Raw genomic sequence first — 57,671 nt, 5'->3', positions numbered from 1 at the left:
TCGAAAAAACCATTCAAATTATTTCAAAAGAAACCCTAAAAGACCACTTTGAAAGCAGCTATGGAATCTACGCAGGCAAAGCAGATAAACAAGCCATTCTAAAATTCTCACCCTACATCGCAAGATGGGTAAAAGATGAAATGTGGCATCCACAACAGATTAGCCAATATCATAAAGACGGCAGCTACCAACTACAAATACCCTACAACAAAGACGAAGAACTCATACAAGATATCCTGCAATACGGGGCAGAAATTGAAGTGCTAGCACCAAAAGAATTAAGAGAAAAACTAAAAGAAAAGTTACAAAAAACACTAGAAAAATATACAAATGATTAGCGGGACACGTTTTGTCCCAACCATTTGATAAGGTGTAATAAACAGAAAACTAATTGGAGTTTAAATTGGAACAATTAACGGATTTAAAAGCCATTTTACATTCAAAAAGAGCCAATATTTACTACTTAGAAAAATGCCGAGTCATGCAAAAAGACGGGCGCGTGCTTTACCTAACAGAAGACAAAGTTGAAAAGCAATATTGGAATATTCCGATTGCGAACACCACGGTTATTTTGTTGGGAACTGGCACTTCAATTACTCAAGCTGCAGTACGAATGCTTGCATCTGCGGGCGTGTTAATTGGTTTCTCAGGTAGTGGCGGAACGCCATTAATTGCAGCCACCGAGGTGGAATGGCTTTCGCCTCAAAGTGAATATCGGCCTACCGAATATTTACAAGGTTGGATGCAGTTTTGGTTTGATGATAGTAAACGTTTAGCGGTTGCTAAACAATTTCAACATGCACGTTTGAGTTTTTTGCAACGTGTTTGGGGTAACAATCGAGATTTACAAAATGCAGGATTCTATTTAGATGATATTGACATTCAAAAAGCCATTGAGCAATTTTCGAGTCAAATTGATTCCCGCGAAACAGTTCAAGACTTATTGTCATTAGAGGCGAGGTTTACGAAGCAGCTTTATAAAATCGCAGCTAATAGAACGCAACTTAAAAGTTTTACCCGAGAACATGATGGCATAGATACCGCGAATGCGTTTTTAAACCATGGTAATTACTTAGCGTATGGTTTAGCGGCAACCACTTTATGGGTAATTGGGATTCCGCACGGTTTTGCGGTGATGCATGGTAAAACACGTCGCGGAGCATTGGTATTTGATGTGGCTGACCTCGTTAAAGATTCATTAATACTGCCTTTAGCGTTTATCAGTGCCAATCAACAGTTAACCGAACAAGAATTTCGCCAGGCCTGCTTAAACGCTTTTACCGAGCAGCACGCACTAGACTTTATGTTTAATACGGTTAAAAAAATGAGTCTAGAAGGGCAAGCCTTATGATGGTCACATTTGTTTCTCAATGTGAGAAAAATGCACTTAAGAAAACGCGCAGGGTATTGGATGCGTTTGCTAACCGAATAGGAGATAACACATGGCAAACCCTTATTACTCAAGAAGGATTGAATACCGTCAAAAAACTGCTACGTCAAACCGCCTCAAAAAATACGGCTGTCGCTTGTCATTGGACACGAAATCGCCATCAAAGTGAATTAGTTTGGATTGTTGGTAAACGTAATAAATTTAATTTTTTAGGGCAGGTTCCCGTTAATAGCACGCAGAAAAACTTAATAAACACCCAATGGGAAAATGATTGGCGTTATTTGCCTTTAATTAAATCTCTTACCGCTATTTCTGCGTTGTTTCACGATTGGGGAAAGGCTTCTGATTTTTTTCAAGCCAAGCTAAAAGCCGGTAAACCTATTGCTGATCCATTACGCCACGAATGGATTTCTGTATTATTTATTGTGGCCATTTCAAAAGATAAAACGGATGAAGAATGGCTTAAAAAGCTAACTGAAAACAAAATTAATCAAGATGAATGGATTGCTTTACTCAGTAAAGAAAGCAACCCGCTGAAGTCATTACCGTCAGCAGCAAAATTGGTTGTTTGGTTGATATTAAGTCACCACAGATTACCGCAATTTAAAGAAAAAGAAGATATCGATAATTGGGCTGAAGACACACCAGCTAAGTCATTTGATGACTTGCTTAGCTATTTAAGTGCTGACTGGAGTTACCTAAATCCTAAAAACAGCAGCGAAGCTGAACAGTGTTTTCAGTTTTCAAAAGGGCTGCCATTGCAATCTCAAGCTTGGCAAAAGCAAGCAAAAAAATGGACCTCAAAATTTTTAGACTGTTCGAGTTTAATTGAAGAATCAATGCTAAACGGTGCTTGGCGTTTAATTCTGCAGCTCTCGCGCACCGCATTAATGTTGGGCGATCATCAATATTCATCAGCAGATACCGATCCAAAAATTGGGGATAAGCGTTTTCCGCTCTATGCCAATACCGACCGGAAAACCAAAGCCTTTAAACAGCGTCTAGATGAACACTTAATTGGTGTTATGCAGCAAGGTTTAAAAGCAGCACATCTATTACCAAGTTTTAATGGGTCAGAGGTCTTACCCGTTGCTCAGGATGTTCGAGTGCTTAAACAGAAAAGTCCTAAAGCGTTTCAGTGGCAAGATAAAGCCGTGCAGAAAATACAACAATGGAGACAGTCGCAGCCTGAAAGTAACTCACAAATACATTATGGTTTCTTTGCAGTCAATATGGCGAGTACAGGTAAGGGTAAAACCTTTGCAAATGCCAAAATTATGCGTGCTTTATCTGAAAACGGCGACAGCTTACGCTATATTTTGGCTTTAGGACTTCGTACATTAACGTTGCAAACGGGTGATGAATATCGCCATCGAATGGGTTTGGATGATACTGAATTGGCGGTCTTAATTGGTTCTCAAGCGGTTTTAGAGTTACACAATCAAAGCAAAGAAGTTAAAGAAAAAACGGAAGGGATGTTTACAGGCTCATCATCATCGAACAGTCTTTTTGACGAAGAAATTGATTTTTCGGTTGAGTTGAATGACACCATTTTAAGCACTCTCCTTACCGATAGTAAAAGCCAAAAATTTCTCTACGCTCCTGTATTAAGTTGCACCATTGATTATTTAATGAAAGCCACCGAAACCATCAAAGGGGGGCGTTATTTATTGCCTGTTTTACGCTTGTTATCTTCAGATTTAGTCATTGATGAAATCGATGATTTTGATGGAAAAGACCTAGTTGCCATAGCACGTTTAATTCATCTGGCGGGCATGTTAGGTCGAAAAGTGATGATTTCTTCAGCAACCATTCCGCCCGATTTAGCGTTAGGTTTATTCAATGCGTATCAAACAGGGTGGCATATTTTTAGCCAAACCCGAGACGTCTCACAGAATATCGGTTGTGCTTGGGTCGATGAGTTTGGTAGCGTAATTGAAAATATCCGCTCAACCGCCAAGTCCGAAGTCACTGCTTATCAAGATGCTCACAAAAACTTTATAAACCAGCGAATTCAATCTTTGCAGAAGCAATCGGTTAAACGTAAAGCGTGTTTAGTGACTTGTCAGCCAAAACCGGCGGATAGTTTTGCTTTACCGGGTGAAGAATCGATGACTGAATCGGAGTATTTTGAAGTGATTCAATCCGAAATTATCCAAAAACACCATCAGCATGCGGTGACGGATAAGGCTTCACAAAAGCACGTGTCATTTGGGGTTGTTCGCATGGCGAATATTGCGCCTGTAATTGCCTTAACAGAGTTTCTGGCCGAAGCCGATTGGCCTGATGACATTGAAATTCGAATCATGCCTTATCACAGTCAACAAATTTTGTTGATGCGTCATTCACAAGAACAATATCTTGATAGCATTTTAAAACGCACCAATGAACAAGCGATTTTTGAAAATGAAGTGATTCGTTCGCACCTTAATCAAATTCAGCACAACCAAGTGATTTTTATTTTAGTCGCTACACCTGTTGAAGAAGTTGGGCGAGATCACGATTTTGATTGGGCAGTTGTTGAACCTTCCTCTTACCGCTCCATTATTCAATTAGCAGGGCGAGTATTACGTCACAGAGAAAAAGTCCCTCAAGAAGCAAATATTGCACTGCTGCAATTTAACTTAAAAGGCTTTAAAAGTGCTAAGAATGACACAAACAATCCAGTTTTTACCAGGCCTGGTTATGAAACCCGGCAGTTTCCATTAAAAACGCATGACTTAAAAGAGTTGATGGATTGGAATTTATTGCAAGAGCGTTTGGATGCTACACCTAGAATTCAAAAACCTGAAACCTTACAACCACAACAAAAACTGGCCGATTTAGAACATTATGCCATTCAAGAATCCCTTGCCAATTTCAATCAACAAGGTGCAAAAACCCATTCTGGCTGGTTAACTGAAGTTTGGTGGCTAACGGGGTTACCACAGCAAGCCAATCGTTTTCGTGAAGGCAGTCAAGGTGAAAAGGTCTATGCGGTTTATGAAGATGAACAGCTAAAATATAAAACCAAGTTTTTTACCCCCAAACTCGAAACGTTTGAAACATTGCATACCATTAATAACAAAAGGGTTAGTCAGCGTCTAAAAGAAAGGCTTTGGCTAGAAAGAGATTACCAACAACAGCTTTTTGAATTGGCCAAACAAAAAGGGGATTCTGTGAAAAACACAGCTTTGAAATATGGAGAACTGAACTTGCCTATTTATCAAACAGACCAAATAGAAACATTTGAATACAGCCACGAATTAGGATTAAAAAGGGGAGGAAATTAAATGCTCGATCCAGCGATTATAGAATTTCTTGAGTTACGCAAAAGCGAGCGGCTCAAGAAAAAAATAACGGCCAGTATGACCGATGAAGAACAAGCGATTGAAACACAACTTATTCAAGAAGCTTATCAACCCGCAGTTTGGATTGCAGATGCAGCCAAACGAGCTGGGCAACTTTCATTAGTCAGTCATCCGCCTAAATTTAGCCATCCCAATGCCAAAATCAATCATATTTTGGCACAGGCAGATTTTAATGCGGATGGTTATTTGCGTTCAGGCAATCTTCAATCAAAAGAGGATGTGATTGGGAATGCTGCAGCCTTAGATGTCTTTAAGTTTTTAACTTTGGCATTACAAGATGAAAAAACGCTGCTGCAACATCTTGATGAAAATACCGAAGAAGTAAAGCAACAGTTCTCATTCCCTAATCAGAACTATGAGGAATTAAGAGCCGGCTTTTTGAGTATTAAAACCGATAAAGACCCTAGCTTACGAACACATGGTTCAATTAAACAGGTTTATTTCCCTATCGCTGAAAATGACTATCATCTACTTTCAATGCTTACCCCTTCGGGTGCCATGTTTGAACTTAAAAATCGTATTCGAGAAATTCGTTTTTCAGAACAAACAAAAGAGGCTAAAGAAGCGAAAAAGAAAAACATTGAACACGAAACAGGTTTTTCAGACATCTATGGCTTAACGACTATTGGATTTGGTGGCACTAAGCCACAGAATATTAGCGTGTTAAATTCACAAAATGGGGGGACCAGCTATTTATTACCTTGTTTACCGCCAACCTTGGCAGCAAACCACCAGCGTTTACCCAAAACAGACTTTTTTATTAACTGTATTAATCCTTGGCATTTAAAAGAAAGTTTTGAGACTTTTGACCGCTTAATTCAAGCCGACATTAATAATATTGACATCCGTCAAGGACGAGACAATGTGATGGGCTTTATTTTTGAACGTGTTATTGAAAAGGCATGGCAAATTCGTCAAATCGAAGCGGGTTGGAGTCAAAAAGAAGGTTTTCAGAACTTGCCCTTAGAACAAAAAATTTGGCTTGATAATTTTTATCAAGCTGAACGAGAAACGGATGATGAATGGTTACCAAAAATTAAAGAAAAGATCTCTCGATGGTTTTTATCGGTTTATTTAAACAAAAAAATTATTCAACGATCTAAGGCACTTGGAGCAGAACAAATAAAACCCGTAAAAGATATTCTTGACCAACAAGTGGAAGACCTGATGGGAGGCCTGCTATGAAATTGATTACTCTTCCGCACATTAAAGTTCACAATGCCAATGCCATGTCCAGCCCTTACACGATTGGTTTTCCGGCAATGACCGCTTGGTTGGGTGCTGTTCATGCTTTACAAAGAAAATTACAAACTCAAGGCTTTGAGCAGATTCGTTTTGATGCTGTTGGCGTAGTTTGCCATCATTTAGATTTACAAACTCATAAAGACGTTAATGCCTATGAATCCGTAATTATTGGCACAGCTAATCCTTTGGATAAGTCGGGTAAACGTCCTTCTTTTATAGAAGAAGCTCGCTGTCATTTAGAGGTGTCTTTGGTGCTTGAATACCAAGGCATTTATCAAAATGAAATGGCAGATTTTTTAAGCAAATTAAGCGAGATTTTATCGACATTAAAAATGGCTTCTGGTGATGTTTTGTCATTTAAAACGCCAGTTGCAAATGTGGTGAATGACGAAACCCAACATAGAAAATTAATGGCACAACTGATGCCTGGTTATGCACTCATCGAGCGAAAAGAATTAATGCAAGAGGCGATGGAGGCAGGGCAAGACGCTTTAGATGCTTTGTTAGATGGATTAAAGGTAACCCATTCTAGTCAACTTGATGAAGAAGGTCATGTTACTTGGTCGTCTAGCCGAGCACAATCGGGTTGGATTGTACCGATTGCAACCGGCTTTCATGGCATTAGTGAGCTTGGCAAAGCTCAGAACCAACGCGACAGTGAAACGCCACATCGTTTTGCCGAAAGCTTAGTCACACTGGGCGAATTTAAAATGTCTTATCGCATCACCGATTTAAACCAGCTGCTTTGGCGCTACCAAACCGATTTAACCAATAACCTTTATTTCTGTACCCAAACACAACACAATATTTCACAATAGGAGAAATCTCATGGCAAAAACAAACATTGCTTCTGTTTTAGCATTCGAAAAAAAATTAGTCCCTTCTGATGGCTTTATGTACGGCACGTCTTGGGATAATCGTAAATCTTCAGCAACACCTCTTGCATTAAAAGAAAAATCGGTGAGAGGTACCATCTCTAATCGCTTAAAAGCGGCGGTTCAAAAAGACCCATTAAAGTTAAATGCAGAAGTGGAAAAAGCGAATCTACAAAAGGTGGATAGCTGTGGTTTAGCACCTGAGCAGGACACCTTAAAATTGGCTTTTTCTCTTAAAGTGCTAAGTGGCGTTGAAAATCCGTCCGCCTGCAATAATCAAGCATTTAATACAACCTATACTCAGGCCGCCAAAGGGTATATTGAATCAGAAGGCTTTACAGAATTAGCCAAACGTTATGCCATCAATATCGCCAATGGTCGTTTTTTATGGCGTAATCGAGTGGGAGCTGAGCGTATTGAAGTCAATGTAAAAGTGATTAATGAAGGGTTGCAAACAGAATGGTCATTCGACGCATTGAGTTTTAGCACCAAAAATTTTGACCAAACCTCTCCAGAACTAGAGGCATTAAGTAACATGATTGCGGATGCTTTATCGGGCAAAACAGCATTTTTGCAACTTGAGATTCAAGCTTTCGCACAAATGGGTTCTGCCCAGGATGTTTACCCAAGTGAAGAACTCGTTCTTGATAAGGGTAATGCCAAAGGCACCAAAAGCAAAGTGTTATATCAAATTAACGGCATTGCCGGCATGCACTCTCAAAAAATTGGAAATGCTCTTAGAAGCATCGACACTTGGTATCCAGATTTTGCCGAAGTTACCACGGGGCCTATCGCTGTTGAACCTTATGGTGCTGTAACCAACTTAGGTATTGCGTACCGCAATCCAAAGCAGAAAGCCGATTTCTTTAGCTTATTTGATCGTTTTGCAACGGGCGAAACACTGGCTGCAAAAGAAGAGGCCCATTATGTAATGGCCGTCTTAGTTCGCGGCGGTGTTTTTGGTGAAAGTGGAAAGGAATAAACTATGAAATATTATCAGCAACTGCAATTGTTGCCTGATGCTGAAATTTCAGTTTATGTGCTCTGGGAAAAAGCCTTTCAGCAAGTGCATTTAGCACTCGCTGAAACTCAACAAGGTGATGTGAATAAAATTGGCATTACCTTTCCAGAATACAGTGCCGAAACATTTCAGCTAGGTGATAAGTTACGACTTTTTGCTTCCACCGAAGAAGAACTCAATCAGCTTAATTTAACGCAATGGTTTAATCGATTAGCCGACTATGTCCATATTAGTAGTGTTAGATTGGTTCCTGACACAATCACAGAATACACACTGTTTAAAGGATATAGACCCAAAAGTAGTAATGTGAGACTGGCAAGACGAAGAGCAAAAAGGCATAACATTACTTTTGAAGAGGCTCTAGAACATTTTAATGAACGAGAAGAAGAGTTTAGTCGATTACCTTTTATAAATTTAAAAAGTTTAAGTAATGGTCATCGGTTTAAGCTTTTTATAGCGTGTGATAAAAAAGTAAATGTAACAAACGACAAAATTTTTACCTCATATGGTTTAGGATTAAACTATGCATTACCTATGTTTTGACCTTTATTTTTAACAGTTAAGATTTTAGTTTAAAAATCAATAAGTTAAAGAAAGCCATTTTTTCATTGGTAAAACAAGGAAAAAATGGCTTTTCTATTTGAGATTAAAAGGATTTTCAGTTTTAATTAACTGTTCACTGCCGCACAGGCAGCTTAGAAACTATAACATCGAGCCTGAAAATATCATAGGGCGTTCACTGCCGCACAGGCAGCTTAGAAACGTAGACTTTTAGCAAAACCATCCAAGTCAAAGTTCACTGCCGCACAGGCAGCTTAGAAAATCCAAATCTAAAAGAGCCTCTAGCTCTGCATGTTCACTGCCGCACAGGCAGCTTAGAAAAGTATTTGATGGATACTGAGTATGGTATCAATGTTCACTGCCGCACAGGCAGCTTAGAAATGGTCAGAAACCGATGAAAGAACGCCTGTGAAGTTCACTGCCGCACAGGCAGCTTAGAAACAGAAAGATTATTTGCAAGTTAATAATCATTTGTTCACTGCCGCACAGGCAGCTTAGAAATTGAACAAACATCGGATTATGAATATCGTTAAGTTCACTGCCGCACAGGCAGCTTAGAAATGGAAACTGAAATGAAAAAGAAATGGCACGGCATTCACTGCCGCACAGGCAGCTTAGAAATGATGCAGACCTTTAACATCGAACCGGAAAACGTTCACTGCCGCACAGGCAGCTTAGAAATTAAAAAAGGTGCAATAGTACCTAAAACCAATGTTCACTGCCGCACAGGCAGCTTAGAAAATGCCAAGCAAAGACAAAGCCCAACACTTACTGTTCACTGCCGCACAGGCAGCTTAGAAACCTAAAAAATGCAGTGCTGCACCCATTGAAGCGTTCACTGCCGCACAGGCAGCTTAGAAATTAGTCGTAAGGATTTACATATCAAGTTCAATGTTCACTGCCGCACAGGCAGCTTAGAAAGTTACACCCTTCAGAACACCAGCTAATTCATTGTTCACTGCCGCACAGGCAGCTTAGAAACTGACCTTCTACGTCCTGCAGATGCCTTTTGAGTTCACTGCCGCACAGGCAGCTTAGAAAGTTACACCCTTCAGAACACCAGCTAATTCATTGTTCACTGCCGCACAGGCAGCTTAGAAACTGACCTTCTACGTCCTGCAGATGCCTTTTGAGTTCACTGCCGCACAGGCAGCTTAGAAAAATAGGCCGTTATCTAAAAGCCACACTCGTTCGTTCACTGCCGCACAGGCAGCTTAGAAAAATTTCTGATACTGCATATGCATCGGTGGTTTGTTCACTGCCGCACAGGCAGCTTAGAAAAGAATGATTACCGTTCTCAAACCATGCAATTCGTTCACTGCCGCACAGGCAGCTTAGAAATATGTTTGTGGGCTATCTTTATTATTAGGTTTGTTCACTGCCGCACAGGCAGCTTAGAAATATGTTTGTGGGCTATCTTTATTATTAGGTTTGTTCACTGCCGCACAGGCAGCTTAGAAAATCAAAAGCTATCGATGCAGCAGCTTATCCAAGTTCACTGCCGCACAGGCAGCTTAGAAATACAAAGCCACTAGCCATCGATTTTAGTGCATGTTCACTGCCGCACAGGCAGCTTAGAAAATTCAGGGCGAACAACTTTTGAATCCTCATAAGTTCACTGCCGCACAGGCAGCTTAGAAATAGTCGCTTTAAAAGAGAATCATGTAAACGTAGTTCACTGCCGCACAGGCAGCTTAGAAAGTCAGCATCTACAGTTAAAGAGCCTGCTTTTTGTTCACTGCCGCACAGGCAGCTTAGAAAAAGTTTTGATGATGTAACTAAAAATGATAAATGTTCACTGCCGCACAGGCAGCTTAGAAAGCATCAAAACCGTTTTTAACTTGCATCAGACCGTTCACTGCCGCACAGGCAGCTTAGAAATCTAAAGAAGATCTGTAATTGTGCAAAACAACGTTCACTGCCGCACAGGCAGCTTAGAAAACGTTAATGAGGCATAAGTGGTTGTGCCATCAGTTCACTGCCGCACAGGCAGCTTAGAAATAGAAAATTAACACCAATTGATATTGGTTGAAGTTCACTGCCGCACAGGCAGCTTAGAAATTACCCGATTCAACACCACCAAAAACGGCAGTGTTCACTGCCGCACAGGCAGCTTAGAAATTTTCTGCAAGCATACGACTGTGGCATAAAGCGTTCACTGCCGCACAGGCAGCTTAGAAAAATAGTCTTTGGAAATATGGCCTTTACAAGCTGTTCACTGCCGCACAGGCAGCTTAGAAACAGGCCGCCGCATAAGCAGTTAAAATATTAGTGTTCACTGCCGCACAGGCAGCTTAGAAAGTACCACGCATCTTCTGGCCAATATTCCCGCCGTTCACTGCCGCACAGGCAGCTTAGAAAGCATTGCATCAACCAGGCGTGCAACGTGTAGAGTTCACTGCCGCACAGGCAGCTTAGAAAATCAAGGGTGACTACCTGACCATCTGGCAGATGTTCACTGCCGCACAGGCAGCTTAGAAAAGTGTCAACTCCTCGGAGTACCCTGGAGACATGTTCACTGCCGCACAGGCAGCTTAGAAAACCCATTGGCCGCTACCTAAAAGCGACCCTAGGTTCACTGCCGCACAGGCAGCTTAGAAAATATCTTGCATCATGATCATAGAGAGTTGTAAGTTCACTGCCGCACAGGCAGCTTAGAAAATAAGTCATCAAAGTTGTTGTCTTTGACTTGCGTTCACTGCCGCACAGGCAGCTTAGAAACAAACATAAATCCTGCAACTGGCCAACCATACGTTCACTGCCGCACAGGCAGCTTAGAAATGAAACGGAGCTCGATTGGAACGATCTATTAAGTTCACTGCCGCACAGGCAGCTTAGAAAAAGAACCACAGTTCTTTAGTGAACGCCTAGAAGGTTCACTGCCGCACAGGCAGCTTAGAAATGTTTCATCGATTGATACGGCTTCCTGTCCCGGTTCACTGCCGCACAGGCAGCTTAGAAAAATTACGCTGTTTATGCCATTCATCTATAATCGTTCACTGCCGCACAGGCAGCTTAGAAAAATATTCAAACCCTAAAGAAACTGCAGCAGCAGTTCACTGCCGCACAGGCAGCTTAGAAAACCGTACCGCCGACAAATTCGCGCAGCTTTTTGTTCACTGCCGCACAGGCAGCTTAGAAAATAACGTAATGTTAAAGCTAGATTGTGAATATGTTCACTGCCGCACAGGCAGCTTAGAAAAACGAACGCGCCACCGTTGTTTGTCTTGATATGTTCACTGCCGCACAGGCAGCTTAGAAATCGTTAAAGCTTACACTTGACATGGTTTACTTGTTCACTGCCGCACAGGCAGCTTAGAAATAATCGGTTTTATCTGATCGGTGGCCTTTCTTGTTCACTGCCGCACAGGCAGCTTAGAAAACTTGCTATTCTTTTACGTGCTTACTTCGGAAGTTCACTGCCGCACAGGCAGCTTAGAAATCAGAGAAATTAGTCGCGCTTGGAACTATGACGTTCACTGCCGCACAGGCAGCTTAGAAATCCTGCGTCTTCTCCAGAACCGAAGCTGAATGGTTCACTGCCGCACAGGCAGCTTAGAAATTAACGAAAGCTGTAGTCGATAATTGAGTAGTGTTCACTGCCGCACAGGCAGCTTAGAAATGTTCATTATTCGAGATTCTAACCTGTTCATTGTTCACTGCCGCACAGGCAGCTTAGAAAACATGAAGAATGGTTATCTCATTCTAGGCATTGTTCACTGCCGCACAGGCAGCTTAGAAAAGTGGCAGGGTCTGAAGAATTAGTTGCTAAACGTTCACTGCCGCACAGGCAGCTTAGAAAACCATCATTAACGTGCAACGTTCGCTTGAGAAGTTCACTGCCGCACAGGCAGCTTAGAAAATGCTGAGAACGCTAATAGGTCAGCATAGGTAGTTCACTGCCGCACAGGCAGCTTAGAAAGTTGGACTAATCTCTAGGTTTGCGCTTAGGGCGTTCACTGCCGCACAGGCAGCTTAGAAATTTCCCACCACTTTTCCCACCAGAATGGGTATGTTCACTGCCGCACAGGCAGCTTAGAAAAGGTGGTTGCCACCAATCGCCACGATAAAATTGTTCACTGCCGCACAGGCAGCTTAGAAATCTAAAATCAAAATTGTATGCACTGTATGGCAGTTCACTGCCGCACAGGCAGCTTAGAAAATGGTAGCCAGCATGCTCTAAACTTATGGCGTCGTTCACTGCCGCACAGGCAGCTTAGAAAATAACCACCAGGCCTGGTGGATTTGTTTAAAAGTTCACTGCCGCACAGGCAGCTTAGAAATAACACACTAATAAACGGACTGTTAAAACCACGTTCACTGCCGCACAGGCAGCTTAGAAAAACATAAAGAGTTTAGCCGGCTCCATTTCAATGTTCACTGCCGCACAGGCAGCTTAGAAAAATGGCACAACTAAACGGAACTTTTGACGCAAGTTCACTGCCGCACAGGCAGCTTAGAAACCTCCCATCCAAGATGGGAAAATAATATATCCGTTCACTGCCGCACAGGCAGCTTAGAAATAAACTCGATGATATGGCTGAGACGAACGCAGGTTCACTGCCGCACAGGCAGCTTAGAAATTTACAGCGCCGTAGAAAAGGCTGTGCTTGAGGTTCACTGCCGCACAGGCAGCTTAGAAATGTTCAAATTTGGTTATATCAAACAAAGTTTTGTTCACTGCCGCACAGGCAGCTTAGAAATTGTATTTTTGGATAAATAAAATCCATAAAAAGTTCACTGCCGCACAGGCAGCTTAGAAAAAACGGAGAGTAAACAACGTCATCTCTATTAGGTTCACTGCCGCACAGGCAGCTTAGAAATATTAAACACTGAGCCATACGGCATAGCCAAGGTTCACTGCCGCACAGGCAGCTTAGAAATAATTTATCGGCGGTGGTTTGTGCTTCGGTTGGTTCACTGCCGCACAGGCAGCTTAGAAAGGCTAAAAATTTAACGACCGTTGCAACTGATGTTCACTGCCGCACAGGCAGCTTAGAAATTTGCCAGTTGACCAATAAGCACGGTCTTTGCGTTCACTGCCGCACAGGCAGCTTAGAAATTTAGAGAATGAAGTGATTAACATTTTTACAGGTTCACTGCCGCACAGGCAGCTTAGAAAAAACCACTGGTGGCAACCAACAAAATACCAAAGTTCACTGCCGCACAGGCAGCTTAGAAAAACACCAGGACCCACACAAGAAGAACTGGCATCGTTCACTGCCGCACAGGCAGCTTAGAAATGTATTAAATCTACATCACTCCAGGTGAGTGCGTTCACTGCCGCACAGGCAGCTTAGAAAAGAGTATCGCTTGCCGTTAAATTTAAAGACTTGTTCACTGCCGCACAGGCAGCTTAGAAAATTGCTCCAATTCGCACCGAGTATCACGGCCGGTTCACTGCCGCACAGGCAGCTTAGAAATTCTTCTCGGATTAATTTAGAGACTTGGGTTCGTTCACTGCCGCACAGGCAGCTTAGAAATTAGACCGTTCGCCCAATTGCACAAACGGGATGTTCACTGCCGCACAGGCAGCTTAGAAACTACAGCCATACCCGTACCCACCAATACATTAGTTCACTGCCGCACAGGCAGCTTAGAAATACTAGGGGTTCTCGAACAACTACAACGACTAGTTCACTGCCGCACAGGCAGCTTAGAAAACCATCAGCATAAAAAACAACAAACCAATCCAGTTCACTGCCGCACAGGCAGCTTAGAAAGATTAAAATTAAAACTGTAAAAACCATCTCACGTTCACTGCCGCACAGGCAGCTTAGAAACGCATTTTTAACCAAAGCTTGTGCTACGGTTAGTTCACTGCCGCACAGGCAGCTTAGAAATAACGCCCCTGGAATAACCATATCTTTAGCATGTTCACTGCCGCACAGGCAGCTTAGAAAAAAAGCACGGGCGATGCTTTAAATTCTGCATTGTTCACTGCCGCACAGGCAGCTTAGAAAAAAGTATCAACTCTTAAACAACATAGAATGTGGTTCACTGCCGCACAGGCAGCTTAGAAACAACCTGCAACGGCTAACGCACCTGCTGCACCGTTCACTGCCGCACAGGCAGCTTAGAAATACTAAGCTTAACAACGGTTGTATAGCTTGATGTTCACTGCCGCACAGGCAGCTTAGAAATGGTGTTTGTGATATTGACGATGGCGAGCTGCGTTCACTGCCGCACAGGCAGCTTAGAAAGCTAAATGTATTCCCCAAAGGAGGTACAGCATGTTCACTGCCGCACAGGCAGCTTAGAAAAATTGCATTTAACACCCCATCAATGCCCAAATGTTCACTGCCGCACAGGCAGCTTAGAAACAACATTTAGTACAACTGGCGTCATTGGTGCAGTTCACTGCCGCACAGGCAGCTTAGAAAATATTGTTGATGTCTTCATCAGAGAATTGGATAAGTTCACTGCCGCACAGGCAGCTTAGAAATTACATAAAAAGGATGTTCGTCTGTCACCTTTAGTTCACTGCCGCACAGGCAGCTTAGAAAATTTAGATTTCGTCCTCTACCCATTCAAGCTTGTTCACTGCCGCACAGGCAGCTTAGAAAATTTGGTCTTGAATTATGCGAGGTAAAACTTTGTTCACTGCCGCACAGGCAGCTTAGAAAGTATGGAATTAATGACTCGCATTGATGGGTTTGTTCACTGCCGCACAGGCAGCTTAGAAATCATGTTGAGTATGACAATATGTTTAATGTTAGTTCACTGCCGCACAGGCAGCTTAGAAAGTATTGATTTTTTACTTGAGTTTGAAATTGTGGTTCACTGCCGCACAGGCAGCTTAGAAAAGGAGAAACAAGAATGGACACTACTAAGCAGTGTTCACTGCCGCACAGGCAGCTTAGAAATGCACCGCCAACCAAGCCAAGCACTGGAATATGTTCACTGCCGCACAGGCAGCTTAGAAGTTTACCCCATGAAGGTTGAAGAGATGCCTCTAGTTCACTGCCGAACAGGCAGCTTAGAAGCAATAAACTATTGCATTTCCAATCATCACACCGTTCACTGCCGAACAGGCAGCTTAGAAATCTTCATCTACCAAAGATGACTTTTCAGATTTGTTCACTGCCGCACAGGCAGCTTAGAAATGATGTGAACCAACCGTGTAATATTAGCTGTAGTTCACTGCCGCACAGGCAGCTTAGAAAATGCGAACCCAGAAAAAATAATGCTTGCCAATGTTCACTGCCGCACAGGCAGTTTTAAAAATAATGACTTATGTGGGATTTATTTAACGATTATAAAGTTGATTAACATCATGATTTAGCGGTTTATTTTTATGTTTTAAATTTCTTCACGTAAACTATTTTTTTGTCTTTTAGGTTGGGTGTAAAATCAAAGGCAATATTAGTTTTATCTTGGAGTTATCTTAATGAATAGCACAGAGATTAAAATACCGATTATTACCTTAACCATCGTATCGAAGATTCACTCTCGGATTTTCAAGTTAACTTAAAAGACGGTTTATCCTCCACAGAAGCCCAGCAGCGTTTAGCTCGCTATGGGGCTAATCAAATCACAGAAAAAGAAGATCCTCTTTGGCACCGTTTTATTAAGCGTTTTTGGGGGCCAATTCCTTGGATGATTGAAACTGCCGCAATACTTTCTGCTTTTTTGCAAAAGTGGGAGGATTTTACGGTCATTATCATTATGTTACTTATCAATGTGTTGCTTGATTTTTTTCAGGAGCATCGTGCTTTAAACGCCCTTAAAGTTTTAAAACAACAAATAACCCAAGAAGTACGAGTATTACGTGATGGTCAGTATCAACGTATTGCTGCAAAACTGTTGGTGCCTGGCGATATTATTCGTTTACGAATTGGTGATGTTGTTCCGGCAGATGTTCAGCTTTTAAGCGGTGATTTTTTGTCGATTGATGAATCTTCTTTAACGGGGGAATCGTTGCCGGTAACCAAACGTGAAGGTGAGGTAGGTTATAGCAATACAGTGATTAAACAGGGTGAGATGATTGCCTTTGTGGTTAATACTGGTAGTAATACACGTTTTAATTCAGTGGTCGCTTTGGTTGCTAAAGCGTCGTTAAAAGAGCGTAGTCATTTTCAAAAAATGGTGATGAAAATTGGTAATTTTTTAATTTTTATTACCTTAATTTTAGTGGTTATGATATTGGTTGTTGGCCTATTGCGTGGCGAAGATATTTTTGAAATAGCCCGCTTTTCATTGGTACTTACGGTGGCGGCAATTCCTGTGGCACTGCCTGCTGTTCTCTCGGTAACAATGGCGGTAGGAGCGTTAAAATTAGCTAGAAAAAAGGCGATTGTTTCTCGATTAACGGCCATTGAAGAATTGGCTGGGGTAGATATATTTTGCTCAGATAAAACAGGTACTTTAACTAAAAATGAGATGCAGGTGGCCGAGCCTATTGTGTTTGAAGGCTATACTGAAGAAGAACTGTTTATTTATGCGGTAATGGCTTCTAAACATGAGAATCAAGACCCAATAGAGATACCGCTGTTTCATTATTTAGATGAAAAGTATCCACAATCTAATTGGACACAATGGCAACAACATAGTTTTAAACCTTTTGACCCTATCAATAAACAAACTTCGGCACAGGTTTCTTATCAAGATAAACAATATGAGGTGTATAAAGGCGCGGCACAGGTTATTGTAGCGTTAGCTAATCTTTCAGAAAATGCATTAATTGCAATTAATCAAAGTGTAAAACTGTTTGCTGATAAAGGGTATAGAACCCTAGCGGTTGGCGTTAAGGAGTTGGATGGCAGTATTAAATTGGTTGGCCTTATTCCATTAATAGATCCAGAAAGAGAAGATTCGACTGAGGTTATTCAGTCAATGCGAGCCAATGGTGTTCAGGTCAAAATGATAACCGGTGATAACGTGGCAATTGCAGTAGAAATAGGCCGTAGACTTGGTTTAAGTCAACGCAGTTTACGAGCCAGCGAGCTAACGGGTAAAGGCAATCATGAGTTGCTTGGTTTTGCTAAGGCGTTGAGTAATGCAATTTATCAAAAGCTTTATCCTGACGTTTCTCAAGTTAAAGCACGAGAATTCTCTGATGAAGTTATGCTGGCTTTGGAACAAAATTTTGATATACAAAACTTGGAACAAGAGTTTGTTCACACTCATGAATCAGTGCTAATTGATACTTTAGAGGCGGTGGATATATTTGCAGAAGTACGACCTGAAGATAAATACACAATTATTGAAAACTTGCAAAAAGCCAATCATATTGTGGGTATGACGGGTGATGGCGTTAATGATGCACCAGCGCTTAAAAAGGCCGACTGTGGTTTTGCCGTATCTAATGCGACTGATGCGGCACGTGCGGCGGCAGATATTGTATTAACGTCACAAGGCCTGTCTGTTATTAACAATGCAATTGATCAAGCACGTGTTACGTTTGAAAGAATGAAAAGTTACGCTACTTTTAGGGTGGCTGAGAGTATTCGTATCATTTTGTTTATGGCATTGAGTATTTTGCTCTTTAACTTTTACCCAATTACGACCTTAATGATTATTTTATTGGCATTGTTAAATGATATCCCTATTTTGGCGATAGCTTATGACAATACCAAAATTAGTAAAGCGCCTGTTAAATGGCATTTAAGTTCATTGCTTACGGTTTCTTCTGTGCTAGGCGTTGCTGGGGTAATTTCTTCTTTTATGCTCTATTTCTTTTTACGAGAACAAGGGTTAAGTGTTGAGTTAATTCAAAGTCTTTTGTTTTTAAAATTGATTATTGCAGGCCACAGTACCATTTATGTTACTCGTACAAATGATTGGTTTTGGAAAAGCCCGTGGCCATCTCCATTACTGTTAATGGCGACTTTTGGAACAGAAATCATTGCCACCATTATGGCGGTGTATGGTGTTTTAATTACGCCAATTGGTTGGGAATACGCTTTATATATTTGGCTGTATGCCGTGGTTTGGTTCTTAGTGAATGATGCGATTAAAATGGCGGTTTATAAAATGCTTAATACAAATCAAGTGGCGGTTTAAATTGGTTATTTATTAACCATGAAAGATTCATGTTAAGGGATTAGATTCAGTTTTAGATAAAATGTAGAAGAGCCAGTGTTTGGGTATTAAGTACCAAACACTGGTTGATTTAATGCGACTATTTCTCTGCTAGGGCTTTTTCTAGTTTATGAGTTGAGGCTAATGGTGAGCCGCTGTTTTTGGCCATGATTGCGTAGGCACTTGGAATAATAAACAGGCTAAGCAAGGTTGAAAACGCCACACCAAAGAACAGCACAATCCCTAAAATATAGCGAGTTTCTGCACCTGCTCCGCTTGAGAATATAAGCGGAAGTGTACCTGCAATGGTGGTGATTGCAGTCATTAAAATGGGGCGTAAACGCAGTTGTGTTGCCGACACTAAAGCGTGGTAGGTGTTGTAGCCTTTGTCACGCAATTGGTTGGTAAATTCTACAATTAAAATACCGTTTTTGGTGGCCAAACCAAGTAGTAATACCAGGGCTATTTGACTGTAAATATTTAATGTCATATTAAAGGCGAGCAGGGCAAATAAACCACCAACTAATGCTAATGGCACGGTGAGCAATATGACCATTGGGTGAATAAAGCTCTCAAATTGCGCAGCTAATACTAAGAATATAACCAAAATACCTAAAATAAAGACCATATAAAAGGCGTTTGAGCTGGTTTTAAAATCTCTTGATTGCCCTTTGTAGTCAATAATGGCTTCTGGCGGTAAGGTTGCACGGGTGATTTTATTAAGAAAATCTAGGGCTTGATCAAGTGAATAACCGTCCTGTAAGTTGGCAGAGAGCGTCATGGATCTTACGCGGTTATATCGATTTAGAGTTGAAGCCACGCCTGATGTTGTATAGCTAATTACGGACGAGAGCGGTACCATTTTATCGGTGGTGGCAGATCGTAGATAAATGCTGTCTAAATCTTTGGGCGAGGTAAACCATTTATGGTCAGCCTTGAGATAGATATCAATTTCTTCACCTTTGTATTGGTAAGTGGTGACTTTTTTACTACCAAGTAGCGTTTGCAAGGTTTCAGTAATATCTTGTTGTGTAATGCCTAAAGCGGCCGATTTGTCATAATCAATATGTAAGCGTATTTCTGGCTTATTTGGTTCATAATCCCAATCTAAACCGACTAGGCCTGGATTGTTTTCTTGGATGGCTAGATTCATCATGCCTTGCCATTTTTGTAGCTCTTCATAACTTGAACCACCAATAACGAATTGCACAGGTTTTTGAATTCGGCCACCTATGGGTGAACGCATAACGGGTATGGCTTTTACGCCTGTTAAATCGGCCAGTTTTTTCTTAATTTCGTTCATAATGACATAGGCAGAACGGCGTTTTGACCAGTCTTCTAACACCACAACAACAAAACCAGTATTAAAAATTTCGGTGCTGCTAAATGATCTTGGCGCACGTATTAATAAACGTTTGGCTTCGCCGTTATCTACCAGTGGCATTAGGCGTTCTTCAATTTCAGTCATGTAGCTTTGCATGTATTCGTAAGTCGCGCCTTCAGGGCCTTTTACCATAACAAAAAAGGCACCACGATCTTCTTTTGGCACATATTCTTTGGGCACATCGCTGGCAAAATAGACGCCTGTTCCAACAAGACCTATAAAGACCAAAACACTGATCCAGGAATGGCGTAAACTTTTAATTAATAGCTTTTTAAAGAAGTGTGGCGGTTTAGAATTATGTTTAGAATCTGGGTTTTTTACCTCTTTAGCAGCGGGTTTTCTAGGCTTTAAAAGCACAGAGGCTAAAGCGGGCGATAAGGTTAAAGCGACCCAGCTCGAAAACAGTACCGCCACGGCGAGTGTAATGGCAAATTCTGAGAAAAGACGGCCTATTTGACCTTCCATAAAGGCAATCGGTAAAAACACGGCTACAAGGGTTAGAGTTGTGGCAACGACCGCAAAACCAACTTGACGTGTGCCTAAGTAAGCGGCGGCAATGGGTGAATGGCCTTTATCTATATGGCGCTGAGTGTTTTCTAATACTACTATGGCATCGTCCACGACTAAACCAATGGCTAAAACTAGAGCCAATAAAGTAAGTAGGTTAATAGAAAAATCTAAAGTCCATAAAATACCAAAGGTGGCAATTAAGGAAACGGGCAGCGTAACCATGGGCACTAGGGCTAAACGCCAGCTTCTTAAAAATACCAGCATAACTAAGGCCACTAAACCTAAAGCAATAAAGAGTGTTTTATATACCTCGTTAACCGATTCTTGAACAAAAATTGATGAGTCATAACTATCGTTTAATTTTAGCCCTTCTGGCAGGTTTTGATTAATTGTCTCTTTACGTTCTCTTGCTAGTTCGGCCACGGTTAAGGTGTTGGCGTTGGACTGTTTAATAATCCCAATGCCTACCATGGGTACGCCGTTACCTCTAAATAAACGACGTCGTTCAATAGCGCCTAATTTAACCTCGGCCACATCCTGTAAGGTGAGCTGACCAATTTGTTTGTTTTGTTTGATAATAAGTTTTTTTAAATTATCAATACTGTTTAAGGGTTTGTCGGCTTGTAGGGTAAACAGGATTTGATCGCCTTGCAAAGAGCCAATAGGTAGCTCTACGTTTGAGGCTTTTAATTTGTTTTCTATATCGGTTGTGGTTACGCCGTAGAGTGCCATTTGTTTTGGATTAAGCCAAATACGGATAGCATAAGATTGGCCACCACCCACTCGCACACGGGCGACACCATCGAGCACTGAAAAACGGTCAACCAAATAGCGTTCAGCGTAGTCGGTTAATTGCGGTACGGTCATTTGGTCGCTGGATAGGTTAAACCACATAATGACGTTTTCATCGCCATCTACTTTTTCAACTTCGGGGGCGGTGGCTTGTTCGGGTAGATCGTCCGATATACGTGCTACACGGTCACGAATGTCGTTAGCGGCATCATCAATATCGCGGTCAATTGAGAACTCAACTTTAATACGTGAGCGACCGTCGCTACTGGTAGATTCGATGTATTGGATTCCTGATACACCAGATATTTGATTTTCAATGAGTTTGGTAATGCGGTTTTCAACGACTTGGGCTGAAGCACCCAAATAACTGGTGTCGATATTCACAATCGGGGCGTCAACATTGGGGTATTCACGCAAGCTCATGCGGTCAAAGGCCATAAGGCCAAAAGCCAATAATAATAAAGAAGCAACCGTGGCTAAGATTGGGCGTTTTACAGAAGTATCAGATAACCACATGTTTTATTGCCCTTGGCTTTGTTTTAAATCAGTTTTACCAGGCCTGGTAGGGGCTAAAAGTTCGGCTTGTGTTTTATCATTTTGCATGGCTTTTATTTTAATTGGCGCTTTGCTGTTTACACGCATAACACCTTGGCTAACCACAATATCGCCCGCCTGCAAACCCGATAGAATTTCCATGTTCGTTGTGCCAATTTCGCCGGTTTCTACTTCGAGTTTTGTGGCTTTGTAAAGCCCGTCTTTACTGGGTGTGAGTTTATATACAAATTCACGATCACCTAGCATTAATACCGCAGTATTAGGCACAATTAAGCTTACTTTATTGGGTAAATTAATTTTGGCATTTACCACCATATTGGTGCGCAATAATCCGTTTTGATTGGGAATAATGGCTTGAACTTGTATTAAACGAACTGAGCTTTCTAATCTGGGTGAGATAGCGGAGATTTTGCCACTAAAGATTTTATTTGGAAAGGCATCGGATTCAATAGAAACTTCAAGGCCAGGTGCTAAAAATTCTAAATATTTAATGGGTAAATAGAGGTCTAAACGCATTTGACTGATGTCGTCTAAACTTACAATGCTGGTTTGCTCGGGCAAAATAGCACCAACTGAATAGGGTGTAATGCCCAATTGACCATTAAATGGCGCCTTAATTTTGTAGTTTGCCAAAATAGCTTCTTGCGTTTGGCGTTGAGCAATGGCGGTTTGCCAATCGCGGTATTTTTCGTCTACAACCGATTGCGTAACGGTATTACTTTTTAGGGCTTTTTTTACACGTTGATACTGAGCATACGCTTCTTGTTCTGAGACTTTAATTTGTTTTAATTCGGCTTGCTCTTGTCTATCGTTTAGTTCTACGAGCAGTTGACCTTTGCTAACAATGTCACCGGCTTTAAAATGTATTTTGCTAATGGTGTCAGTGACATTGGCTGCAATTTGTATAGAGTGTTGAGCCTGTAATTCTCCCAAAGCTTTTAATTGCTGGGATTCTGACTGCAAATTGGCTTTATAGGCAATAATTTGAATAGGTGGTTTTGCATTAGCAAAGCTTAATTGGCTAAAAAGCAAAATGATTGGGGTTAACCATAATAAGGTTGTATGCATTAAAAACTATCCATGTTATTCAGTAATAGTTTTGATTTTATGTTGTATTTACCAAAATGCAAGATGTATTGATTCTCATTTCTACCAGGCCTGGTAGTTAGCTATACAGATTAGATTTGTTCTACTTTAAGCAACACTGTTTTGATTTAAGAGGTTTCGTTTGAACATTTGTTTTGAACAAGTTTAAGAAACTCTTTTTCAGGTACGGGCTTACTGCAAAAATACCCTTGGTAAGATTCGCATTGAACACTTTTTAAGAAGTCGAGTTGTGCTTGTGTTTCTACCCCTTCGGCAATGACATCAATTTTTAAATTGTGCGCCATATTGACAATGGTTTCTATAAAAATTGCGCCAGACGTTGTTTCAAAATCAACCATAAAGGATTTATCAATTTTTAAAATATTGATTGGGAATGTTTTAAGGTAGGCCAGTGAAGAATAGCCAGTACCAAAGTCATCTAAAGAGACGGTTGAACCTAGGCCACGTATTTTTTTGAGGGTATTTAAGTGTTGCTCGGTATTTTTCATCAGTACCGATTCTGTGATTTCAATATCTAAACAATGGGCTGGAAAATTTAAGTTATGAAGTAGTGTTTGCAACTTGCTAAAGAAGTTTTTGTGGCTGAATTGCAGTGCAGATACATTTACTGAAACTGGAAGCTGAATATTATATTTTTTGTTCCATTCAAGTTGATGTTCTAAGGCTTCTTGTAAAATCCAGTCACCTAAAGGCAAAATTAATCCACTCAGTTCTGCCGTGGGTATAAAGTCAAAAGGTGGAATAACCCCCTTGGTAGGATGGTTCCAACGTACTAAACACTCTAGCCCAATAATCGTTGAATCTTTTGTAGAAACTTTTGGCTGATAGTAAAGCTCAAACTCTTGATTTTGTAGTGCTTGACGTAATTCAGCTTCTAAACTGACCTCGGCTAATATTTTATGATTAAGCGCTTCTGTAAAATAGTGATATTGATTTTTACCCAGTTTTTTTGCTTCATACATGGCAATATCCGCGTTTTTCATTAACTCTTGACCATTAGTTCCATCTTTTGGATAGAAGGCCACACCAATACTGGCAGATATGTTAATGAGTTGATTACGCACAAATTGGTCTTGCGAAACGCTAGAAAGTACTCTTTCAATAATATGGCTTAATTCAATATGGTTTTGGTATTTGTTAATAATAATCACAAATTCATCACCGCCAACACGGGCAATAATGTCATAGCCTCTAAGTTCAGCAAGCATGATTTTAGAAACATTAATCACTATTTCATCGCCAGCATCATGTCCTAATGTATCGTTTATTTTTTTAAAGTTATCAATATCTAAAAATAGGTAAGCAAAGTCTTTGTTTTCGCGTTCTGATTCTTTAATAAGCCATGTTAAGCGTTCATTTAACTGAAAACGATTGGGTAGTTCGCTAAGGGCATCGGTTCTGGCCGAATGGTATAAGGCTTTGGTTTCTTTTGTTAAGAGTTGAAACGTTTGTAACATAGAGCTACGAATAGATTCTAATTCTTTAATTTTTAGTGGGTCAGGCACTTTATTATGATAATAGGCAAAGAATTTTAGTTTTTCTAAAGGTTTAACCAATAACGCCTGTAATAACCAATACAAAATCAGTGAAATAAGCAGGGTAGGTATAATGAAATACATGACATATTTTTCCAATGCATTAGAAAAATAACTCTCTATCTTAGCTTGATTGGCAAAAAGGTAAATATTTAGCTTTACTGTTTGATTCTGTGGGTAAATTTCAAAATTTAATTGATGTACTTTATTATTTAATATGGCCTCTAATACTGGCTGTGAGTTTGCTATGTGATCTTGAGTGTTGTTGGGCGGCTGACGAATATCAGGATCAGTACTTATAATGGGTGTTTGACCTTTGAAAATAGCCAAAGCAGATATAAGAGGGTTTTGCACAACCTTGCGATCGAGCAAAGCTCTAAAATTATTAATATTGTTTAGATTATTGAGTTCAGTGGTAATTGTGTAGGCTGTTTCATGCAATACGCGGTTAAAGTCCTCGTTAATCATGCTTGCTTTGGTTTTTTGTTCATCAATATAATAGATAATAAATGAACCGTATAGCGCTGAAACGGTAAGCAAAAATAAAATACTTAAAAAGCGATTAATAGTGAGCATATTACAATAAATACCGAGTTTCAAAGTTCATTTGATTCATTTTTAATTGTAATGGATCAGGGATAGGTTTATTTAACCATTTAATATCTTGTAGCCCGTTTTTAAAGTCTTGATAGCTTGGCGTTGTAGCAAGATAAGGTTTTACCACATTATAAAATTCTTGTGGGTTTTCTTGTAAATGTTGTAAGGCTTTATTGATAATCTGTTTTAGGTCTTTTAAATCAGCGAGACGATTATCTAAGGTATCTTTATTGACAAATAAGGCGTCTAAAACAATTAAGCTTGAATCATTACGAGTGGATTCAAGTACTTTAAATCCTTTTTGAGCAAGTTCAAAATTGTAAGGAACATAAGTGACTACTATCGTTGGTTTACTTGGTGTGTTTTGTTTAATTTGAGTTAGAATTTTGAGCTGATTTTTATTGATGAAATGAAATTTTTTATCTGAAAGATTAAAGGCTTTTATAAAATCCTTAAAGACTAAGGCGTTTATTGAATTGGTTTCTAAATAGACATCAATAGAGGTGGTTGAGTCTTTTAATTGGCTAAGAGATTGATTACTCATGACCATATCGCCACCATTTGAGCGATCAAACATAATTATGGGTACTAAATTATAATTTTGACTGTTTAGTTTTTGGTATTCGTACTGCGTACCAGTTACACCATTAAACCCGCCTAAGCGATAAGTCATCATACTTTCACCTAAAGAAACCAAGACAGAGAGCTCAATATTATGCTCTTTAAGCCAACCTTTTTCTTTTGCATAAAATAACGGTGAATAACCAATCCACGCATTAGTAATAATTTTAAGAGGTGGCTCTTGTTTTTGGCTGCAACCTGAGAGCATAAGCCCTAGTGTGATGAGCAGCATAATAACTTTAATCACGTTGACCTCGGTTTCAAACGGATTTTGGGTAGAAAATATAGGGACAGAATTGGTTTTATAATAAAGCAATTTTAAATAAAAAAAATATTTTGACCAGAGAATGCTCAAAAACTTATTTTGAAATATAAAAAAATGTAGGAATTTTAAAATTTCGTTGATTTTTAATCGTCTAAGTTGAGCTGAATTTGGTCAATTTGCTGTTCATTTAAAAACTGATTGTAATGCTTATAAGTCCCGCTTTCATAAAAGAATTTTAGCAATGTTTTATCGATTTGACCTTCATTGGCCATTGAGCAGAGAATGTTAAAAATTTGTGATAAGGGATTTGGCTTTTTATAAGGTCTATACTGAGACGACAGCGCTTCATATAAATCGGCTAATATTAAAATTCTATCTTCTAATACAATATCCGCTTCTTTTAACCCTCTTGGGTATCCTGAACCGTCTAGTTTTTCGTGATGATTTGCCGCAATATGTACTACGTTTTTGTATTTTTTAGGAAACGGCAATGTGCTTAAAATTTCAAGCGATACTCGAGCGTGATCCATAATCTTTTCACGTTCTTCTTGGTTTAGAGTACCTGCACGTATCAATAAATTCATGAGTTCATCGTCATTTATGATTTGGCAGGCCTGGTCATTAATTGTGACATGCTGTTGGGCAATTTGATTAATCTTGGCAATATCCTCGTTTGACAGAGGAGCACGCCCTTTATTACAGGTTTTTAAAAAGGCAAAATCATCGTCTAATTGTTTTAACCTATTTTCATAATCTTCTTGGCTAAAAGCAGGATTTTTGGCAGACAATTGGCTTTCTAATAAAGCAATTTTGGCATCACGTTTAGCAATCTCTATGCGATTTTGAATTGTTTCAATGCGGTCATATACTTTTTCAAGTTTAGTGGATTTTTGCATAATAAATTCAGGCGTGGCAATTTTGCCAACATCATGCAGTAAAGCCGCAATTTTAATTTCATGAAAGTTATCTGTACTGTAATGCACATCTTTATACACGGTTTGGTCATTTGAAATGCCGTGCGCAATAATTTGTGATAATTCAGAAACCTGACGAACATGACCACCAGTAAAAGAGCATTTTTCATCAAACGCTTTAGTAATGGTGCCAATAACGGATTCAAATAACTTTTCTAAATCTTTAATTAATAAACTGTTTGTGAGTGATATGGCCGCTTGAGAGGCTAAAGCTAAGGCGTTTTGTTTATCCGCTTCTGTAAAGGCAATATTTTGCCCATGGTCATCGAGCTTATTAATGAGTTGTAAAACGCCCACTAATTCTTGATTTGAATTGAGTAGAGGTAACACCAACATTGATTGTGAATGATAGCCTGTTGTCGCATCAAATTTCTTAGTGCCTTCAAAATTAAAATTTTCATTGTCATACACAGATTCAATATGAACAATTTGTTTATGATTGGCACAAAATGTGGCTACCATTTGGTCGTTAGGCGCACTATCAGCAAGCTTAAGAGGTAGGTTGTGCCAAGTTATGGGTTCGGCTGTTCCTCCCATTTGTATATCAAGACTGCGATTATTTACTACTGTAAATACAAGCTCATTTTGATCTTCTGATAATTGGTAAAGTGTACCTGCATCAGCATGAGAAAAATCCATTGCTTCTTGCAAAATAAGCTCTAACAATTTATTTACATTGGTTTCAGAAGAAAGCGCTTGAGCGGTAGTGAGCAACGATTGCAGTTGATTATTGGTTGCTTCTGATGCAATTTTAGAGTGCTCAGTACGTTGCAATTGGCCATTTTTAATCCTAAGTTCATCACCCTCTTGAAGTGGATTAATAGAGTGAGGAGCAAAATCTAATTGGTTTAATTCATTGATAATTTGTTCTTCAAAAGATGGCTTTAAATGGTAAGGATAAACATGAATAGAGCGGTCTATTTGCTGTAAAAACGATTGTAAAATTTGAGGTGTAAGGTGTTTACTTGCGCTAGCTAATGCTTTTAGTTTTGACGGAAAAGACACATCAATAAACAGGCATTTTATGCTTGTATCTCGATTAATAAGATGCGCGGTTTCTGGTTTAATATAGCTGTCACCACTAATTACACAACCAATATTGTCTTTTTTTATTAAGTAACCACAAGCCCCTTTAACATGGTCGGCAGGTATGGGCGTTACGCTTATATCTTGGGCTTGAATCGTTTCACCTAGAGCGATCTCGTGAAACGAGAGTAATGGAGTGTGTAGTTTAGGGTGATTAATTTCGTGAAACTTAGGCCAAATAATTCCATTAAAAAGGTGGTTTTTTAGGGCATCAATGGTGTCTTTTAAAGCATAAACCTGAAGTGGTTTTTGACGATGATTAAAATAAGTTTCTATTAAAAAAGGTAAGTCAATAATATGATCAAAATGGGCGTGAGTTAAGAACACTTGGTCAATTTTAAAACTGTGTTCACGTAAGACTCTTATGACATTCCCTGCATCAATAATCGCGTTTTCATTCAGTTGAAAAGAGATGCAGGACTTGTCCTTGCCAAGTGAGCCTGATGCGCCTAATACCTTAATCATGTTACTTTCCCTTACTCTTTTGGTTTTGGGTGAACTTTAAACGATTTTAAATGTTAACAAGTGACTTTAGGGCTCATTTGTATGTTCAATAATGCCGTTAAAATTAGTAGGATACTGTTTAATATAGTGTTTACAGGCTTTAAAGTAAATATCATATGTTTTTCATTACAAGTATTTAACCAGCGGTGTATTTTGTTAAGGCGGTTTGAAACTCTTAAAATGGCTTTGGTTGGAATGGAGTTAGGTGTTTAAAAAACTCTATTTTAGTTTGAGCTAGAAATAGGCTTTTATGAAAAAATATGAATGCATCCATTACGGATACATTTGTTTCATTTTCTCATTTTGTTCATTCATTTGCTGAATGCTTTCTACCTCTTTTATTGAGTTTTGTAAGGAAGAAGCATCGTTTTCTGATTGAATTAAACGAGTGTTGTTAGCTGTGATATTGGTAATTTTAATTTGATGCGTAGTACGGTTAAACAATAACGTTTTGTTTTTAGGTACTTCGTAAATAATTTGTGTTTTATTATCTTGGTAATAGGTAGCACCTTTAAGCGTACTTAAACGGGTAAATTTGTCATTGGTTTCAAGCGTAAAAGTGGTGCCTCTAATGCCAATAACGGCATCTTTGGTTTTGATTTTGAAACGTTGGGGAGCAAGTTTGCCAATTTTACCTGTAACCGACTTCATAAAGCCTTTAGCAAGAGAAAACGCCACTTTTGGCTCGTCACTATCATTTAATGAATAAGTGCTAATATCAAAACGAGTGTTTTTACCCAAGGTAATGACCGTTTTATCGATAAATACCATCTGCATTTTCGTTGCATCGAGGGTTACTACGGTGTCTTTTTTCATTATTGGAGAACCAATAGCGGCATCAATTTTTTGCTGGTTTCGTTCAATTAATGCATTACCACTTAGGGCTGAAACCTTACCAATGGAGGCGTAAGCTTCTGATCCTATAAAAAAACATAATATAAAAATAATGGATTTCATTTTAATTACTCCTTAAAAACGTTTAATTAGGTTCAAAAGAAACACGTTTTTATTGTATGAGTAGGCATCTTGGTTAGATTTGTTATCGACATACGAAGTTCTAAGTTGTAAGGATAAATCTTTATTTAGATCTTTTGATATGTCTACCGAAGCCCTTAAATAATTATCTTCTCGCTTACTTAAAAAGAATGGATTGTTATCGAGATAGTTTTTATTGCTGTATTGAAGTTGAGCGCCTAACCGTACACTTGCTGAGTATTGATGAATCAAGCCTGCTGTGAGTAATGCCATATTATTCGAAACATCTAAGGTTCCATTTTTATCGGCTCTTTCTTGCATAATATCTACACCAGCGTGCCATGTGGTGGTTGGCGTAAATTGTTTGTAGTAATTTAATCCTAATTCACTGTACTGGGCATCGAGTGCTTGGTCGGTTTGCTGTAAATAGTTTTTTACGAATAATTTTGCTTGTACGGAAATTAAACTAGAAGGGCTGAGTTCGCGAGAAATTTTAGGGGCAAAACCATACGTTTCTAAATAAGCATCACCGCCATAACGCATGGTGTCGTATTGTAAAGCCGTCTCTATTTTATAGGCTTTGTATTTAAAAATTAAAGCGGGTTTATAACGTAAATACTGAATATTGTAATCACTTTCACCAGGTATTGATTTGTTCAAACCTAGTAAGCTGTTTTTGATTACAAAGCCATATTTAGACGTGGCGTCATAGTAATGATTTACGATTCCTACTTGTTGGTTATATACGTTTTCTACTTGATTAGACGCATTATTAAAGTTTTGATTATTAGACGGTACAAACCAAGAAGAGGCCTCTGGTGAGACATTCACATTGCTGTCATAGCCTATACCAAAAATCAAAGTACCATCGAGTGATGATTTTTTCTTTGTACTCTCAATTTTGGCTAGGTATGTATTAATATCATTGCTAACCGCTTCTGTAACGGTATCGGCTTGAGCCGCATGGAAGTACGTTTCAGCTTGAGTAAAATCCCCTTGATTAAAATACAATTTACCGAGTTCAATTTTAGATTTTGTGTGGTCGGGTTTCAGAATTAAAATTCGTTCATAAGCGGTAATTGCTTCATCGGGCTTATTAAGAATGGTTGCTGTGCGGGCTAAATAAAAGCTGTAATCAATGGACGCATAATCGTTTTCAACCAGCTTTGAAAAGGCTTTATAAGCTTGTGTATAAGATTGTTTTTTTAAATAGAGATAATGCAGTTTGATAGTCTTCTGAATCTGCATATACATGCGAAGAAAGGGCAAATAAAACAGTAAATGTTAAAAGGTGATGGCGTTTTATTTGAGTGTAAATAGAGGGAAGCATGTAGAAGCCTTTAATTAAAATTAAGCAATGTCTTTGATTTTATGGGTTTTTTTGTAATAAATAAAGCTTATTAAGTATTAAATATGTTTTTAATGAATATGTTGTTTTGGATAACAAGGCGCTTTAAAAGCATTTATGAAATTTGATTTTTTGGATTAGCCCTCTGCTCACAAAATTTAATTTGCTATAGGGCATACCAGGCCTGGTAATTTCAAGTTATGGGAGTCTAAGCTTAAAGTGCATTTTGGTTATCAAGTGATACCAACCTACTATTTACTTGCACCCATATAACTGGCTAAAGATGCCAAAATCAATCGGTTACGATAATAATCTCGTTGCTCATTGCAGAATTCAACATATTAGAATTTTGCATTGAATTTTGGTGTATTTGATCTGCGTCAGATAGGAGCTGATCTAGTGAATCTGTATCATCTAAAAGCGGATTGGCATTAAATGCTTGGTTATTTTTTATGGCGACGATACTTATCTGACCTGTTTTATGGTTAAACAATAAAGAGTAGTTTTTAGGCACGTCATAGGTTTTTTTGGTTTTATTATCGATGTAATAAGTAGCGCCTTTTAATGTCGTTAGCTGAAGTTAACCCTAGATACCGACACAGTTGATTAAGGAATTTCTATTGCATTATTGCATTGTATGACCCAGTTGATGTATGGGTTGTGCTCGTTGAGTCTTGACCACTTAAACTAAATGTACCCGCCACCTCCTCGGCTCCAGGTCCATAAAAGTTGCCCGATATAGAGCCTGCCGTTGCACTAATGTCCCCGCCAATAGGATTAATGTTGTTCACTACTAATCCTGTTGGCTGAACATCACCAGAGAATTGATTAAGCCATCTTGTGCCATTGATGGTGTAGTCTAGTTGACCAACTACGGCAAGAGTAGCTGCTCCAAAATCAACATTCATAGCGATGGTTCCAGAGCCTTGCTGATGGTTTTCATTAAAGGCTACCACATTTCCTGTATAGCTTGCTGTTGCCGATGTTGCAATTAAATTTGAAACGGTATTTGCTGGAGTTTGGCTTGCAGTAGTAACGGCTCCCGCCCAAACGGAATTGGCTAAATTTGTATTGGGGTTTTCCCAATAACCGTATTCAGAATAAGTGCCTGAACCTACCGTAACTTTGTTGTAGTTGTTTTTTGATAAACTCGCATCTTGCATTGAACTTTGATGAGTTTGATCAGCATCTGCTAGATCTTGATATGGGAGATCTGTACCGCTTAAAAGATGCACGGCATTAAATGCTTGTTTGCTGTTGATGATGGTTATTGTTACCTGACCTGTTTTATGGTTAAACACTAAGGTATGGTTTTTAGGTACATCATAGGTTTTTTTGGTTTTATTGTCGTAGTAAAAAGTCGCGCCTTTTAAGGTGGTGAGCTGTGTAAATTTTGCATTGGTGTTGAGTGTAAAAGTAGTCCCTTTTACACCAATCGTTGCATTAGGCGTTTTAACCTTAAAGTTAGCAGGTGTTTTTTTGCCAATCTTTCCGGTTACAGATTTCATAACCCCTTTATTTAGTGAAAACTCAACCTGTTGATTCTGAGAATCTGTTGTATTAAATGAAAATTGTGCGACTCTAAAGATGGTATTTTTTCCAAGAGAAATTATCGTACTGTCATTAAATATCATTTGTAATTGAGTTTTATCGTGAGTTACCACTGTGTCTTGCTGTTGAATTGGTAGGCCAATTTTAGCTTTAATGACTTCATTACTACGCTCAACAATTGCAGAGCCGTTAAGAGCTGTTACTTTTCCCACCGACGCATAAACCTGTGTGGTAATAAGAAAAGCCAGCATAAATACGGTAATTTTCACGTCAATTCTCCTTAAAAACGGTTAATCAAGTTTACAAGAAAAACGTTTTTATTATAAGTATATGCTTCTTGATTTGAATTATTATTAATATGTTCTACACGTAACTGAACAGCAATGTCTTTATTGATATTTTTGGATAGGAATATTGATCCTGTAAGCGTGCTGTCTTCTCTTTTATTTAAGAAAAATAGATTTTTATCAATATGATTTTTTTGACTGTACTGAAGTTCAGTACCCAGCTGTATACTTGAACTAAATAAATGGTAAAAACCTGTTTTAACCGACCAAGAGTTATTGGATACATCCAGCGTCGTTTTTTTGTCTTGACGTTCTTGAGCTAAATCAACAGAGTTTAGCCATGTAGTGTTGGTCGTGATTTTTTTAAAATATTTAAAACCAAGTTCATTATAACTAGCATCGCGTTGTTGATCGCTGCTTCGTAAATAGTTTTTAAATAAGAGTTTTAGATGAGCTGATACAAGACTAGTTGAATCGATCACATGAGATATCTTAGGCACAAAACCGTAGGTTTCTAAATAAGCATCGCCACCATAACGCATGGTGTCGTATTGCAAAGCGGTTTCAACAGTGTAATTTTCTTTTGTGAAAATCAATGAAGGTTGGTAGCGGAGGAATAAAATATTATATTCACTCTCGCCAGGGATCGATTTATTGTAAAACAATAGATTGTTTTTAATGTCAAAGCCATACTTAGATCTAGCGTTATAGATATGCGTTACTAAGGCCGCTTGTTCTGTGTATAAATTTGCAACAGGATCTGATGCACTGTTAAAGTTTTGACCAAAAACAGGCACAAACCATGAGGAGGCTTCTGGCGAAACATTAATGTTATTATCATGCCCTACGCCTAAAATAATAGAGCCACTGAGTTTTGATTTTTGAGTTTTATTCTCTATTTGGTCTAGAAACAGGTTGATATTTTTCCGAACTGTATCAGGAACTTCATCGTTTTTGGCATCATCAAAATAGGTTTTTGCTAGAGTAAATTCGGCTTGATCATAATAAATTTTGCCCAGTTCTAATTTGGCTCGGGTGTTGTTGGGTTGCAAAATTAAAATACGTTCGTAGGCGGTAATGGCCTCTTGGTCTTTGTGAAGTTTGGCGGCAGTTTGCGCTAAATAAAAGCTGTAATCAACAGATGAATAGTCTTGTTCTACTAAAACTAAAAATAGTTTATAGGCTGACTCATAGTTGTGGTTATTATATAAATTTACGGCTTTTTCAAAGTTACCAGCAGACGCCATTGTTTTATTGCTAAAGCTTATTGATACAATCGCAATAAAAAAGAAGGTTAATTTGTTTTGTTTTGATAATAAAAATTGAAAAAGCATCGCTTTGCTCGATTTTGGTTTTGTAACATATTGTATTTAAGTACAAAAGTTTAACTCTCGAACATTATTTAAACATGCTATGCCCATATTAGGATTACTATTTTTGCGCGCTTTTTACCTAAAACCACAAAAAGCTACTAAGAATATCCTAGTACACACATTATATAAAAATCTATTTAAAGAATTGGCTTACTTTTTTATCCTTAAAGCCCAGAATCTCTTAAAAAGAGAATAACGTTAAATAAAGCCGGTTCTTTATAGATTCTTTAAATGAGTTGCTTTGAAATTTTAATCATAGAAGCGCAGTGTGCATCCACTAGGTTTTATACAATAAGCGACCACATTGATTTACTTTTACGCATGATATTATTAAATGCCACAAAGTGATAAAGCATCATGTTAATCAAGTTTAGGACGCCCAATGAGCACTCAAACCGAATTTATTACCCTTAAAACACATTTGCAGCAAGTTATTGTTGGGCAAGAAGCGTTGCTGGATAAAATGCTTATTGCGTTATTAACGGGCGGTCATGTTTTGTTAGAAGGTCCACCAGGCCTGGCAAAAACCACGGCGGTTAAAACGCTCGCAACGGGTGTTCATGCCAGTTTTCAGCGTATTCAATTTACACCAGATTTAATGCCTGGCGATGTAATGGGTTCAGATGTTTTAGATGTTAATTCAGGGGCTTTAACCTTTGTTAAGGGACCGATTTTTAATGAAATTGTGTTAGCCGATGAAATAAACCGTGCTCCACCAAAAGTACAGTCAGCTCTATTAGAAGCCATGGCCGAAAAGCAAGTAACTGCAGGTGGTCAAACGCGTGAATTACCTGAATTGTTTTTGGTTATGGCAACGCAAAACCCTTTAGAGCAAAGTGGCACTTATCCGTTACCAGAAGCGCAGTTAGACCGCTTTATGTTACACGTGGTGTTGGATTACCCTAATGAAGAAGAAGAATTAGAAATTTTGCGCCGTGATAGAGCGCATCATTTTGGTGAAGATAAAGAGCCATTGAGTGCCTTTTTAACACCAGAAAAAGTGCTGCATGCACGTCACCAAGTGGCCTCGCAATTTGTATCTGAAGACATTGAAAAATATATGGTCGCTTTAGTCACCGCAACACGAAAACTGGGCGATTTAGATAATAGTTTGCAAGGTGTTTTAGAAGTAGGGGCTTCGCCTAGAGCCTCTATTGCTTTATTACATGCCGCAAGTGCTTACGCTTGGTTACAAGGCCGAGATTTTGTGACGCCTGACGATGTGATTGCTTTGTTGCCCGATATCTTACGCCACCGCTTGATTATCAGTTTTAGTGGTCGAGCGCAAAAATGGACCGCCGATAGTATTATTAGCAAGCTAATTGAATTGGTGCCTGTGCCCATGGTGCAAGCAGAATAATGGGTGTAAATTCATGCCATTTTTAACGCTAATTACAAAATGGCTGACGACGGTTTGGCAAAACGTATTTGGGCGTTTGTCACAAGTCAATATGCAGGTCACCACACAACCACTTTTGTCGGCAGAAGAGGTGACTGATTTAGCCGAAGAATTGGCACAATCTCATGGTAAATTATCTCCTAACCTTAAGCAGAGCCAGGCGTTAAGACAAGGTGAACAAGCCTCTAAGTTTATGGGCGCAGGTTTGGAGTATGAAGAGAGCCGAATGTATCAGCCGGGGGATGAAATTCGCCGAATTAACTGGCGTTTAATGGCGCGAACAGGCAAGGCATATACCAAACTGTTTCAAGAAGAACGTGAAGAAAACTGGTTTATTTTGGTTGATCATAGAGCCAGCATGCGTTTTGGCACTCGCAAACGTTTAAAAGCCACGCAAGCCGTAAGAGTAGCGGGCTATTTTGCATGGATGGCTCAGCAAACTTCGGTACCTGTTGCAGTAGGTCGTTTGGCAGAAGGTTTTGAACAGTCGCAGATTTTTGAAGGTAAATCCATCTATTCACATGTTATGCAAGTATTGTGTGAACCTTGTCCTCCCGTAGATTCACCGCACGCTGAACCGTCATTTAACGATGTGTTAATCAAACTCACGGCTCAGTTACAGCCCGGTTCTAGGTTGCTGTTAATCAGTGACTTTGATGATATTAATGCACAAACGACCGAGATATTAACCGCACTGCAAGACAGGGTGTTTATTAAGGCCGTTTGGGTAAAAGATATTGCCGAAGTACAGTTGCCTAATATTGAAGGTTTGCAGTTACAATCTATGCAAAATCAGCAGGTTTATAATGTTTCTGGCGCCATGCAAAGACAAAATTACCAGGCCTGGTCAATGCAATATCAAGCGGATATTTATCAAAAATTAACCCAAGCAGGGGTTGAGGTTTATTCGGTTTTTGCCGATGAATCTATTGCACAAATTATGCATTCTTTGCACAGCGATAACCGTAATAAAGGGGTACAACCTTTAGACAATGCTGCCTATGTAAATTCGTCTTCTTCGGAGGCCGAATCTTATGTTTAAGTTAACCGAAAATACAGCCAGCTTAAGTGCGACTAATCTAAGTGCAGATAACCTAAATACTCAGCTGAGTTTAATTGACATTGAATTGCCAATATCGCCCGATTTTGATTGGCTAGGTTTATTGCAAACGGGAGTGTATTGGTTTTTGATTTTTCTCATTTTAGCAGGCCTGGTAAGTCTGTATTTAATGCTTAAAACACGTCATAAAGCACATAATAAACAGCCCGTTTGGTTGCATTTTTATTTATTACGCAAGCAACTTTCTCAGTTAGACATTTCAGTTGGGCAAATAGACAAAACAGAGCTTAAAAATAAAGACTTAAAAAATACCGCAGTGGCTTTTTATGCCTTTACTCAAAGGTTGTTTTATGTGAATAACCTTTTACACAAAAGCGCTTCTGAAGATTTACAAAACCTAAAAACGTTTAGCAATTTGCTGGCATTTTCTAATCAACCTGTTTCACGTGAAACTCTGCAAACCCATCTTGAAATGAGTCGTAAATGGCTTAATGCACATATAACACTTAAGGCCTTGCTGGCTTTTTATGGGCAAAAAGAAAAAAGCAAATCAATGAAAATACAACCTCATAAAAAAGGTCGCCAGTAATGGAGTATGGTTTAGCGAATCTTTTATTGCAGGTTTTAAATTTTACAGGCCTGGTAAATCACATAGAACCGGGTAGTTTGGTATTTGAATCACCAAATTGGCTTTGGTTAATTATTTTATGGCCATTGTTTTGGTGGTTAAGCAGTCGTTTTAATGCCAAAAATGATTTAAGTGAAATTCAAGCCAGCCGTGAACTTAGAGTAAAACATGCTTTAATTCATAAAATAGGTACAGCACAACCTATTGTGCGTAAACGTGTTTGGCGTTTGAAGGCGGTTGTATTTAATATCTTGCGTGGCTTAATGATTAGCTTGTTAGCGATTGCATTGGCACAACCTGTTCAAAAGCTGGCGCCACCCACTGAACCTCAAACAAAAACCGTAAGAGATATTGTGTTTGTGATTGAAAGTTCGGCCTCTTTTTTATTGCCAGATTATCAAATTAACGGCGAGCCAGAAACCCGTATGAATGTGGTAAAACAGGTTTTGGATAATTTTATTGCCAAGCTTGAAGGCAATCGTTTTAGTTTAGATATTTATGCCGATAATGCTTACACCTTGCTGCCACTGACCTCTGACCAAACCTTGGCACGAATGTCTTTAAAACGTTTAAAACCGTATTTGGCAGGGCGAACCGATACCGCAATGGGCGAGGCTCTGGGCTTGGCGCTCAAGCAGACCGATAAGCAAACAGACCAGAAAAGCGATATTGCTAAAGCCAATAAAAACACCTTAAAACGTGTAGTGATCTTGATTAGTGATGGCTTAAGCCAACCCAGCAAAATTGAGCTGACAGAGGCAGTAAACTACGCGCAATTATTGCAAGTGCCAATTTATACCATTGGCGTGGGAGCGAGTAATGACAAAGCCGATAAACGACTCTATTCGGGTTTGCTCTATCAGCCTTTGGAGACAGAATCGTTACAAAGTATTGCTAAGCAAACAGGCGGGCAATATTATCAAGTGGGCAGTGGCACTGAGATTTCGCAAGTGTTAGAAAAAATCAATCAGGCCGAAGGCGTGCCTTATCAAAAACCACCTAGCCCGCCAGTTAAAAAGGCATTGTATTTTTATCCGCTTAATATGCTGGCGTTTGTTTTTGTACTGTATTGGCTTTTGGCGCTGTTTTGGCAACAGAGTCGTAAACAAAAAAAATCGAATGAGGAAATGTCATGATTTCTGCATTTCTACAAGGCGATTTACTGTGGCGTGAACCTTTGTGGTTATGGGCGTTATTATTGCCAATAATTTTTTGGGTGGTTAAACGTTCTTTACGCAATCAACAAAAACAACATTATGCCGATGCGGCGCTTTGGCCGTGGGTTGCAACGGTAGCAAACAATACAAGCAATAATGAGCAAATCAATAGAAAAAACCAATTTACCAGGCCTGGTAAAAGCTTACAGGCAAAGTGGCAAGATTTTTTTATAAGATTAATTAAATTCATAACCGCTGGTCGATTATTTATTTTAGCGTGGCTGTGTTTGGTGATTGCATTGGCTGGTCCACGCAGTTTAGATAACCAGTTTGAAACGCATAATCGTCATGGTGTTGATGTGATGATAGATTTTGATTTATCACAATCCATGACCTCCACAGACGTAAAACCGAATCGGTTTTTGTATGCTAAATCGCTTGCGCAAAGTTTGGTGTTAAATTTAGAAAATAATGACCGTATTGGTTTAAGTGTTTTTGCAGGTCAACCACACACGGTGTTGCCGTTTACTTACGACAAGCCCATTTTTAATCACTTTTTAAATTTAATAGAGCCAGGTTTATTGCCTACTAAAGGCAGTTGGTTACAGCTTGGGTTAATTGGTGCTTTAAATAACATAACGCAAACGGGGCGAGGAGCAAAAGTTTTGGTGGTTTTTACCAATGGTGCACCACCATTTTGGAAACCGGTTGCTTTACCTAAAATTGTACAATCGCTTAAGGTCACGCAATCACAAAAACAGAGCCAAACGGGGGTTAAGGTGATTTTTGTGGGAGTGGGCAATACTCGACCATCACCCATTCCAGACAATAAACACGAATCAGGTCATTTGCATGTTAATGGCTTATTAGTACAAAGCCGATTAGAAGAGAGTCAGCTGTTAAAGCTAGCCCAGCAAACAGAAGGCGTGTATTTACGCGCCAGTTCTGACCAAGCTTTTATGAGTAAATTAGTAAAAGAAATTACTGACCAGGCCTCTAATTATCAAGATAAAAGCCTAAAACAAGTTTGGATTAGTTACGAACAACCGTTTTTAATTGTGGGATTAATCGCGCTTTTATTGGCGTTTTATTTATGGCAGGTGTTGTTAGGTTTAAAACCTGGTAGTGTTAAAAGGTCAAACTCAGCAAACTTTGTGTTGATTATGATGTTACCTATTATGAGTGCTATGATCCTAAGTGCCATGACTTTATGGTCACAACCGGCTATGGCGGATGAAAGTTTACATTCAGGTTCTAGCTCATTACACCAAGCTTATCGTGATTTTGAAGCACAATCTTATGACTCTGCACAGGCGTTATACGATAAATCGGCCACTTATCAAGGCTGGTTTGGCGCAGGGGCTTCGGCCTATAAAGCAAAAGATTTAGACAGCGCGGTTTTGTATTTTAGACAAGCCGCCTGGCAAGCTCCAAACAATAAAGAACGCGCTAAGTCTTTATATAATTTAGGCAATAGTTATTATTTGGCAAATCTCTTGCCACAAGCCATAGAGTCTTATGAACAAGCGTTGCTTTATCAGCCAACATACCCTAAAGCACAGCACAATTTAGGTTTAGCCAAACAACGTTATGTATTAGAAAAGCAGGCTAAAAAAGTCAAACCAACTGAGAAAAAGAAAAACACTGGTGGCCAAGGCAAAAATGCGGATGGCGCTTTTTATGGTGGTCAAAAACCCAAGTCTGATTCAAAAGATCCAGGCTTTGGTTCAGATGGCGATTCACCCGAAGGTAATGGCAGTGGCAAAATGTTTACATTGCCAGAAGCAGATAAATTAACCAACTATAAATTAAATCCAAGTATTGCTAAATTACGTTTAAATAGCGTGCAAAAATCAGGGCAAAACAAAGTATTACAAGCGCAGGTAAATCAACAAAGAGCTGAGAAGTTTGAGCATCAATTACAATCGCTTCAAGATGATCAAAAACAAGTGCTAAAACGTGTATTTGAACGTGAAGAAGGGTTTGAAGCGGCACAAAAAGAAGCACACGCTATTCCGGGGATTCAGCCATGGTAAGAATGATGGATTTACCACTTTTTAAACGATTGTATTTACTTGCATTCATGCTTGTAAGCCTAGTCTTTTTGGCAAACAATGTTGTGGCAAATGACGATTTTACCAGGCCTGGTAAAATCAATTTAAACGCCTTAGAAACCCATAATAATGGCATTACGTTAAAGGTTCGCCCGTTAAAATTAATGCTGGGTCAGCCGTTTACAATTTATATTGAGGGCGAAAAGCTGGGTAAATCGTCGGCTTTATTAAATTGGTCACATCTTAAAACCGCGTTTATGATTACGGATGTTGAGCAACATTCGAGTTCGTTAAGAATTACCGCTTACCCTCTAAAAGTACAAAATTTCACCTTAAAAGAGCAAAATGCGGGTTTGATTCATATTCCCAAAACGCAGATTACAGTTGCACAAAACCCAGAGGTTAACATTGCTTGGCAAGCTCCGCAAAAATCACTTTACAGTACACAACACGCCTTGTGGAAAGCGCAGGTTACCGTTAATAATCCCGCTTTTTTAGTTGAGATTAAACCTGTGGCAGACATGGATAATCCAACGGTAATCTCTTCTGTTTTGAGTTCACAAAATAAATCGTTACCCCAAATGGTGTCTTATGAAATGCCAAGTGTGTTTAACACCCAAAAAATTCAATTAAAATCGCCTGTTATTGAAATTAAAAATACCACTAATCAGCGTTGGAAGTTTTTTGATTATCCGCAAAATATTAACGTGAAACCTTTGCCAATATTTTTGCCTATGTCGGTGGCGGTTGGGCAATTAAATTGGCATATTATGCCAATAGATAAGGTTTATCAAACGGGTAACTTATATTACTGGAACTGGCAATTAACGGGGCAAGGGGTGTCGGTAGATTATATGAAATCGACCGCCAACAAGTTAATTAATCAACTGACGCATAATGATCAATTTACATGGTTGGCAGAATCGATAACGGTTACTCAAACAACAAATAAAAATGGTTTGGTCACTAAACTTAATATTCAAGTGCCTTTTAGAATCAAGCAGGCAGGCCTGGTAAAATTTCCACGTTTGGTTTTGCGTAGTTTTAATCCGCAAAGCGCTAAGGTTGAACAACTTGTTTTTGAACAAGTTCACTCTCTGGCTTTGCCAAGTTGGCTAATGTGGTTCTTTAAATGGGTAGTATTGATGTTTGTGTTAATGGTCGCCTATTTAATTTTGCTAATCGCAAAACAGCAATGGCTCAATAATAATTTGCGTAAAACCATAGCCAGTGCTCAAAGTGGTCAGGCTATTTTACAGAGTATGATGCATTGGCAAAGTCAGCATATTTTTGAAAAAAAGGTAGGGAGTGAATGGCTCAATCAGCCCTCAAGCTCTCAACTTAACACCCAATCAAACCATCAAGTAAAAATAAGGTCTTTACTTCAGTTTAAAACGTGGCATTTTTATCATTATGGTTTCTCAAAATCGTTAGAAATTCTGGTGAATGATCTCAATTCGTTATTGTATTCACGCCACCAACAAGGGGTGAGTTTTGAGCAAATTCAACAAAATGCAACAAGCTGGGCAAAGTCGTTATCTATTATGGCTGTGACTCGAGATGTGGTTAAGAATACGATTAAACAAACGATTGTTAAGCTGAAGAGATTGCGCGCAAGCAAAGATTAAAAGTGAACCGTAAAGATAGAATTATGGGCCTGTTCACTTTTAAAATGCGTAAACAGGCTTTATATTTATTTTGAGTTGTAGGTTTCATCAAAAGGTTTGATGATACGTTGGTATTTTTTCCAGGCTAAAGTTGAAGCATAGATTAATGAACCAAATATTATAGCGATGCCTACATAGCCAACGCCAATAGAAAAAGTATTTTCCCTAAGTATTAGTGGAATACACAGTATTACACCTAATATAAAACCCAGTGTGATGGTTTTTAACGCCACCTTAATAATTCCCTGCTGAAGCAGTCTTTTGTGTTCTGGTGATCCTAATTCCATGTTTATTCTCTTTATAAATTAATTGTTACTGGTTTAGTTTGCCACAAGACATGCCAGGCCTGTTGAATTCTTATTTAAATCTAAATATAACCTCACCAGTATCGGCGCGCCCTGATAATCTTCTTAGTTCAAATAAAATTTTATGGTCAAGCCAGAGAATGACTGTTGGGTGTTTTTATCAAAGGTCATCAATAAGCCAATGCAATTGTATGTCATTGCGTGTCAAAGGCGTAGCAATCTCCAACGTGCATTGCGGTTTTAGTTCTGGATTATTCGCGTTGTTCACCCTACGGGTCGCCTTAAAAGGCGTTCTTCGCTCTAAAGAGCTGCGTTTGCAATGATTGTGTAAATTTAAAATTGCCAGGCCTGGTATGTATGCTTTGTGGCAAAATAAACGGTTTTAAAACCCTAAAAACTTCGTGGCTTGGTGGCTTAATGCTTCACTTTAAACCACATGCTTTATCTATTTAAAAACGTTTATGCTGGTAAGTTTTGCTCTAACCATTGGCTAAAACCTCTTAAATCCATTGCACCAGACATTCTTGTTATTTCTTTGCCAGATTGAAATATGGCCAAAGTAGGGATTGAACGAATATTAAATTGTGCGCCAATTTGTTGTTCGGTTTCGGTATTGATTTTAATAAATCGGGCACGAGGCTCAAATTGCGCGGCCGCCTGAGCAAACGTTGGCGCAAAACCTTTACATGGCCCACACCAAGGCGCCCAAAAATCGACCACCAAAATTTGATCGGTTTTTTGTAAGGCTCGAGTAAATTGCTGGCCATTCATTTCAAGTGGTTTGCCGGTAAAAAGAGGTGCTTTGCATTTACCGCAAGTGGCTTGTTTAGATAATTTGTCATCCGCTACACGGTTTAATCCTGCACAACTTGGACACATTATAATCATGATTATTCCTTTTATTTAACGTCTATTGTAGGTTAATGAGGGCAATCGCTTTAAATTCAAGACGTTGGGTTTAATGCTTTTATTCGTCTGCCAGCCAACTTGGTTTTGGGCTTTCTCTTTTGCCTGCATCAAAGCCTTCATTTACAAATCCGTGCAGTGTTTCATCGTGGCATTGAATTAATTCAATAATTTTAGGGTCATCACTGGTTAAGGTCGCTTCTACACCGTTTTCGATATTATGGTATTCCATGGTGATTTGCTCTTTGTATTCAAATAAGGCAGAAAATAGAGGGTCCCAAGAGCGAATAGCACGCCCCATTCCAAAACGTTTTTCCATACCTGTAACGTGTTCTTGAAGGATTTTAACTAACTTAGGTGATTCAGATGTGGTTCGGCTGCAAATACCGTTTGGTAGTTGTTCCGTTGTGCGAGTAAGTTGATTGTGGTATTCAAGTAAATGACTAAAAAGAGCTTGGTCTTTTTTGTGTTGTTCATCACTACCATGGCCGTGTTTATAGGTTTTATGATGAGAAGTGTCTTGCATAGATTTAACTCCATTTTTAATGTTAATTGTAGATCTTTTTAGGGAGTGTTTGGCAAAAAAAAAGCACAGTATGGTCGGTACTGTGCCTTCTAAAGTTGAGGAGCCTAAAAACCATGACTTTAAACAAGGGAATGTTTTGAGGTTTTTAAAACTATATTTTGGAGCTACTTAATTAAGAGGGAACTTTATTAAGTTAATGAAAATTTTACTCATTTTAAGAAGGTTGAGCAATAGAGAAAGGTTGAGTAAGTCTTGAAAGAGTCTTAAAAATTAATAAGGGTATAAAAATAATTAATTCACTGATAGGGGATTTCGTAGCCTGTGTAGAGTTATTTATGAATATTGCTGTAAATGATTCAATGAGTAAATTAGCTGAAATACGTAAATATTATAATTTAATTTTAATTAACCTAAGTTTAACCAACTTAAACATGTTTAAGTTGGTTAAACTTAGGTTAGCGTTCAGACTTTATAAGTTTTGCTTCATTTTCATTATTATTTTCTAGTTCACTATTTGGTATGTTATTCGTTATATTTTGTTCGCTTTTAGCGTTGCCGGTTTGACTATTTTCAGACGATTCAAGGCTAGGCTGAGTTGCTGATAGATTATCTGCTTTAGTGTATTCTGCTGTTGCTTTGGTATCGGTAGGCACACCTGTTTTGCCCGATGGGTCAGCAAATTGGTCATTTAACTTTTGAATGGCTTTTTTACCAGCATTGACAATATTGGTCAGTTTACGACGGTTGCGTTTTGACCATCCTCTTGGTGAAGTTGGGAACATTCCTAGCCAAAAACGAGTGTTGTGATGTAAAGCATTGGCAAGTTGAGGTTCAGTTTTTTCGAGTCGTTTGGTATCCCAGCGAGCAAATTTTGTACGAATGTAAACGTGTATTGCAAATAAAAGAATGACACTGATTGCGGCTAATCCAACTCCAATATAAACAGAGCTGGCGGCGAGTTTAATAAGCGGCCAATCTGCCATTGGCATATCAAAGTAACCAAAGCTACTTAAGCCATAAAATAAAGCAACGAACAGGCCTGCAAAAACCAAAATATCGGTTGCGATGACTTTTTTACGCCATGAACCAATGGCATTTTCTACTGCAGGTATTTTATTGACGTACATATCATCAATAATATTTTCCATCGCATTGGCAATGCGGTAAGTGCGTTGGGTGCTTACCTTGCTAATTCGTGAGTGAATATTGGCTAAATCAATGTCTTTTTTGCGTTTAAATCGTTCTTCTCTGGCTTGATCGGCAAAATCATTGGCCGATTCTTCATTGTAAATACTAAAGAAATTACCGCCTATTAAACCTTGGCTAGAAATGGCTCTTTGCCAAGAGCCAATCACTTCCTCAGGGTTATCTTCTTGAGCGGCCGTGTCTATTTGATTGAGAATGTAGAGAATTTTATCGGCGTCTTTGCGGCCAATGGTTGTGGCCACTAAATGTTGCAAAGTATCGCGCATTGCGCCAGGTTCTGGGTGACGAGCATCAAAAAATACGAGCACCAAATCTGACATATCAATAATGTGATTGGTGATGCGTAAAGTTGAATCGCGCTGCGAATCGGCATCAAAACCAGGGGAATCGATTAAAATTTTGCCTTTAAGCACATCAGAATTTGTGGTTTTAAGCTGCAGATAATTATCTATACGGCTGCCTTGACCGGATTCGACTTTTTCAATTTCTTTGCTAAAACCAAAAAAGGGAAACCTAGGATCTGAATCTAATGCCAGGCCTGGTAATGTGGTAATTTCATCATTTGATCCGTAACAAAGAACGGTAAATTTATCGTCTACGGCTTGATTGCCTGTGGTTTGCAATTCTTTACCAGTATACGAGTTTATAAACGTAGATTTACCTGCTGAAAAGGTACCTAAAACCGAGATTAATGGCCACCAAGATATTTGTGTTGCATAAGATTCATCTTTTTTAAGTAGACCTGTCTTGTAGCCAATTTTATCTAACTCTCGATAATTGCTAATGATATCGATAAGAACAGGGTTTTCTTCTCTAAGGTGTTGTTCTAATTTAAGATAGCGTTCTTTGGGTGTCATTGTTTCGCTTCCTTATTTGTTTGGCTGATTATTTTGCGTGTTAGGCTGTTTATAGGGACTGTTTGGATAGTCGTATCTTGGTTGCATGGTTGGTGGTTTACGATTTGCATTGCCACCTGGAATCATTGACCAAGGCATAACGCTGTTTATTGAACTCATTGGTTTAGAAAAATTATCGTTTAACTCTCCTAGATTTGAGCTCATGTTATTGGTTGAATATACCATTGAATAGATGGAATGACTCATACTATTTACAGAACCATTCATGCTGTTAATGGCTGAAGTCATTTCGGTAATGTGGGTGTTCATTTCAGATACCGATTTCATATTCTGGTTCATTTTGTCCATGTGAATGTTAATGGCACCCATTTGATGATCAATTTGATTCATTTTTTGGTTTAGGGTGTTTGTCATGGTTACAACCGCTTTGGTCATAGCGTACATGTTATTTGAAATGTTACGCATATCTTTTGTTACGTTGTAAATCAAATAAAAACCATAAGCTGCCAAAATAATAAAAGCAATCATCATTGGGTAAATGACTTTTTCCCAACGGCGAATGCCTTGAGTCATGGTTTTGGCCAGTTCGTTTAAATCACAGACTTGCCCATTGCTGGTTGGTTCGTTATCAGCCATAAGGCATCCTTTGCTTGTTGCTTACGTACAACACCATTGTTGTACGTGTATTTTTTGTTAAGAAGTTATTTACCGTTTGGATAATTTGGGTAGCTGGCGTTAGCGGGGGGCGTAAACTGTGGCTGCGGAGCCATTGGCATACGCTGTTTGATCATTTCTTGTTGTTCTTTAACGTATTTTAAGTAGGCCTGGTATTGCGCTTGTTGCTGTTTTTGCATAGCCATGTAGCGTGGGTCTGATTGTGGGTTATAGTTTTTCATAGCAGGCATTGGCTGGTTATTAGCCATTGGTGGCATGGCAGCAAAAGGTTGGTTGTTTGCCATTGGTTGCTGATTCATTGTGGGCATCTTTTGCATTTGGGGTACGGCTGGCATTGATTTCATCGGCGGCATTTCTTTTATAGGAGCAAAGGGTTTCATTTGCTGTATTTGAGGCATACGTTCTTGCATTTTTTGCTGCTGTTTCACCATTTGATGGTATTGAATTTTTTGCACATTCATGCGAATTTCTTGAGCAACTGCTGGTGCGTATGGGCTTAGTCTAGAGGCTAGCATTGAAGCATCTTGTAATCGGTTTTCTTTAACAAGTAGTTTGGCTGAATCTAGCCATGCTTGCCCCGCCTGTTTTTGTTTGCCATCTTGATAAAGCGCGTTGGCCAAGTAACCTAAAATATTGGCAGAAGGTTGATTGGCTGCTATATCTAAATATATGCGAGATGACGTAGCAAAATCCTGTTTTCTATCAGCATTTTGCGCCGCTTGCATGGCTTGTTCAACGCTGGCAAAGTTTGCAATTTCAGTATTGGTATTTGTTGTTTCAGGCGCAATTTCAGCTTTAACCGTTGGTTTGGCTTCGTTGGTTGTGTTTGCTGAAGGTTCTTTTGTGTTTAATTCTGCCGTGTTTGTGTCTGCAGTAGAGTCATCTGTTTGCATTGCGACAATAACTGTTTCTGTGGTTTCAATGGCTTTGTTTTCGTGTTGCGCTGTCTCTTTTATTGGTGTGCTTTCTTCAGACGGTGTAACAGAATGATTGTGCTGCTTTACAAGTTTTGTTGTATTTTCTGTTAGTTGCGGTGTTTCGGTACTCGTTTTAATATTTTCTGGTTGAGTATCATTTTTTTGTACATTATTAGGTTTATTTTGGGAGGCCTGGTCATTAGGCTGAGAATGGCTAGCAATTGTCTGATTAGCGTTGTTTTCAATGCCGTGATCTTGCTTAATACTATCTGAATAGGCGAGATATAGCGTAATGGCTACAATTAACACAATAATGAAAAATCCGTTGTTTAGTATGGCCCTAATGAGTGACATGGGTTACTCCTATTAAATGTTACATAGATAGACTATGTGTAAAGTGAGACCTTTGCACGAGACCATGAATACATAAAAAAGCTATCATTCTCTATCTTCAAGCTAAAAAATCCGCCCAATAACTCGTTATTATGCGTATTTTTTAACCTAAATCTAAAGAATTCTATCTTGTTTTTCTTGTGCCTCTGTCTCGTGCAAAGATCTCAAAGTGATTTATATTTTTTGTAGTTTTTGATTTTTGATTTTTGTTTATTTTTTAGTTTTTTGAAATAAAAAAGCAGTTAGTTTTAAAACTTCTTTACTCGCTTTACCTGAAGGATTAAGTTCAAATACAGCTAGGCCTTCACTAAATGATCGCCTATAAGCTGTGCGGTTATGTAAGCGAGCTTTTTTAATACGGCTGATACCGGGTAAAAAGTCTAAAGCGTCTTCTGATTCTTTCGTTTCAGTTACTAAAGGGTGGGTATCAGCTCGGTTAATTAAGGCCAATAGCTCTGGTTTCTTGGGGGTACACGTTTCGTTAATGAGTTTTATAAAACGTTGTGTAGACCAAATATCTGCTTGACTAGGTGCTACCGGAATAACAATACGGTCACACAGTACAATGGCTTCTTTAAGTGCTTTTTGATCGCTCATGCTGACATCAATAAGTACTTCATCGGCATTTTTGTTTTTGTTTAAATCAGCTAGGGTACTTTGAAATTCAGCTTTAGGTAACTTGGGTTCATAAGCCTCTTCTTGACGAACCTCCAACGCATCTGCAAGGGTTTGTTGCGGGTCTAAATCAAATAAGCGTAATGATTTACCTTTGTGAGCTAGCCAAACGGCTAAATTAAAGGTCACTGTGCTTTTTCCTGTTCCACCTTTCATGTTTCCTATTACGGTAATCATGAACTTGCTCCTAAACTAACTTTAATTTATGACTATAAAAACTTTTATTAGAACTACTGGGTATGCATTTTAAAAAATGTAAGTGGGTCTAATAAAAACCTTTTGGTTAGTTTTAACGGAAACCATTAAAACTAACCTATCAAAGATTTTTAAGTAAAGTTATTACTTAGCAGGTGTTGCCGCTGGAGCAGGGGCAGCGGGTGGTGCTGGTGGCATTGGATATGGAGCATATCCTTGTTGCGGGTAATAATAAGGCGCTGGTGCAGGGTTATTTCTATAACCTTGGTTTTGTATATTGCCTTGACGGTAACCTTGGTTTTGACCATATCCTTGATTTTGTCCGTAGGCTTGTCCTTGACCATAACCATTGTAGTTTTGATAACCTTGACCATTATAATTTTGGTTGCCTTGGCCGTTATATTTTTGCTTTTGATTGCCTTGGCCATCTGCATTTCCAGACATGTTTGATTCACCGCTCATACCAAAATTAAATGAACCTTTGGCTTGACCTTGTCCCTGGCCTTTACCTTGTCCTTGGCTTTGTCCACTGCCTTCGCCACGTCCTTGGCTCTGACCTTGACCTTGTTGATTACCATAGCCGTTTCCATAACCATTACCGTTTCCGTAGCCATTACCGTTTCCGTAGCCATTACCGTTTCCGTAGCCATTACCGTTTTGGTTTCCGTAACTGTTGTTATTGTTTGCCCATGGTGCGTTAAACCAATTTGCCGAAGCTGATTGTGCACCTAAAACGGCTGTAGAAATGATTGCTGCTAAAGCTAATTTTTTAATACTCATTACTAGTCTCCTTTGATAGTATAAGCGTACTCTAAAAAGTGCAAATGGGCTTGAGTACCTGTTCCCAATTGTTTTAGACGGTCTTAGTAGCACTCTGACCTGCTACTAGGGCCATATTGTTTGAACTTTCGTTCAAATTTAGTTAAAAAATGGCATGTTCATCGTTGGTGTTGTAAACGATGGGCTTGGCATAGAAAAGTTATTCATGTTCGGCATTCCAGGCATATTATTCATGTTTGGCATTTCTGGCATTGACCAATTTCCCATATTCATATTTGGTGTTGACCAATTTCCCATATTTGGCATAGATGGCATCATGTTGTTTCTATTTGGCCAGCTTCCCCAGTTACCATTTGTTGCATATGGGGTATTTTGATTGCCGTAATAAGGTTGTGGGTAGTATCTTTGGCCATAACCTTGATTGTAGTTTGGTTGGTAGTTTTGCTGGTTATAAGGTGCATAGCCATATTGAGGTGCGGTATAAGGCATAGGTTGTTGTTGCATATTGTTTTCTACCCATTGTGGGGACTGTGTTGACGGCAAATAAGCTGATTCTGGTTGTGGCCAATTTTGGGCTTGGACAGATAAACTTAATGTCATCAAGGTAAGTAAGGTTGTTGGCGTAAGCCATGTTTTTAAGTTGTTATTCATTGTTGTCATCCTTTAACTGAATACCACGTTTACGACGTGTTGTTGTTTTTTGTTCTGTTTTAGCAGATTGTGTTTTTTTAACGGGTGTTTTACGAGCAGGATTTGGCTTTACGGGTTTGTTGTCCGTTTTATTTTCTGTCGTTTCATTAGTCAGCGGGGTTTCAGTCGATTGGCTGTCCTCTGCTTTTGCACTGTCTTTAAGGTCATTCTTTTTAGCTGTTGTATCATCAGTTTTTTTAACGCTTTCAGCCTCTGAGCCAGAATTATCATCATTTACGGTTTGTTCATGAATATCTTTTGGTGTGTTTTCGGCGGCTTGATCAGTAATCACTTTGCCAGCAGAATCAACCGTAACAGGCCTGTAGTTTTCATCTAATTTAATGCGTCGTTGAATTGAAAAATATGGGTTAATTACGGTTTTAATACTGGTTACAGTTTTTTTAATGGGTGATGCTTCATCTTCTTGTTCCGTAGGAATATCACAAGATGGAATACGGTTGCCTGAACTATCTGTTCCACCAGGGCAGAAAGCGGCACGGGCACTTACGCAACCTAATGGAATAACCACTAAAGTCAGTAGGGTGGCGACCATAACACCAAACATTAACGAGATAGCCATACCTTGAAAGATAGGGTCAAATAATATAACGCTTGAACCTAAAATAAGTGCGACGGCGGTAATAATAATTGGACGTGTTCTGGCTTTACAGGCCTGAATAACCGCTTCTGTAATGGGGACGCCTTGTTTAATTTCTTGGCGTGAAAAGTCCACTAATAAAATGGAGTTTCGGACAATAATCCCTGCTAAGGCGATAAAGCCTATCATGGAGGTTGCTGTAAATTCAGCGTTCATTAGCCAGTGACCAGGTGCAATACCAATTAATGTTAATGGAATGGGGGCCATTACAATTAGCGGAATAATAAAGTTTTTAAACTCCCAAACCACAAGCATATAAATAATCAATAATGCGACACCAAACGCTAGTCCCATGTCTCTAAATGTTTCGTAGGTAACTGTCCATTCACCCGCCCACATAAAGCCAGGTTCTTTTACACCGTCAGGTGTAGTCACAAAGTTTCCTTCTAATCCTTTTAGGTCTTTTGAGTTATCTAATAGATCTTGTATTTCTAGCATGCCGTAAATTGGCGCACCTAAACGGCCAACGCCGTTGCCTGTAACATATTCAACAGGACGTAAGTCTTTGTGATAAATCACGCTTTGTTCACTTTCTAGAACAAAAGAACCTAATTCTGATAAAGGCACGGTTGTTCCGTTGGATGTTTCTACCGGAATTGAACCCATCCGTGCAAATTCAGCACGCATTTCTAAAGGGACTTCTAGGGTAATAAACGTAGGTTCACGTACAAATCCTTGTTTTACATCTCCTAGTTTGTAACCACCCATTGCCATTTCTAAGGTTTTGTTAATGGTGGTAACAGAAATACCGCTTTCAATGGCTTTTTGTTTGTCTATAACAAAGCGCCATGAATTGTGTGGTGCGGTTAAAAAGTTGTCTACATCGGTTACGTTTTTGGCTTTTTTAAATACCTCGGTGAGCTCTTGGGCGGTCTGTTTACGAGACGCTTCATCTGGGCCATAAACTTCAGCTACTAGAGCTTGTAAAACGGGTGGGCCTGGCGGCATTTCTACAATTTGAATGGTTGCCGGGCTATCGTTGCCAAGTAGTTTAACCAGTTCTTTACGCATAGCTTCAGCAATAACATGACTTGAACGTTCACGGTGTTGTTTATCAACAAGGTGAATTTGAATGTCAGCTTGCCAAGGTTGTTGACGAAGATAGTAGTGACGAACTAATCCATTAAAATCATAAGGGGCTGCAGTACCTACATAGCTTTCCATGGTGCTTACTTCTGGTGTTTTTTGTATTTCTTTAACCAGTTTATGGGTCAGGTTAGCTGTAACGGGTAAAGCTGTGCCTTCAGGAAAGTCAATGACTACACTCATGTCGGGTTTGTTATCAAATGGCAACAGTTTAACGGGTACAAATGCCTCATAAACCAACATAATGGCAACAAAAAATGCCAGAATGATTCCAATTAAAAATCCCCAACCTTTGACTTTGCCAATGAGTAGGCTACCAAGTAATTTACGGAAAAAAGTTTCCATTTTTTCACTTTGTTCGTGCTCTTTCTTTTCGGCCTTTTTAAGGGTTTCCATGCTTGGTTTTATGCGCATGGCTAGCCATGGTGTAAATGCAAAAGCCGCAAATAAAGAAATAATCATAGCAACCGAACCTAAAGCAGGAATGGGAGCCATATACGGCCCCATCATGCCGCTTACAAAAGCCATAGGCATAAGTGCAGCTATAACGGCAAGGGTAGCAATAATGGTTGGGTTACCTACCTCTGCTACAGCAGCAACTGATGTTTGGGTGTCGGTGTTATTGGATATTAACCAGCGGCGATATATGTTTTCAAGCACCACCACGGCATCGTCAACTAAAATACCAATAGAGAATATAAGGGCAAATAGACTGACTCGGTCAATAGTAAAATTAAGTGCCCAAGCCATAAACACGGTTGATAAAATAACGGAAGGAATAACAATGGCTACAACAATGCCAGCACGCCATCCTAAAAATAGCCAAACTAATAGGGTTACAGCTCCTGTTGCAATAAACAGTTTAAAGATTAGGTTGTTTACTTTGTCATTGGCCGATTTTCCGTAGTTACGGCTAATAGAAACATGCACATCTGGCGGGATTAATACACCTTTTAAATTGTTAATACGAGCAATAGCATCTTCTGCAACGGATACGCCATTTGTTCCTGCTTGTTTGGCTAGTGCGATAGTGACAGCATTTTGGCCGTCAACAGACTTGTTGTGACCTTGATAACCCAGGCCTGTGTAAAAGGTAACGAGTTTTGATGGGTCTTCATCGTTGGAGGTAACCTTTGCAATATCTCTAACGTAAACAGGGGCATTGTCTTTTATTCCAACAATGAGGTTTTGAATATCTTCTTCGCTGGTTAAAAAATCACCCGTGTAAACTTTGAATTTTTGTTGCCAGGCTTCAATGCTTCCGGTCTCTAACTCGCTGTTTGCAGCGTGTATGGTTTTACCTATTTGGGTAAGAGAAATACCATAACCCGCTAGTTTTTCGGGTGAAACTTGTATTTTAATTTCGCGTGGTTCGCCACCAATAAGGAAGCCTTGGCTAGCGCCTTTAATTTCGCCTAAAGATTGCAGAGTATCTAACCCCAGTAATCTAAGCTGGCTTGAACTTAAATCATCAGATGAAAGCGTAAAGGTGACCATAGGAACATCGTCTGCACCTTTTGGTTTAATTAAGGGCTGTTTAACGCCAGGCGGTACAATATCTGTATTCGCAGAAAGTTTGTTGTATAAATTTACAAGTGCTTTTTCGGTATTTTCACCTACAGCAAACTGTACGGTAATTAAACTTTGGCCTCGTGTTGACGCTGAATAAACGTGCTTAACGCCGCTGATTTCCTTTAATAAGCGTTCTAAAGGTTCTGATACCAAAGCTTCAACCTGTTTAGAAGTAGCTCCTGGATATTGAATAAAAATATCGGCCATAGGTACAGATATTTGTGGATCCTCTTGACGTGGCGTAAACATCACACCAAAAATACCAATTAAAAAACTGGCAATTAAAAATAGAGGCGTAATTGGCGAGCTTATGTAATTCTTAGCAATGCTACCAGCAATGTCATGGCGTTTTTCTTCGTCATCACCTGGATTGTTTGGTGTTGGGTTATTTTGCATATTATTCGACATATTGATCCTCCTTAGGCGTCTTTATCATCTGAATCAGACGGAGGAGTTAATCGACCATTTTTCAAACTCATTCCAGAGCTAATATTGGCAGGTGGATTAATAATAATTTGCTCACCTTCATTAATGCCAGATAGAACGGTTAGCATGCCGTTAGTTGATGACTTACTTGTGCGAATGACTTTCATGGTGATTTTTTTAGTGTTAGGGTTAAAGACAAAAACACTTGGTAGGCTGCCACGTTTAATAATAGCTTGCGAGGGAATGACAGGAAAAGCTTGCTTTTGAGAGGTGGCATTATCAACTGCAACCTGGGCATACATTCCAGGTGCGGCAGGGGCGCCCAAGGGCAGGTCCATTTTTACTTTTACGGTATGTTGCTGGCCATTAGCAACCGGAAAAACTTGAGCAACACGTACCTGTATTGGCGTGCTGTTAGCAATTCTAGCCATTAAAATTTGGCCTTTATGAATGCCTTGCATTAAGTTGACAGGAATATTAAGCTCAATGCTTAAGTGATTACTTTTTGCAAAAACGAGTAAGGCTTGGCCAGGTTGTACGGTATCACCAGCCTCTATCATTTTTTTAACAATAACTCCGTCAAAGGGGGCAATAGATTTTGTGTCATTTAAACGTACATCAATTTCATCAATTTTGGCTTTGATGTGTTGCATATTCATTTGTGCTTCTCTAACCAAAGAAATAGCATTGGTTAAATCTGCTCTTTTTTCGACATTGGTATTACTTACGCCCATAGCATTCCCCATTGGGCGAGAAAATACTTGGTCCATCATGTTAGGTAAGGCCATGCCTGGCATGCTTTGTTCTGATTTTGGGCTCCACAATTCGCGGTTATACTGGGCTTGTGCGTTTTGATAGGCGTAGGCGGCTTGATTCCACTGAGCCATTGCTGCTTTGCGCTGAGCCCTTAACGCATCGTCATCAATCGATATGATTAAAGTACCTGCTTTAAAGCCATCACCCTCAATCCCAGAAACATAATTAACTTGTCCTGGCATTTGAGCCGTCAAAGTGACTTCTTTAAACGGAATAACCGTACCGCCTAAATTCACTTTACTGTCATAAACGGTCGATTTAACCGTTTGTACTTTAATTTCATCATTTGGAGAGCAATAAGCATTTGAAAAAAACAGGGACAATAGTGTTGCCGTAAGAATAGAGTGTAATTTATTGGTTACAAATAGCTTCATCGTTGAGCTCCGTACAAGCATTATTTTTTAATCGTTTTTACACAATAAACTAATCGAAAAATGAAAGATAAATAAAGAAACTTATATAAGGAAAATAAATTCTATAGGTAGGCTTTAAATAAACTCATGTATATATAAGCTATTGATTATATTGGTTTATTATTATTTTATTATATATATAAACTCTAATATTTTATTTTTTTATAGCTAGAAGGTTAGGATTTTATAAAAGGATTTTGTAATGTGTGCGCTTGCTTAATGTTAAGGCATTTTAATAGGATGATTTGTGTAGGGCTTAAGTGCTTAAAAGCACTTATTTGCCTGTTGTATATGAAAGTATATAAGTGTCATGAAATGTAACTTAGTTATTAAACGTTTTTCAGAACGGTTAAAGCTCAATGGAATAAGAGAAAAGAATTGTGGCGGCAATGAGAAGACTCATTTAAATTGTGTTTGCCAAATTAAAACACGACAATCATTTGGTTCGGAATGTGCTTGACAGATAATATCGAACATAGAATATGGTGAATTAAATTTTTAACAATGGGAGACCTTTGCACGAGAAACCTTTGAAAAGCTCAAAATATTCTGATAAGCAAAGCCATTAGCTTTTAAAATACACCCCATTACACCCACTTTCAATGGAGCGCTAAAATGGCCTGGAAAAACCTAACTCAAACCTCTCTTGCAGATGCTTTCATCCATGAGCATGAAGCGATTACAGGGTTAGACGAACTCAACCAACTGATTGATTGGAAATCCATTGAATGTCACATGACATCCATAAACAACAATCCAGTAGGTGAAGGAGCCTGACCACCATTAATGATGTTCAAAACCCTATTACAGCAAAGCTTCTACAATCTCAGTGACCCTGCTTGTGAAAAACAACTGGCTCGAGATTTACTTTTTCGTCGCTTTGTAAACTTAAGTCTGACAGATCCTGTTCCTGATCACAGAACTATTTGGCGCTTTAGAAACAATCTTAATAAAAGTGATCTGCTTCAAACCCTACTGGATAACATAAACCACCAACTCAACAGTCAAGGCGTCATTATTAAAACTGGTCAAGCCAGTATTATTGATGCCAGTGTCATTCAAGCTAAAAATAACCACCCTAATAAAAATGCCAAAGGTGAAAAGACTCAAGACAAAGATGCCTCTTACAATGTAAAAACCGCATCCGATGTTAAGCCAAAAATCACCTACGGCTTTAAAACCTATATTAGCTTGGATGAAGACCGTTTTTTCTAGCCCAAGCGCTGACGACTGGCAGCCTTCATGATTCTCAAGTCTTTGAAGCGCTTTTCACAGGGTCTGAAGAAGCCGTTTAGCTGACAGTGCTTGCCGAAGTCAAAAGCATGATGAGCTTCTTGACGACAAAGGCATCAAGATCTTATGGATAAGATCCAGGGGTTGGTGTGTCCAAAATATGGAAATCACCAACAAAAACTAACAAATAGCTGAAAAATTCAGCTAAAAAAGACCAAAATACGAGATAAACTTCGAAAAAATGTAAGTTATCGAAATTGGCTCACTTTTTGAGTTGTCTTGCGAAGGTCTCAATGGGTAAGCCTTAAATCAAAATAAATTTGATTTTTGAGTATTGTTTTGCATAGAAAAATAGTTGTTTTTTGTTTGAAGGTCAGAAGCGTAAGTCAGGTCGCTAGCTCTATTTGACGTTTCATTGTTGGCAAGATTAGTCTGTGTTGTTTCGTTTGTTGTTTGTGTTGATTTAAGATCTAAATAGTCATTAGATGCATTTTCAATTGAAGCTGACAACGTCACCGAGCTATTATTGATAACCGATTTTTTTTCAGACTGAGTGTCTTCACTTACTGTATCCATTGTTTTAAACGGATTGCTATTTTGTTGATTTTGCATATTAAGTGCAACAGAGGCTAGGTTGGGGTTAATGACCGCCATGATTGTGCTCCTTAAATAGGTTTATACAAAAGTACTTAAGCTTTCATTATAAGGTAAATTTAAAGTAGTGTGAATCCCCTTCAGTTTATAACACAATAAGTGTTTTACATAAATCCACTATATATAGTGTGTGTTTTCACGTTATTCACTGTCTATAGTTTAAATAACAAATTGTTTTTATTAGTTAAAATCTATATTGTCCTTAAGTACAGTAGTTAGAATTGTTTTGCCGTAGTATGATGTGTCAAATTGAGGTTTTGCTATTTTGATATTCAACGCAAATTTGGAGTGCATGAGATGTCTACAATCGTCGGAAACGTTACAAAGTTAGAGGGAATTGTTCGCGCTATTAACCCTGTAACTGGAGAATCACGAGTACTAGAGGCAGGAAGCCCGGTATATGCTGGTGAAATCATACAAACCTCTGGTAAAGGTGGTGTGGTTGTTGACATGGTTAACGGAACGCTTTTAACGTTGGGTAGAGATACTCAAATGCGTTTAGACGATGATGTTTCTGGACATGTAAGTACCGTTGACTCAGGCACTGAAGGTGCGGTTGATATTGATGCACTCCAACAAGCTGTATTAGAAGGTAATTTTGATGCCCTCGAAGCAACTGCGGCGGGAGAAGGTGTAGCTGTCAGTAGCTCCTCAGATGGTGGTGTAATTGTAGAGCGTACAGCATCAGTAGGTGATGTTACCTCTGGCTTTGATTCAGACGTAGCAAGACAAAACGATACAACCTCTGGTATTGATTCCGGCAATGCAGTTGAGATAAAAGAGACGGCCCCTCC

General features: G+C 39.1%; 38 protein-coding genes and 1 CRISPR repeat array (1 of these 39 running past the window's edge). Of the genes, 17 read left to right on the top strand and 21 right to left on the bottom strand.

From position 1 onward, the window contains the following. From ACYQ0E_RS00190 to ACYQ0E_RS00155, 8 genes are all read left to right on the top strand, one after another. A protein-coding gene (locus tag ACYQ0E_RS00190; protein WP_460186250.1) for a helix-turn-helix transcriptional regulator crosses the window boundary here: on the top strand, positions 1 to 338 show its end. It extends 628 nt beyond the left edge of the window; the window shows 338 of its 966 coding nt (coding positions 629-966); its start codon lies beyond the left edge, outside the window; its stop codon occupies positions 336 to 338. A gap of 65 nt (positions 339 to 403) precedes the next feature. Next, on the top strand, positions 404 to 1,351 hold the full coding sequence (gene cas1f / locus ACYQ0E_RS00185) for a type I-F CRISPR-associated endonuclease Cas1f (RefSeq protein WP_460186249.1): 948 nt from the start codon (positions 404 to 406) through the stop codon (positions 1,349 to 1,351). Then, complete coding sequence (gene cas3f, locus ACYQ0E_RS00180; RefSeq protein ID WP_460186248.1) at positions 1,348 to 4,662, top strand: type I-F CRISPR-associated helicase Cas3f; 3,315 nt, start codon at positions 1,348 to 1,350, stop codon at positions 4,660 to 4,662. Before cas1f ends, cas3f begins: the two co-directional genes overlap by 4 nt. Continuing rightward, on the top strand, positions 4,663 to 5,925 hold the full coding sequence (gene csy1 / locus ACYQ0E_RS00175; protein ID WP_460186247.1) for a type I-F CRISPR-associated protein Csy1: 1,263 nt from the start codon (positions 4,663 to 4,665) through the stop codon (positions 5,923 to 5,925). Further along, on the top strand, positions 5,922 to 6,803 hold the full coding sequence (gene csy2, locus ACYQ0E_RS00170) for a type I-F CRISPR-associated protein Csy2 (RefSeq protein ID WP_460186246.1): 882 nt from the start codon (positions 5,922 to 5,924) through the stop codon (positions 6,801 to 6,803). Before csy1 ends, csy2 begins: the two co-directional genes overlap by 4 nt. Positions 6,804 to 6,813: 10 nt before the next feature. Then, positions 6,814 to 7,842, top strand: coding sequence for a type I-F CRISPR-associated protein Csy3 (gene csy3, locus ACYQ0E_RS00165; protein WP_460186245.1), 1,029 nt, complete (start codon positions 6,814 to 6,816; stop codon positions 7,840 to 7,842). Positions 7,843 to 7,845: 3 nt separating this feature from the next. After that, complete coding sequence (cas6f, locus tag ACYQ0E_RS00160; protein ID WP_460186244.1) at positions 7,846 to 8,424, top strand: type I-F CRISPR-associated endoribonuclease Cas6/Csy4; 579 nt, start codon at positions 7,846 to 7,848, stop codon at positions 8,422 to 8,424. Between the two features lie 131 nt (positions 8,425 to 8,555). Beyond that, positions 8,556 to 15,668: direct repeats of the CRISPR family, unit length 28 nt; unit sequence GTTCACTGCCGCACAGGCAGCTTAGAAA. Between the two features lie 211 nt (positions 15,669 to 15,879). After that, entirely contained in the window at positions 15,880 to 18,447 is a 2,568-nt protein-coding gene (locus ACYQ0E_RS00155; protein WP_460188682.1) for a plasma-membrane proton-efflux P-type ATPase, read from the top strand. A 118-nt stretch (positions 18,448 to 18,565) separates the two neighbouring features. Here the strand turns inward: ACYQ0E_RS00155 and ACYQ0E_RS00150 are convergent, their stop codons facing one another. The 9 genes from ACYQ0E_RS00150 to ACYQ0E_RS00110 all read right to left on the bottom strand — a co-directional run bounded on the left by ACYQ0E_RS00150 (position 18,566) and on the right by ACYQ0E_RS00110 (position 33,890). Beyond that, positions 18,566 to 21,667, bottom strand: coding sequence for an efflux RND transporter permease subunit (locus ACYQ0E_RS00150; RefSeq protein ID WP_460186243.1), 3,102 nt, complete (start codon positions 21,665 to 21,667; stop codon positions 18,566 to 18,568). Positions 21,668 to 21,670: 3 nt separating this feature from the next. Beyond that, positions 21,671 to 22,774 (bottom strand): efflux RND transporter periplasmic adaptor subunit, encoded by a 1,104-nt coding sequence (locus ACYQ0E_RS00145; protein ID WP_460186242.1) that lies wholly within the window; start codon positions 22,772 to 22,774, stop codon positions 21,671 to 21,673. Positions 22,775 to 22,920: 146 nt separating this feature from the next. Next, positions 22,921 to 24,924 carry a putative bifunctional diguanylate cyclase/phosphodiesterase gene (locus ACYQ0E_RS00140; protein ID WP_460186241.1) on the bottom strand — a complete coding sequence of 668 codons (2,004 nt, stop codon included), beginning with the start codon at positions 24,922 to 24,924 and terminating at the stop codon, positions 22,921 to 22,923. A 1-nt stretch (position 24,925) separates the two neighbouring features. Next, a complete protein-coding gene (locus tag ACYQ0E_RS00135; RefSeq protein WP_460186240.1) occupies positions 24,926 to 25,813 on the bottom strand; it encodes an ABC transporter substrate-binding protein in 888 nt (295 codons plus the stop codon). A gap of 161 nt (positions 25,814 to 25,974) precedes the next feature. After that, on the bottom strand, positions 25,975 to 28,356 hold the full coding sequence (locus tag ACYQ0E_RS00130; RefSeq protein ID WP_460186239.1) for an HD domain-containing phosphohydrolase: 2,382 nt from the start codon (positions 28,354 to 28,356) through the stop codon (positions 25,975 to 25,977). A gap of 312 nt (positions 28,357 to 28,668) precedes the next feature. Next, a complete protein-coding gene (locus tag ACYQ0E_RS00125) occupies positions 28,669 to 29,352 on the bottom strand; it encodes a FecR family protein (protein ID WP_460186238.1) in 684 nt (227 codons plus the stop codon). A 12-nt stretch (positions 29,353 to 29,364) separates the two neighbouring features. After that, positions 29,365 to 30,618, bottom strand: a complete 1,254-nt coding sequence (locus ACYQ0E_RS00120; RefSeq protein ID WP_460186237.1) for a surface lipoprotein assembly modifier — start codon at positions 30,616 to 30,618, stop codon at positions 29,365 to 29,367. Positions 30,619 to 31,335: 717 nt separating this feature from the next. Next, positions 31,336 to 32,538 (bottom strand): FecR family protein, encoded by a 1,203-nt coding sequence (locus tag ACYQ0E_RS00115; protein ID WP_460186236.1) that lies wholly within the window; start codon positions 32,536 to 32,538, stop codon positions 31,336 to 31,338. A gap of 11 nt (positions 32,539 to 32,549) precedes the next feature. Then, a complete protein-coding gene (locus ACYQ0E_RS00110; RefSeq protein ID WP_460186235.1) occupies positions 32,550 to 33,890 on the bottom strand; it encodes a surface lipoprotein assembly modifier in 1,341 nt (446 codons plus the stop codon). A 421-nt stretch (positions 33,891 to 34,311) separates the two neighbouring features. Here ACYQ0E_RS00110 and ACYQ0E_RS00105 point away from each other — a divergent pair, with 421 nt between their 5' ends. The 6 genes from ACYQ0E_RS00105 to ACYQ0E_RS00080 are packed head-to-tail and all read left to right on the top strand — an operon-like array spanning position 34,312 to position 41,855. Next, positions 34,312 to 35,289, top strand: coding sequence for an AAA family ATPase (locus ACYQ0E_RS00105; RefSeq protein WP_460186234.1), 978 nt, complete (start codon positions 34,312 to 34,314; stop codon positions 35,287 to 35,289). 13 nt (positions 35,290 to 35,302) lie between these two features. Next, the gene (locus ACYQ0E_RS00100; RefSeq protein WP_460186233.1) at positions 35,303 to 36,370 is read left to right on the top strand and encodes a DUF58 domain-containing protein; all 1,068 of its coding nucleotides are present in this window, start codon (positions 35,303 to 35,305) and stop codon (positions 36,368 to 36,370) included. After that, the gene (locus ACYQ0E_RS00095) at positions 36,363 to 36,977 is read left to right on the top strand and encodes a hypothetical protein (protein WP_460186232.1); all 615 of its coding nucleotides are present in this window, start codon (positions 36,363 to 36,365) and stop codon (positions 36,975 to 36,977) included. The genes ACYQ0E_RS00100 and ACYQ0E_RS00095 overlap by 8 nt, the downstream gene beginning before the upstream one ends. Continuing rightward, a complete protein-coding gene (locus tag ACYQ0E_RS00090; RefSeq protein ID WP_460186231.1) occupies positions 36,977 to 38,152 on the top strand; it encodes a vWA domain-containing protein in 1,176 nt (391 codons plus the stop codon). Before ACYQ0E_RS00095 ends, ACYQ0E_RS00090 begins: the two co-directional genes overlap by 1 nt. Then, positions 38,149 to 40,209 carry a VWA domain-containing protein gene (locus ACYQ0E_RS00085; RefSeq protein ID WP_460186230.1) on the top strand — a complete coding sequence of 687 codons (2,061 nt, stop codon included), beginning with the start codon at positions 38,149 to 38,151 and terminating at the stop codon, positions 40,207 to 40,209. The genes ACYQ0E_RS00090 and ACYQ0E_RS00085 overlap by 4 nt, the downstream gene beginning before the upstream one ends. Then, on the top strand, positions 40,203 to 41,855 hold the full coding sequence (locus ACYQ0E_RS00080) for a hypothetical protein (protein ID WP_460186229.1): 1,653 nt from the start codon (positions 40,203 to 40,205) through the stop codon (positions 41,853 to 41,855). The genes ACYQ0E_RS00085 and ACYQ0E_RS00080 overlap by 7 nt, the downstream gene beginning before the upstream one ends. A gap of 65 nt (positions 41,856 to 41,920) precedes the next feature. On the opposite strand, the gene ACYQ0E_RS00075 is transcribed toward ACYQ0E_RS00080, so the two are convergent. The 11 genes from ACYQ0E_RS00075 to ACYQ0E_RS00025 form a co-directional block, all read right to left on the bottom strand. Beyond that, the gene (locus ACYQ0E_RS00075) at positions 41,921 to 42,181 is read right to left on the bottom strand and encodes a hypothetical protein (RefSeq protein ID WP_460186228.1); all 261 of its coding nucleotides are present in this window, start codon (positions 42,179 to 42,181) and stop codon (positions 41,921 to 41,923) included. Positions 42,182 to 42,658: 477 nt separating this feature from the next. Continuing rightward, entirely contained in the window at positions 42,659 to 43,087 is a 429-nt protein-coding gene (gene trxC, locus ACYQ0E_RS00070) for a thioredoxin TrxC (protein ID WP_460186227.1), read from the bottom strand. A 79-nt stretch (positions 43,088 to 43,166) separates the two neighbouring features. Then, a complete protein-coding gene (locus ACYQ0E_RS00065) occupies positions 43,167 to 43,631 on the bottom strand; it encodes a hypothetical protein (protein WP_460186226.1) in 465 nt (154 codons plus the stop codon). A 455-nt stretch (positions 43,632 to 44,086) separates the two neighbouring features. Then, positions 44,087 to 45,694, bottom strand: a complete 1,608-nt coding sequence (locus ACYQ0E_RS00060) for a dynamin family protein (protein ID WP_460186225.1) — start codon at positions 45,692 to 45,694, stop codon at positions 44,087 to 44,089. Between the two features lie 12 nt (positions 45,695 to 45,706). Beyond that, on the bottom strand, positions 45,707 to 46,330 hold the full coding sequence (locus ACYQ0E_RS00055) for a hypothetical protein (RefSeq protein ID WP_460186224.1): 624 nt from the start codon (positions 46,328 to 46,330) through the stop codon (positions 45,707 to 45,709). Between the two features lie 65 nt (positions 46,331 to 46,395). After that, positions 46,396 to 47,640 carry a hypothetical protein gene (locus tag ACYQ0E_RS00050; RefSeq protein ID WP_460186223.1) on the bottom strand — a complete coding sequence of 415 codons (1,245 nt, stop codon included), beginning with the start codon at positions 47,638 to 47,640 and terminating at the stop codon, positions 46,396 to 46,398. Between the two features lie 249 nt (positions 47,641 to 47,889). Continuing rightward, the gene (locus ACYQ0E_RS00045) at positions 47,890 to 48,531 is read right to left on the bottom strand and encodes an AAA family ATPase (protein WP_460186222.1); all 642 of its coding nucleotides are present in this window, start codon (positions 48,529 to 48,531) and stop codon (positions 47,890 to 47,892) included. 162 nt (positions 48,532 to 48,693) lie between these two features. Further along, positions 48,694 to 49,329: a hypothetical protein gene (locus ACYQ0E_RS00040; protein WP_460186221.1), complete on the bottom strand. Its 636-nt coding sequence runs from the start codon at positions 49,327 to 49,329 to the stop codon at positions 48,694 to 48,696. Positions 49,330 to 49,467: 138 nt separating this feature from the next. Then, positions 49,468 to 49,980: a hypothetical protein gene (locus ACYQ0E_RS00035; RefSeq protein ID WP_460186220.1), complete on the bottom strand. Its 513-nt coding sequence runs from the start codon at positions 49,978 to 49,980 to the stop codon at positions 49,468 to 49,470. Then, positions 49,973 to 53,743 carry an efflux RND transporter permease subunit gene (locus tag ACYQ0E_RS00030; protein ID WP_460186219.1) on the bottom strand — a complete coding sequence of 1,257 codons (3,771 nt, stop codon included), beginning with the start codon at positions 53,741 to 53,743 and terminating at the stop codon, positions 49,973 to 49,975. Before ACYQ0E_RS00030 ends, ACYQ0E_RS00035 begins: the two co-directional genes overlap by 8 nt. Positions 53,744 to 53,754: 11 nt before the next feature. Continuing rightward, positions 53,755 to 54,951, bottom strand: coding sequence for an efflux RND transporter periplasmic adaptor subunit (locus tag ACYQ0E_RS00025; protein ID WP_460186218.1), 1,197 nt, complete (start codon positions 54,949 to 54,951; stop codon positions 53,755 to 53,757). A 654-nt stretch (positions 54,952 to 55,605) separates the two neighbouring features. Between ACYQ0E_RS00025 and ACYQ0E_RS00020 the strand changes: the two genes are divergently transcribed. Both ACYQ0E_RS00020 and ACYQ0E_RS00015 read left to right on the top strand, forming a co-directional pair. Beyond that, positions 55,606 to 55,767 (top strand): hypothetical protein, encoded by a 162-nt coding sequence (locus tag ACYQ0E_RS00020; RefSeq protein ID WP_460186217.1) that lies wholly within the window; start codon positions 55,606 to 55,608, stop codon positions 55,765 to 55,767. 9 nt (positions 55,768 to 55,776) lie between these two features. Next, entirely contained in the window at positions 55,777 to 56,205 is a 429-nt protein-coding gene (locus tag ACYQ0E_RS00015) for a transposase (protein ID WP_460186216.1), read from the top strand. Between the two features lie 327 nt (positions 56,206 to 56,532). On the opposite strand, the gene ACYQ0E_RS00010 is transcribed toward ACYQ0E_RS00015, so the two are convergent. Beyond that, positions 56,533 to 56,877, bottom strand: a complete 345-nt coding sequence (locus ACYQ0E_RS00010) for a hypothetical protein (protein WP_460186215.1) — start codon at positions 56,875 to 56,877, stop codon at positions 56,533 to 56,535. Between the two features lie 297 nt (positions 56,878 to 57,174). Between ACYQ0E_RS00010 and ACYQ0E_RS00005 the strand changes: the two genes are divergently transcribed. Continuing rightward, positions 57,175 to 57,671, top strand: a 497-nt coding sequence (locus ACYQ0E_RS00005; protein WP_460186214.1) for a retention module-containing protein, incomplete at its 3' end; no start/stop codon positions are given.

The organism is Thiomicrorhabdus hydrogeniphila (assembly GCF_054656895.1).
Note: the sequence above shows the minus strand (reverse complement) of the source record. Positions and strands in the feature narration are given on the sequence as shown.

Bases quoted from the DNA above. Each gene is read 5' to 3' on its own strand.
- cas3f (WP_460186248.1), top strand. From the start codon at position 1,348: ATGATGGTCACATTTGTTTCTCAATGTGAGAAAAATGCACTTAAGAAA.
- csy1 (WP_460186247.1), top strand. From the start codon at position 4,663: ATGCTCGATCCAGCGATTATAGAATTTCTTGAGTTACGCAAAAGCGAG.
- csy2 (WP_460186246.1), top strand. From the start codon at position 5,922: ATGAAATTGATTACTCTTCCGCACATTAAAGTTCACAATGCCAATGCC.
- csy3 (WP_460186245.1), top strand. From the start codon at position 6,814: ATGGCAAAAACAAACATTGCTTCTGTTTTAGCATTCGAAAAAAAATTA.
- cas6f (WP_460186244.1), top strand. From the start codon at position 7,846: ATGAAATATTATCAGCAACTGCAATTGTTGCCTGATGCTGAAATTTCA.
- ACYQ0E_RS00150 (WP_460186243.1), bottom strand. From the start codon at position 21,667: ATGTGGTTATCTGATACTTCTGTAAAACGCCCAATCTTAGCCACGGTT.
- ACYQ0E_RS00145 (WP_460186242.1), bottom strand. From the start codon at position 22,774: ATGCATACAACCTTATTATGGTTAACCCCAATCATTTTGCTTTTTAGC.
- ACYQ0E_RS00140 (WP_460186241.1), bottom strand. From the start codon at position 24,924: ATGCTCACTATTAATCGCTTTTTAAGTATTTTATTTTTGCTTACCGTT.
- ACYQ0E_RS00130 (WP_460186239.1), bottom strand. From the start codon at position 28,356: ATGATTAAGGTATTAGGCGCATCAGGCTCACTTGGCAAGGACAAGTCC.
- ACYQ0E_RS00125 (WP_460186238.1), bottom strand. From the start codon at position 29,352: ATGAAATCCATTATTTTTATATTATGTTTTTTTATAGGATCAGAAGCT.
- ACYQ0E_RS00120 (WP_460186237.1), bottom strand. From the start codon at position 30,618: ATGCAGATTCAGAAGACTATCAAACTGCATTATCTCTATTTAAAAAAA.
- ACYQ0E_RS00110 (WP_460186235.1), bottom strand. From the start codon at position 33,890: ATGCTTTTTCAATTTTTATTATCAAAACAAAACAAATTAACCTTCTTT.
- ACYQ0E_RS00105 (WP_460186234.1), top strand. From the start codon at position 34,312: ATGAGCACTCAAACCGAATTTATTACCCTTAAAACACATTTGCAGCAA.
- ACYQ0E_RS00100 (WP_460186233.1), top strand. From the start codon at position 35,303: ATGCCATTTTTAACGCTAATTACAAAATGGCTGACGACGGTTTGGCAA.
- ACYQ0E_RS00095 (WP_460186232.1), top strand. From the start codon at position 36,363: ATGTTTAAGTTAACCGAAAATACAGCCAGCTTAAGTGCGACTAATCTA.
- ACYQ0E_RS00090 (WP_460186231.1), top strand. From the start codon at position 36,977: ATGGAGTATGGTTTAGCGAATCTTTTATTGCAGGTTTTAAATTTTACA.
- ACYQ0E_RS00085 (WP_460186230.1), top strand. From the start codon at position 38,149: ATGATTTCTGCATTTCTACAAGGCGATTTACTGTGGCGTGAACCTTTG.
- ACYQ0E_RS00080 (WP_460186229.1), top strand. From the start codon at position 40,203: ATGGTAAGAATGATGGATTTACCACTTTTTAAACGATTGTATTTACTT.
- ACYQ0E_RS00075 (WP_460186228.1), bottom strand. From the start codon at position 42,181: ATGGAATTAGGATCACCAGAACACAAAAGACTGCTTCAGCAGGGAATT.
- trxC (WP_460186227.1), bottom strand. From the start codon at position 43,087: ATGATTATAATGTGTCCAAGTTGTGCAGGATTAAACCGTGTAGCGGAT.
- ACYQ0E_RS00065 (WP_460186226.1), bottom strand. From the start codon at position 43,631: ATGCAAGACACTTCTCATCATAAAACCTATAAACACGGCCATGGTAGT.
- ACYQ0E_RS00060 (WP_460186225.1), bottom strand. From the start codon at position 45,694: ATGACACCCAAAGAACGCTATCTTAAATTAGAACAACACCTTAGAGAA.
- ACYQ0E_RS00055 (WP_460186224.1), bottom strand. From the start codon at position 46,330: ATGGCTGATAACGAACCAACCAGCAATGGGCAAGTCTGTGATTTAAAC.
- ACYQ0E_RS00050 (WP_460186223.1), bottom strand. From the start codon at position 47,640: ATGTCACTCATTAGGGCCATACTAAACAACGGATTTTTCATTATTGTG.
- ACYQ0E_RS00045 (WP_460186222.1), bottom strand. From the start codon at position 48,531: ATGATTACCGTAATAGGAAACATGAAAGGTGGAACAGGAAAAAGCACA.
- ACYQ0E_RS00040 (WP_460186221.1), bottom strand. From the start codon at position 49,329: ATGAGTATTAAAAAATTAGCTTTAGCAGCAATCATTTCTACAGCCGTT.
- ACYQ0E_RS00035 (WP_460186220.1), bottom strand. From the start codon at position 49,980: ATGAATAACAACTTAAAAACATGGCTTACGCCAACAACCTTACTTACC.
- ACYQ0E_RS00030 (WP_460186219.1), bottom strand. From the start codon at position 53,743: ATGTCGAATAATATGCAAAATAACCCAACACCAAACAATCCAGGTGAT.
- ACYQ0E_RS00025 (WP_460186218.1), bottom strand. From the start codon at position 54,951: ATGAAGCTATTTGTAACCAATAAATTACACTCTATTCTTACGGCAACA.
- ACYQ0E_RS00020 (WP_460186217.1), top strand. From the start codon at position 55,606: ATGGCCTGGAAAAACCTAACTCAAACCTCTCTTGCAGATGCTTTCATC.
- ACYQ0E_RS00015 (WP_460186216.1), top strand. From the start codon at position 55,777: ATGATGTTCAAAACCCTATTACAGCAAAGCTTCTACAATCTCAGTGAC.
- ACYQ0E_RS00010 (WP_460186215.1), bottom strand. From the start codon at position 56,877: ATGGCGGTCATTAACCCCAACCTAGCCTCTGTTGCACTTAATATGCAA.